Source organism: Streptomyces sp. NPDC001832 (assembly GCF_040297265.1).
Classification (GTDB): domain Bacteria; phylum Actinomycetota; class Actinomycetes; order Streptomycetales; family Streptomycetaceae; genus Streptomyces.
Genome location: NZ_JBEOYU010000035.1, coordinates 1 through 57,353 on the forward strand (window position 1 = coordinate 1; position 57,353 = coordinate 57,353).

Sequence of the window (57,353 nt, forward strand, 5' to 3'; positions counted from 1 at the left end):
GGCCAGGTCTGGATCAACGACCCCGCCAAACGAGCGCAACCCGAACCACAAAGCTCATAGCGACGTAAATGTCTCATTTGACTTGACAACTACCGTGACGAAAGCGCGAGGCGCTCTGGATCAGTGGCGGAGGCGGCCTGCCACCAGGAGGATCCCGGATACGAACAGCAGTTCGCGCCGGGGCCGGTCGGCCCCTGACGAGGGAAGGTCGGCCCGGACCCGGGGCAGGCAGGCCAAGCCACGATGAAAGCAAGAGCCTCAAGGAGATGAGTCCCGTGGCCAGTCTCGGAGTCGCGATTGTCCGGCAGTACCAGCGCGGTGTCGTGTTCCGGTTCGGAAGACTGCGCAATGTGCGCAAACCAGGAATACGGTTCATGATTCCCGTGGCGGACCGGATGTGGAAGGTGACGCTGCGGACGGTCACCATGCCGATCCCCTCCCAGCAGGTGATTACCCGGGACAACGTTTCCATCGGCGTCGCCGCCGTCGCATACTTCCGGCGCGTCGACCCGGTGAAGTCCATTGTCGAGATCGAGGACGTGTCGTCAGCGATCAGTCAGATCGCGCAGACCACCGTGCGCAACGTCGTCGGCCGTTCCCTACTCGACCAGGTTCTCACCGACACCGAGACGCTCAACACCCGGATCAAGGACATCCTCGACGGCCTCACCCAGCAGTGGGGTGTGTATGTGCTGCTGGTGGAACTGAAGGACATCGAGCTCCCGGCAACCATGCAACGAGCCATGGCCCGCCAGGCCGAGGCCGAGCGCGAGAAGCGCGCCAAGATCATTGCCGCCGAGGGGGAAGCACTGAGCGCCGACCGCCTCGCCGAGGCCGCTGACGTCATCAGTGACCACCCCATCGCCCTGCAACTACGCAACCTGCAAATCCTCGCCGAGATCGCCGCGGAGAAGAACTCCACAATCGTCTTCCCCGCCCAGTTCCTCGAAAGCGCCCGGGCCCTGACCCGGTTCGTCGAAGAAGAAGCCGGCAGGGCCACCGCACTCCTGCCGGAACTGGGCACGCACAGGGAACCAGCGGCAAGCGGCGGTTCCGCCAAGGTCTGAGTCGGGTGGGACAGGACAGTGACGGGGAACGGACGCTTGAGACCGCAGGCGGGCGGATGAGGAAGCGCGGGATCTCGCCTGCGTGCGCTTGCCAGGATGGACCTGACGCCGACGTCAGGTGACACCAGGACAGCCCTACCCAGGTGTCACCTCGGAAAGCGCGCCGAAGCTCAGTGGCGGGCGCTCAGGGCACCGCGGTTCCACGGTAGCCCCGCCGAGGCGGGAGCCCAGGCAACACCGTGGCCCGGGCCCGCGGCCGTGCGTCGGCGGGTTCCTTCTGCACCGGACGACCGGCGAGGGCCGCGACGATGTCGGCTGCGGTCAGCACCCCGGCGAGACGCCCGTCTTCCTCCAGCACCGGCAGGGCGTCGGCTTCGGTACACCTCATGAGGTCGGCTGCGTGGCGTACGGTCTGCCCGACATGGACGAGCGCCGACCTGCGGGCGGGCAGCAGGTCGCCCACGCGCTGGCCGGACAGCGAAGCGGCCGGTGCCGCACAGGCGATTGCCACGTCGGCCCTGTCCAGCAGGCCGGCACAGCGACCGTCCGGATGCACGGCCGGAAGGTGACGGGAGCCTGATCGCTCCAGCAACTCCCAAGCCACGAGCACGGTTTCGTCGACATCGATCGTGACCACAGCAGTGCGCATCACGACGGCGACCGTCCGCGCCAAGACCTCCTGCTCGCCGTAGACCGTCCTCGGCTCCTGCTCCTCCATGGTCGCCTCCATCTTGTTTGCGAACGTCGCCGCGGCGTCACGGGGAGGGCTTCGGCTTCCCTGCCGCCGTGGGGTGGCCGTCCGGCTGCTGTTGCTGGTGGAGTACGTCGAGGACCACGGATCCATCGACGGTCTCGCGGGTGGTGAGCAGTCCGGCAAGGGTCTCCAGCGCCTCCCGGTGGTCGCTCAACAGAGCCACCGCGCGTTCCTCGGCCTTCCGTAGCAGGCGGGCGGTCTCCTCGTCGACAATGCGCTGGGTCTGCTCGGAGTAGGGCCGGTGCAGCGTCTCTTCGGTGCTCTCGCCGCCGAGGTAGCGGGAGGCTCCGGAGCCGTACCCGATGGGGCCGAGGGCCGGGGACAGGCCGAACTCACGGACCATACGGGCGGCGAGCTGGGTGGCGCCGGCCAGATCGTCGGCGGCACCGGTCGAACCCTCGCCGAAGACGACCAGCTCGGCCGCACGGCCGCCCAGCCGGACGGTCAGCAGGTCGGTCAGATAGCCCTCGCTGTACAGGTGCCGTTCGGCCTCCGGGAGTTGCTCAGTGGCACCCAGCGAAGGCCCGGAGGGCAGGATGGTGACCTTGGCGACCGGGTCGGCGTGCTCGCACAGGGCCGCCATGAGCGCGTGTCCGGATTCGTGGACGGCCACGGAGTGCCGTTCCTCGGGCAGCAGGGCGTTGGTGGACTCCCGCCGCCCCAGCAGCAGTCGGTCCCGGGCGTCGCCGAGACCCTGGGCGTCGATGACGGCACCCCCTGCCCGGACGGCATTGATGGCAGCCTCGTTGACCAGATTGGCAAGGTCAGCGCCGGAAAAACCGGGCGTGGCCCGGGCAACAGTGTCCCAGTCGACGTCCGGCGCCAGGGTCTTGCCGCGGGCGTGGACGGCCAGGATGGCCGCCCGTTCGGCCTGATTGGGTAGCGGCACGGTCACGTGCCGGTCGAAGCGGCCGGGGCGAAGCAGCGCCGGGTCGAGGGCTTCGGGTCGGTTGGTCGCGGCCAGGACGACGATGCCGCTGGACTGGTCGAAGCCGTCCATCTCGGCGAGGAGCTGGTTGAGGGTCTGCTCGCGTTCGTCGTTGCCGCCCAGCCGGGCAGCCCCGCCGCGACGGCTGCCGACGGCGTCGATCTCGTCGATGAAGATGATCGAGGGGGCCCGTTTGCGCGCCTCGGTGAACAGGTCGCGCACCCGGGAGGCCCCGACACCGACGAACATCTCCACGAACGCCGAGCCGGTCACCGACAGGAACGGGACCTCCGCCTCACCGGCCACAGCGCGGGCGATGAGGGTCTTACCGGTGCCCGGCGGGCCCACCATGATCACCCCACGTGGTCCCTTGGCTCCCGCGACCGCGTAGCGCTCGGGGCTGCGCAGGAAGTCGACGATCTCACTGACGTCCTGCTTGACGCCTCCGTAGCCCGCGACGTCCTCGAAGCGGGTGGTCGGCCGCTCGGTCTCGATGATCTTGGCGCGGGCCCGCCCGATGGCACTGAGCCCCCCGCCCAGCGTCCTTGCTGCCTGGCGGCCCGTCCACACGAACAGAGCGACGATGAACAGAAGCGGCAGGAACAGCACCAGCAGTGTTCCGAGGGGGCTGCCGGTGCTGCTCCGGGACGCGGTGATCTCCACGTTCTTGGACTGCAACTGCTGCTCCAGACGGCTGTTGTCCAAAGCGGTGGGTATCCGCGTGGTGAATTTCTTACCGTCCTTGAGGGTTCCCTTGATGGCGCCCTTGTCGTCGATGTCGACCGTCTTGACCTGACCGACGCTCACCTTGCCGACGAACTCGCTGTACGACAGCGACGCGCCCCCCAGGGGGGAGGGAGTTCGCATCAGCACCACGAGCAGCAAGACCAACGCGGCGACAGGCAGCAGCCAGCGAGACCAGGAAGGCCGCGGTGAAGGCGCCGACGGCTTGGGAGCCTCACGCGGAGGCCCCGGTTTGGCTGAGCGTGACAGATACCGACCTGACAGACGAACTGACGTGATCACCGGACGGCTCCCTTGACGGAGGGACGAACCCCGGGCGAGACCGTTCCCGCAATTCGAAGAGGCATGGATCGCAGGTGGGCGTCCCACTTCCAGGATCAACGCCTTCTCCCTCATCGGCAGGAACAAACGCACCGAGTCGCAGCCGGTCACGCACGGTCCCGACCGGAGAAAACGGACGAGCAGAACCAGGAGTCCTCGGCCCTCGACGCAGTCAGTGGACTGGCACTGAACTTCCTCTCGGCGCCTGCGTGGCGACCGCGACAGGCTTGACCAAGCGCTCCGCAGGCTCGCAATCTCGGCGTCGGCGGCTCGCCAAGGCCGCTACCGTGGCGGCCGCCCGCCCTTCGACTACCGCCTCGTCGATCACCTGTCGGTGATCTCGGAGAGCCATGCCGTGTCCTCCGGGCCCGGCGCTTCGAGGCCGAGCGCGGGCAGCCAGCGGACCTCGCCCGTTCGCAGGGCGACCGTGGCCCGTGGCCGCATCGGTCCGTCGCCCCTGCGCGAGAGAAGGACGAGTTCCCAGACTGTCGCCGTCATTGCGTCGAGCCGGATGGCGCAGTCCGCGGTGACTCGCCGCGGATCCCGGGTCCGGCCCAGGGACAGATGTGGGGTGAAGTTCTTGGCGGGCCCACTGCAGCGCGGGAACCGTTCCTGCAGTACGCGGTGCAGGTCCGCCCACGGCGCCTCGCAGGCTGCCGTCGGGTCGAGCCACACGGTGAAGTACGCCCTGTGCCGGAAGGTACGCACCCCGTCCAGCCGGGCGGTGAAGACCGGCGTCTCGGCCGTCGCCGCGGCGAGCAGTGGGGCAGCCCGCTCGAAGTCGGACTCCGGCACGAAGCCGAAGAGCACATTGACGTGCGGCGGCCACCGATGGATCTGCGGATCGTAATCCCGGCGGATGTCCTGGATCGGCGGCCACAGCTCCGCAGGCGGGACCCAGGCCACCGCCGTGCGGGTCGTCGGGAACACGTCGAGGACTCTGACGGGCTCGCCCCAGCCGGAGCCCGTATCGAAGCTCAGGCCCGCTTGTGGGTCCCGCACCCGGCCGGCGTCCGACGCGTCGATGCGGTCCACACCCGTGGCCCTGTCCCAGACCACCTCGCCGTCCGCCTCGATGGACACCACCCGGTGCCACGGGATGTCGCCCCCGGGCACGAAGGAAGACAGCGGGATGCGTTTGAGGCCATCGCCCCGCTGGCTGATCCCCAGCACGAACCGGGCCGGGTCGAACCGCGGGTCCCAGCGGACCCGGTGATAGATCTCGTCGCTGGTCCGCATCACGCCTCCTCTCCCGCCCTCACACCTTCTCTTCCTCCAGGGTGCCGCCCGTTCCTCGGGAAGCACCCGGTGGAGTCGCAATCAGCGGCCGGAGGTATCGGGGGGTGGGATCGACGTGTCCGTGGATACCGTCGGGGGCGGGAGGAAGTCCTCCATGGAAAGGGGAGTGCCGCCCGGACCGTCCGGCGAGGGACCGCTGGTCACCGGACCGCTGGAGGGGCCGAGGGCCGCGGCGATCGAGGCCACTGCGGTGTACCCCGAGGAGGAGCCGCCGGTGACCGCGGCGAGCGAGGGCAGCGGCGCAGGCGTGTGCGGCTGCGGCCGCAGGGTGCCCTCGGCGCGGTCCCACAGTGCCCGGAAGCCTGCCCAGGTCTCGTTCTCGGCCTGGGTCGCGGTGAACGGGTTGGCGGTCACTCTTTGCGGGCGGGTGCCGTAGAGCCGCTCCAGTAGCGGCAGCAGCGCCCGGTCGTGCCGGTGCACCCAGTCGGCGCCGTTGTTGCGGGGCTGCCCGGTGTACGGGTCCCGGCCGGTGTTCGTGCCCAGGTAGGCGTTGCTGAGCTGGGCGAAGTACTCCAACTCGTTGTGCGAGGAGTAGTTGGTGTCCTTCCCCGCCTCCTGGGCCTTCCCGACGGTGACGTCGGACCCCTTGCCCGGGTCGGCCTTGGGGGCGCGCAGCGGACCGTCCGGCCACCGCGCCGCCTCGCCCTGGGCGACCTTGGCGCGGTAGACGTCCGCGATCCACTGACGGTCGGCCCTGCTCAGCCCCTTCACATGGATGGCATGGGCGAACTCGTGGGTCGTGGTGGAGTATCCGTCCTGGTACGCTCCGCCGCCTCGCACGCTTGTGGTCTCGCCCAGCAGGTTCTCCTCGGTGGCTGCGGTATGGCCGCCGGCGAAGACTCCGCGCATCGTGTCCAGCGCGCGCTGGTCGGTACGGGCGCCCTTCAGATGGCGGAACGCGTCGAGCGAGGTCATCGCCCTGTCGCGGGGCACCACGATCAGCCGGGTGCCGCTGGTCAGCAGGCGTTCCGTGGTCCTGGGGTCGCCCAGCATGCGCAGGAGCTGCGCCTCGGCCTCCTGCCGCGCCGACACCGGCCGTTCCACGCCCTCGGGGACCCGCACCAGCAGCGGGGCGGCCGTGGCCGCGAAGTCCTCCGCGGACAGCCCGTCGCGCAGCGCCCGTACCAGAATCCGGTCCGAGGCCAGCGCGTCACGGTCGCCCTCCGGCAGCAGCGCCAGCGCGGCGGCCCGCTCCGCGCGCTCCATACCGGGCAACCGGGCTGCCAGCGCGGCCAGTTCGGGCGAGGCGGGGGCGGTGGCTGCCGTGTCCGCGCCGGGGGCGGTGGATCCGCCCGTGGGGCCCGCGTCCGGCGCGTCCGGCGCGGTGTCGCCGGCGGGCGGGCTGTACGTCTGTGTCACCGGGCCGCCCACCAGCGGCAAGCCGTGCTGCTGCCGGGCGTCGTTGTAGAGGTCCAGGGAGAACCGCGCCAGGGTGCCGTAGTCCTGCTCGACGGTTTCCGCGGTGGACCGGGCGGAGGCATAGGGGCGGGTCTCCAGTCGTACCACCGGCGGGTCGATACGCCGCACGCCGTCCGCGGTATTGGTGTCCGGTGCGCCGTAGTTGGTGCGCACCGCCAGCGCCTCGTGCTGGTCGATCACCCGCTCCGGGTTTGCGCGCAGCAGATTGTCCAGGTACTGGCCGGTCGTCCCCGGGACCCGCGGGCCCCGCCGCAGCGCCAGGCCGAGCAGGTCGGGAACCTCGTGCGGGGTGTGCTCCCGGAAGGTGGCCGCGAACCCGTCCGCCAGCCGCTCCGCCTCGCTCTCCAGGAACGCACGCGGCACCGTCCCAGCGTGGCGCGCACCGCGGCCAGCGACTCCCGTGAGGTCACGCCCGAGTAGTCCTTGGGCAGCACACCGCCGAAGAGGCTGCCGCGCGCCGTGGCGGCGACCTGGGTGTAGCCGAGGGCGAGCGCGCCCCCCCTGAGCGTACGCGGCCCCTTGCCTTCGTCTGCCGCGACCTCGCACCGTGCGGGCGCCTCCTCACGCCAAGCGGGTTTCTTGTACGTGGCTGGGGTGGTGTCCTTGGTGGCTGGGGTCGTGTCAGGGGCGACCGGAGTCGTGTCCGTGGTGGCGTCAGGGCGCGGATAGTGACGGGCGGTGAGGCGCTCCGCCGCGGCGTGCAGTCAGTGGGTCTGCTCGGCCGCCTCGATCGTGCGGGCCTCCCACAGCCGCGCGTCGTCGTGGGCGGCACGCCAATCAGTGACAGCCGCAGAGACTGGCCGGTCGCCGGCAGTGTCCGTGGTGGGCGGTGTGGTGTCCTGCCCCCCTCGACGGCGGCCCTTTCCGCCTCCGTCATGGAGAGCCAGGCCTCACGGGCACGGGCCCGCGCGTCGTAGTAGCGCTTCTCCGCCTCGGTCATGTCGGCCTGCGCGTCGGCCATCCGGTCCCAGGCGGTGCGGACCTCCTCGGGTGTCGGCCGGTCCCGGCAGTGGCGGGGGCGTGGCTGCGCCGGCAGGCGACGGCGCGGTGGCACCGGTGTCCGGTGGCGACGGTGCCCGCTGCTCCGTGGCCGGCCGGTCGGGGGAGTGCCGTTCGGAGCTGTGTGCCGCGGGCACCGCCAGCTCCACGCGGCCCACCGGCGCCGCGCCGTCTTTGAAAAGCGGCCGCGGCCGCACCCTGTTCACGAAGAACCCGGTTCCCAGCATCCCGACGCTGACCAGCCGGGCTCAGCCGCGCGGCCGCCGATACCCCTCGAAGGCTGCGTTCAGCTCGACCCGGTACGAGAACAGGAGCGCGGCGGTCTGCGCCGTCAGATGTTCGCCCGCGACCGAGACGGTGTTACGTGTGGCGTGCTGGCTCTGCCAGTGTGCCGCACGCCCGCGCGCATCCAGCCGATGCGCCGCGCCCAGCCGGTCTCGGGCGCTTTGTTCGAGTCTCGCGGTGAGACACCGGCCTCAAGGCCGACCGACTGGGCACTGGAGCCCTGCTGCCCCTGCCCGACCTGCTGGGTGGCCCGACCGAGTTGCGCATCGACCGCTCGCTCAGCGAGGTCTCGTAGCGCCGGTCGGTGAGGCGCGCCTTCAGCGTCATGGTGTGGTGGCCGCGGCGCAGCGTCCCGTTCTCGGTGAGCGCCACCGGCACTCCGGTGGTGGTGAGCACCTCCAGACACTGCGCCAGCGTCGGCCGGTTGAGCGCCTCGCGGACCTGGGGCAGACCCAGGTGCGTGGCGCGGGCGGCTCGGGGGCCGCGTCCGGCGCGGTCTGTACCGCATCAGTACCTGCCTCAGGGTCGCACGACATCGGCCGGCGCCGACAGTGGTTCATGGAGGCCAACAACATGCCACGAGTGAGCGACCTGCGAGTGATCTTGTGCCGATTGTAATGTCCGGCCGGATGACCGGGTCGCGCCCCCCGGTGACGGGCGGGCCCGAGTCGTGTCCCGGCGGGCAGGCCACCCGAGCTGATCAACCAGGGCGAGGACAGGGACGATTGCCGATGACGTCCCCCCAACGGTCAGGATGGGGGCGCAAATTCACGCACCGAGGTGGGAAGGCCGAGGCGGGAAATCATGGATGGGTTCACCAAGGCGGATCTGCGAGCACTGGCCGGGCCGCGCTCTTTCGAGCGGGGCCTGGGCTATCTGGACGCGGTGACCGCTCTGGAGGTCGAGGACGGCTCGATCACCGCCACGGTCCACGGGACGGACGCCTACGAGGTGGAGTTGTCACTCGACGGGCCTGAAGGGCTCAACGGAGAGTGCGACTGCCCGTACGGCATGGACGGCAACTTCTGCAAGCACTTGGTCGCGCTCGGCCTGACCGCGCTCGCCCGGTCGGAGAGCGTGCCGGAGCAGCGCACCCGGGCCCGGAACCGCGCTCAGGACCTGGACGCGTGGCTCGCCGCGCTTTCCAGGGACGAGTTGCTCGCCCTGGTACGGGAGCAGATCGCCGAGGACCGGCAGGTGCGCCGCCGCCTGGAGTCGCGGGCGGCGAGCGCCCGCGGAGACCTCACCGAAGTCCGCGCCCGGATGCGCGAACTCCTCGACATCGGCCGCTTCGCGCAGTACGGATACGTTGAGTACGCCGATGCCCGTGCCTACGGCGAACAGGCCGCGCAGGCAGTGAGTGCCGTCGCCGCTCTGACCGCCACCGGGCGGGCCGAGGACGCGATCTCCCTGTCGAGGGAGGCGATGCGGCTGCTGAGCGAGGTGCAGGAGTTGATCGACGACTCCGACGGCCACCTCGGCCAGGTCGGGGCCGATCTCGCCGAAGTCCATGTCGCCGCGTGCCGCGCGGCCCGCCCCGACCCGGACGAGACCGCGCGGTGGCTGGTCGGTCATGTGCTCAGTGACCTGGACGACCTGACCGACATCGATCCGCTCGACTACGAGGACGTCCTCGGCGAGCAGGGAATGACCACCGTAAGGGAGTTGGCGCTCGAAGCCTGGCGCGGCAACCGCACAGGCTGGGCGGAGAAGTACCTGATGGAGCGGTTGGCCAAGGCGGCGAACGACGTGGACGCGGTGATCGCCGTGCACGCGGCCGACCTCGCCCCCGACGGCAGCACCCACCTGGTCATCGCCCGCGAACTGGACACCGCCGGACGCCCTGACGACGCGCTGCGCTGGGCGGAGCGCGGCATCACGGAAGTGTCCGACACCACCCCCGCCATCGACCTCGTCGACTACCTCTGCGACCGCTACACACGCTCGGACCGGCTCCCCGATGCCGTCGCCCTGCGCCGCGCCCGCTTCGCCGCCCACCGCACCCTCGCCGCCTACCAGCAGCTGCGCGCGGCGGCACAGGAAGCCGACTGCTGGCAGGCCGAGCGCGGGGAGGCCCTGGAGCTGCTGCGTGCCGATACGGCACAGCGCGAGTGGGGCTGGTACAGCGGCCCGGTCCTGATCGACGCTCTGCTCGACGACAAGGACATCGACGCCGCCTGGCAGGCTGCCACCGCGACCGGCGCCCACGACCGGCAGTGGCTCACCCTCGCCGACCAGGCCCGCGCCATCCGCCCCGCCGATGCGCTGCGCGTCTACCGGCGCCTGGCCGAACCTCTCGAGAAGCAGACCGGCAATGCCGTCTACGAGCAGCTGACCAGCCTGCTCCTGAGCATGCGCGACTGCCACCGCCGCCTGGGCACGACGGACGAACTCACCGCGTACCTAGCCGCCTTGCGTGCCGGTCAGAAGCGCAAGCGGAACTTGATGCGGCTCCTCGACCAGCACGGCCTGTGAAGTCGAAGGCCATCCACTCCGCGGTCGCGCACGTCGAAGACCAGTTTGAATTAGGGGATGCGTCATTAGTAACACCCGGCTGGCATTGCTTTGGGGCGAGCGTGACGTAGCGTTGCTCTTTTGGCGGTGTTCGGAAGAGCACCGCAAGGCATCGTTGTGCCCTCATCAGCCATGGGGCACCGAGGGGTTTTGGGATGAAGCTCTGCTTCCTCGTCGAAGAGCTGTACCGGCATGACGGCATGCCGCTTGACGTGGCCCGACGACTGTCGTCGTGGGGACACCAGGTGGACGTGGTGCGCCCCGGCGGCTCACTGCTGCGGATTTCGGAAGAGGTGCGGGCGGGGACCCATGACGCCTGGGTGCTCAAGACTGTGTCCGGCGGCCCCGGGCTCACCCTCCTGGAGGCCGCGGCGGCCGTGGGTCTGACCACGGTGAACGATGCGCGGTCGATCCGTGCGGTGCGTGACAAGGCCCTCACATCGGTCATCGCGCGGCAGCACGGGCTGCCGGTTCCGGTGACGTATTCGGCACCCAGGGCCACGCTGTTCGCGGATGTCCCCGACGAGCTCTTCCCCCTGGTGGTCAAGCCCGCCGATGGCAGCTCGGGGCGGGGGGTGCGGCTCGTGCCGGATCCCGGGCGACTGGCGGAGGCGGAGCAGGTGGGGGAGGGCCAACTGATCGCACAGCCCTACGTGCCCAACGTGGGCTCCGACCTGAAGGTCTACTGTCTCGCGGGCGAGTGCCACGCGACCTTGCGACGCTCCCCGCTCCACCCGGACGGGCAGGTCGAGGAGGGAGCCGTCCCCGTACCCGCCGAGGTGGCCGCACTGGCGGCGAAGGTGGGAGCGGTCTTCGGCCTCGATCTGTACGGCATCGATGTGGTGCTCGGTCCCGACGGCCCCGTGATCGTCGACATCAATGATTTCCCGAGCTTCCGTCAGGTCCCGGACGCCGTATCCCGGTTGGCCGGCGCCGTCCTCGACCTGGCCAGGACAGGTAGCAGCGGCTGGACGGGTGTACTCGCCCCGGCTACGCGCATTCCCTCACCGCCGCAGATCCCCCACGGACAGCCTCAGCCGCACCCCGAAGCGGACATGCTGGCGGCCGCACCGGGAGCCGCCCAGATATGAGGGTGTGTCTGCTGACCGACAAGCCGGATCATCCGCTGCTTGCCGCCGCTGCTTCCGTGCTGATCGAGGCGGAGCACCAGGTGACGTTCCTGAACCCGGACACCGGGACCGGATCGCCGTCCGAGCTGGTGGCCCCGGACGATCTCGCGGACGTCTACCTCCTCAAGGCCCATAGCGCCCGGGCACTGGAACTTGCCCGTTTCCTCGAAGCACACGGCGCCCGGGTGCTGAACTCCGCCGCCGCGACGGAGCTGTGCCAGGACAGGAGCCGGATCGCCGCCGTGGCCGAAGGCGCCGGGTTGCCGATGCCCCGGACCAGGACCCTGGACACGCTGTCCGAAGCCCTCCCCGGAGCGGAGCGGCCGGAGAACGGCTACCCACTCATGGTCAAGAGCCGCCACAACCGGCGCGCAGACCTTGTCGCCCGCGTGGACGGACCGGCCGGGCTCAGGGACCTTGCCGCGAAGTGGCCCGACGAGCCCGTCGTCATACAGGAGTTCGTCGCGAACAGCGGCTGGGACCACAAGCTGTGGGTGATCGCGGGAGAGGTGTTCGCGGGGGTGCGCCCCGCACCGGTGGGCGCCCCGCCGGACGGCGCACAGTCCGCGCCACTGGTCCGTGACCTGCCGCGGGCCTGGACCGAAACAGCCCTGAACACGGGCGAGATATTCGGCCTGGACGTCTACGGTGTCGACCTGCTGGACCGCGAGGGGGCGCCCGTCGTCGTCGACATCAACGCCTTCCCGGGCATCCGCGGACCAAAGGGCGCCCCCGCTGCGCTGGCAGCCCTGGCACTGCGACGCCCCCGGCCCGGTCCTCCCGCCTACGAGGCCTGACACACCCCGGCCTCCACCAGGAACTCGCTCGGGGTGCCCGACCACGACACATGCAGCCCGTCCCGGGCCCGCGTGCACGCGACAAATAGCAGACAGCGTTCCGCCAGCAGGTCCGACTCGTGCTGGAGCCGGTCGATGTCGGCCGGGGTCACCGCACGCGGGTACGGCAGCGCACCGTCGCTCACACCGATGACCGCGACGCACCGGAACTCCAGCCCTTTGAAGGAGTGCATCGTGCCGACCCTGCACGGCGTCCGCGCCGGAAGACGCATCACCCCGCAGGCGCGCCGCAGGGACGCCCGCGGCCAGGCGTCCGTTCGCGGGCCCGGCTCGTTGGGCAGAGGGACGAAGGGCGCCCGCTGGGGGTGTCCGGGCTTACTCCGTGCTGTCGGCGTCCTCGGCGAGGGTGCGGTAGACGGTGGTGACCGAGGGCCTGGGTATAGACGGGCGTGGGGTTGGTCCTGGTTCAGGGCATGAGGGGGAGCTTGCCGACGATCTTGTCGACCGGGTTGCGGGGGCCGACGATGCTGATCGCGCAGTAGTCGATGTCCTCGGTCTGGGTCTTGCTCACGGCCGCGATGAAGTCGCCGTAGACGCGGGTGCTCTGGGCGGCGGCGGGCACGTCGGCCACGAAGACGTCAGTGCGGGAGGCCGCCTTGGCGCGGATGGCGCGCAGTGTGGCGGGGTCGGCGACGAGCACCGAGCAGCCCGTCCAGGGCAGTCCGGGGTGCGTGGTGCCTTCCGCGTCGGTGGTGTCGGTGCCCAGAAGTCCGGGGACCGAGGTCACGGTGGGGGCGGCGGCGCAGATGGCGGCGTTTGCGGCCTGGCCGGGGGGCAGGTCGGCGTTGACGACGACGACCCATTTCAGCCGGGCCTGGCGGGTGGACAGGCTGAAGTCCACTTCCTCTGGTGCGAAGCCCACCGTTGCCGTGCTCGGCGCGTTCGTCACAGACATGGCAATCCTCTTAGTTCATGCGGTCAGATCCGGTGATGTTAGGCAGATATGCTGGATTGAAATGAAGTCTCCGCATTTCGTTCGCCAGGGTAGGTGCTTGCTGGGTCCCCGGCGAACGTAATGCGGTGTTCGGGCGGAATCTTCGTCGCTCGTGCGGAGGAGCGGCCGCGAGGCATCGTTGGCAGGCACGTGGTGATCATTCCAGCGAGGATCAGTGCGCAGCCGGCCCGTGCCAGGGGTGGGAGGTGCTCGTGGAGGAGGAGTACGCCGATCAGGGCCGCGGCCAGGGGTTCGGCGAGGCTGAGCGTTCCGGCCGTGGTCGCCCGTATCCGGATGAGGCCCGTGGTGAAGAGCCAGTACGCGGCGGCGGTGGTGGCCAGGCCGAGCCAGGCGATCAGGGCGAGGGTGGAGCCGTCGTGCAGGGGGGTGGTGTCGCTGATCATCCAGGGCAGCAGGGGGAGTGAGCCGAGGAGCAGGGTGAGGGCGGAGAGCGTGGGCAGGTCGGCGGTGCGGTTTGTGGCGGCCAGCTGTTTGGCGTAGACGGTGTACAGGCCGTAGCAGGTGCCCGCGGCTACCGCCAGGAGCAGGCCGAGCGGGTCCACGCGGGCTCCGCTGCCCGGTGCCAGCAGCAGGGCGCAGCCGGCGACGGCCGCGAGGGTGCTGGCCGTCCAGCCGGCGCACATCCGTTCACCGGCGACCAGCCGGGCGCACACGCCGGTCACCGCGGGTGCGGTGCCCAGGGCGATCACCGTGGCCAGGGCCGCCCCGGTCCGCGATACCGAGGAGAGGAAGGCGGCTTGGTAGGCGCCCGTCGAGACCGCGCAGACCAGCAGCGGGCGCAGGACCCTGCCCTCGGCGAGAACCCGGAGCGTCTTCGGGCGGCATGTGGTGAGCGCGCCGAGGACCAGCCCGCCCACGGCCAGCCGCCAGCCGCCGAGGGCCGCCGGTGTCATGGGGCTGGCCGCCAGGACCTGAGCGGGGCCGACCGTGCCCCACAGCACCGCCGCCGCCAGCACCAGCCCCGCGCCGAAGGCCGGGCCGTTCTTTCGTGTGTCCATGACCGGCGAGGTTAGGCAGGAATCCGGCAAGGGTCTCTGCTTGCCGAACTTTGTCTGGCGTACGGTGGATCTCATGGCACTTGACGCGCTGGACCGGGCTCTGCTGCGGGAACTGCAGAACGATGCACGGCAGACCAACCGCGACCTGGCGGCAAAGACCGGGGTCTCCCCCTCGACCTCACTGGAACGCGTCCGCCTGCTCCGTGAGCGCGGCGTCATCACCGGCTACCACGCGGCCCTGGACCTCGACGCCGCCGGACGGCCCGTCCAGGCGCTCATCTCGGTGCGCATCCGGCCTCCGGCCCGCCCGGTCATCGAAGGGTTCCGCGAGTGGGCCGCGCGACTGCCTGAGGTGATCGGCCTGTTCGTCACCTCGGGCGCTCACGACTTCCTCATCCACATCGCTGTCCCGGACGTCGACAGCGTGTACGCCTTCGTCATCGACCGCCTCACCGAACGCCGCGAAGTCGCCGACGTGCAGACCACGATGATCTACGAGCACGTCCAGTCCCACTGCATCGAACCGACCCGCCCCGACCAGCCCCGCTCCCCACGCAGAACCCGCTGACCGGGCGCGTCTCTTCGCCAGGTCCCCATGCCGTGATCCGCCCCGCATCGGCCGGGGACAGAACCGGTGTGCGTGTGCTGGCCGGTGCATGGCTGGACCGGCTTGCGGCATGGTGGAGGGCCAAGTGTCGCTGGTGGGGCGATCTTCAGTCCAGCGGCGGCGGCGGTACGGAGGCGTACGGGGCGGCTCCTTCCGGCCACGGGTCAGGGGTATCCGGCCGGTCTACGGCGAGGGCGCCACCGGGACGCACACGGAACACACCGCCCACAACGTCTTGCCCGGTCCATCCGTACACGGGTACCAGCCCCAGCGGTCCGCGAGTGCGGTCACGAGGAGCAGGCCGCGGCCTCCCTCTCCGTGGTCGTCCAGGCTGTCCGACGGTTCGACGAGGGCGGGGAACTTCTCGCCGCGGGTGTCGGTGACCTCCATGCGAAGGGTGGTGCCCTCGGTGGACAGGCGCAGGCGGAAGTCGCGGCCGGGCACGAGGCCGTGGCGTACGGCGTTGGCGCTCAGCTCGGCGACGATGAGCGTCAGCGTGTCGTGCGTGTCGCTGCCGTACGGGATGCCCCACGCGTCGAGCCGCTCGCCGGCCAGGCGGCGGGCGAGGCGGGCGCCACGTGGCGTGGAGCTGAAGCGCATCGAGAAGTGGTGCCAGGGGAGCCGGGGTTGATTGGTGCGGAGGGGGCGTACGGGGAGTGGTGGATTGCTGGTCATGGCTCCACGTTGTCGCTTGGTGGCGTAGCGTGACCAGGGGTGACGCGCCGTCGCGGACTGCTTGTACGCGAGGGGCGTTCGGCATGTACGTGCGTGGGACAGGCGGTGGCGATGCGGGACGAGACGGGTGCGGACATGGGGTCGGACTCGGGTCCGGGGTCGGACTCGGGTGTGGAGTCCGGGAAGCGGCCGGAGGACGAGCCCGGTTCCGGGGCGATGACCGCGTTCCGGCGGCAGTTGAAGCTGTTACGTCTGCGGGCGGGGCTGGACCGGACGGAGTTCGGGAAGCGGGTGGGGTACGCGGCGCAGTCCGTCGCGTCGTTCGAGCAGGGGCGGCGGATTCCGCAACCCGCGTTCATCGACAAGGCGGACGCGGTGCTGGAGGCCGGGGGCTTGTTGCTGGCGTTGAAGGAGGAGGTTGCTCGGGCGCAGTATCCGCCGTTCTTCCGGGATATGGCGCGGCTGGAGGCGAAGGCCGTTGGGCTCTGCGTGTATGGCTTGTACGCGATTCCGGGGCTGTTGCAGACGGCGGACTATGCCCGAGCCGGTTTTGAGCTGGAACGGCCCTTGCTCGACGAAGGAGACATCGAACAAGGTGTCGCGGCCCGACTGGCCAGGCAGGAAATTTATGATCGGCGTCCCGCTCCGCTGCTGAGCTTCATCGTTGACGAGTCTGTGCTCCGTCGGCCGATCGGTGGCTGGCCGACGTTGTACGGCCAGTTGGAGCAGATGCTCAGCATCGGCAGCAAGCGTAACGTCGAGGTACAAGTGATGCCGCTGAACCGAGAGGATCATGCCGCGCTCGGAGGGCCGTTCACGCTGATCGACACCGCTCAAGGACAGCGCCTCGCCTACGCTGAAGTACAGGGTGACAGCCGCCTGTACACCGGCCGGGCCATGGTCCGCGAGCTCGAAGCCCGCTATGGCATCATCCGATCTCAGGCGCTCACTCCACGTGAGTCCTCGGAGTTCATTGAAAAGCTTCTGGGAGAGAAATGACCGTTCAACTCACCGGGCCGATCGCAGCCGAGTTGGCGTGGTTCAAAAGCAGTTACAGCACGGGGAACGGCGGCGAGTGCGTGGAGGTCGCCTGGCGAAAGAGCAGCTACAGCGGGGCAGAGGGTGGCGACTGCGTTGAGGTTGCTGCCGCAGCCACCTATGTACATATCCGCGACTCGAAGCAGCTCAGCGGCCCCATGCTGACCGTTGGACCAGGAGCATGGGCCGGATTCGTCGGCCTCTTCGCCAGCTGAGGAACACAGCGCCAGGAGGGTCCCGCCGCGCCGCACAGGCGTATCGGCGGGACCCTCCCGTGCGTGTTGCGGGACTACTCGTCCACGCCCTCCTCGCGGATCACTGCCATGCCGCCCGGCAAGCCAGGCCATCACCCACTGACACCGTTGGGTCGGCTGCCCGGCATGGCGTCATTCAGCATCTGGTTCGGCATCGGTATGCGGAAATTTCAAGCATCAAAAACCTTCATCCGCCTCTAAACTGAGCCCAGTTGTTCAAAGTCGTCTCGGGGGCAAACAGAGTGACCACTGCGTTAGGCACGAGCACCATCACCCTTGCTCTCGTCGCCGGGTTTGCCGGTTCGGGCAAGTCCGAGGCCGGCAAGCTGCTGGCGGCGGCGACCGGGTGGGCCATGCTCGACAAAGACACCATCAGCCGTCCGATGACCGAGCGGCTGCTGCAGGCACTTGGCGGTGACCCGGACGACCGCCACAGCCCCGTCTACCTGGAGCACGCCAGGCCGCTGGAGTACGCGTGCCTCATGAAGGCCGTCTGGGAGAACCTCGAGTGCGGTACGTCCGCGGTAGCCGTCGCGCCGTTCCTGGCCGAGGCTTCCGACGCACAGTGGACGTCCCGGGTGGCACGCCGTTGCGGCAGGATGGGGGCACACTTCGAGACGCTGTGGGTGGACAGCGACCTGGAGTCGATGCGTGACCGGCTGATCTCGCGGAATGCCTCGCGCGACACGTGGAAGCTGACGCACTGGCCGGAGTACACGAGCGGCATCGATGTGGGCCTGAGACCGGTGACATCTCACCATGTGATCGACAACCGCATTGGCGCCTCACGTCCTCTGGCCGAGCAGGTCGAGACCATCGCGCAACGGCTTGTGGGGGACTCGTGAGCGCAGTCGTCCTGTACGGGCCGCCCACTGCCGGCAAGGACACCGTGACAGCGGTGCTCTGCTCCACCGACCCACGGTTCCAGTTGGTCACCAAGCTCAAGCACGGCACCGGCCGGTCAGCCGGATACCGGTTCGTCACCGCCGAGGAACTCGACGACCTGCGCCGCCGGGGCAGAATCGTCGTGGAGACCCCCCGCTACGGCAATATCTACGCCGTCGACCACCTCTCCCTCACCCAGCCGCAAGAGCAGGGCCTGGTTCCGGTCACGCACATCGGCAACGTCACCGACATGCGCACCCTGCTGAACCGGACTCGGACGACCTCGTGGCTGCGCGTCCTCCTCTGGGTGCCGAGGAACGTGTGCAAGGAGCGGTCCGGCGAGCGGGGAGACGCCGACACGCCGAAGCGGCTCGCCGCCTGGGACGAGACAGCGCAGGACATACTCGGCTCTGATTTACGTGATCTGTTCGATCTGGTGGTACGCACAGACCGTACAGATCCGGTGACGGCGGCCAAGCAGATCGCTTCCGCGCTCGTCGAGTCACCGGACGTTGTCGGTAGGGAGGACCTGCTCGCGGTTCTTGGACTTGATCCGGGCGGACACGGCTCCCACCGGAGCGCGAGTAAGCGCCCGGCTTGAGTACGTTGGCGCATACGCACAGCGACATCAACGGCCGCAAGCAGCAGGGGGATGCCGGTGGGAGTTGTCCGGACACTTGAGGACCTGGCGAGAATTGGTCGACAGCGCACGGTCAGCGACCGCAGTGTGCATCTGCGCCAGGACGAGGTCACCACCGACCTTCTGCTTGACACTGTCTCGGCCGACCGCGTCTCGCTCGACCGCGTAAGCATCGACGGGGCGCTGACCGTGCGGTCCTGTCACATTGACGAACTGGTCGTCGACCACGTGGAAGCGGACGCGCTTCTGGTGGTCAATTCCCGAATCGGCCGTCTGACGATCCGTAACGCATCGATGGGCTGCGAGGTCACGGTCATCGACACCTCGTTGGATTTCCTCGCCCTGCACTCGTGCGCCACCACCCGGCTGGAGCGCCTTCGGGTGGAGGAACTCGTACAGGTCAACGCCCTGCGTGGGTCGGTCCAGATCAGTAACACGCGCGTGTCCTCGCTTGTGGTTCGCAGCCAGGCCACAGGAGGCCGCCGAGGACGGCCACGCTTGGTGGTCCGGGGGCTGCGCGCCCGTGAGGACATGATGTTCGACGACCTCTGGCTGTCCGCACTCGATCTCGACGAAGTCGAGACACCCGAACTCACCCTGCAGCGCGTGCGACTGGATGAACCGTTGCGAGCGAACGGGCTGCGGTGCAGCGAGACGGTGCGAGTGAACGGACTGGTGATTCCCTCTGGGGACAGCACGATCAGCAACAGCACAGTCCGAGGGCCCGTAGAGGTACGCAACCTCGGTCTGTCCGAGAGCGCGCGCAGCGAGCAGAACGACCCGACCGCCCGGCTAACCCTTCACAACACCAATGTGGCATCGCTGAGTTCGGAGTCTCAGGATTCTTCGGTGATCGGCCTGTACAGCTCCTCGGTGACGGGAACGCTCGGTCTTCCGTCCGGCAGCTCGCGGTACAGCCTCGACGAATCCTCCAGCATCGGTGACATGGAGCTCGCCGGCCAGGTCTTCCGTAACGGTCGCCAGATCACCTTATTTCTGGAGCGTTCCTTCACCGAAGTGACCGCCGTGGCGCTGGAGTCCGTACGGTCCGCGCTGGTCAGAAGGAACCGGAACAGGGAAGTCGACGAGCTCTACTACCTGGCGCGGCAGCGCGAGGCGATTGCCCTGCCGCCTCTACGGCGCGCCATCGGGCGGGGCATCCTCGGCGGCGTCCTCGGCTGGGGAGTGCGTGCGCGGAACCCGGCGCGTGTACTGGCGGTGGGGGTCTTCCTGACGGGCGTCGTGCTCCATCTGGCGGGCGCGGTGCGCGAACCGAGCCGGGGGCTGTTGGATGTGACCGTTGCGGGAAAGTCCTTCGTCCTGGCCCTCGCGCTGTGGCTGAATGTCGGTACCGGCATGCCATCGGAGCTCAAGACGGCCGAATGGTCTGCACTGGCGGTTTCGTTCACGGCCGCGGGAATGCTGTTCACCACACTCATCGTAGGCATCGTGATCCGCAAGTTGGTGCGGTGAGCGCCTGTTGGCGACAGGCTGGCACAGTGGCATCCATGGAAGAGCGTGAAGAGTCCGAAGAACGGGTGGCGGCGGCACCGGCGGTCACGTACGGGCTGCGGGGCAAGTCGTTCCTGGTGACTGGCGGCAGCAGGGGACTGGGATACGCGGTCACCCGCCGCCTCGCAGCCGAGGGGGCATCCATCGCGATGTGCGGCCGCGATGCCGACACCCTGGCCCAGGCCTCGTCGGAACTGCGGAGGGATTTCGACGCCCACGTCGTCACGGAAGCCGTGGATGTCCTGGCCCTGGACGAACTGGAGGACTTCACGCGGCAGGCCGGACGCGAACTCGGCGGCCTCGACGGCCTGGTCGCCAACATCGGCGGCAAGCGTGGCGGCGGGCTCCTCGACTCGACCCGCGAGGACTGGCAGGCGACCTGGGAACTGAACGGCGGTCACGCCGTGCGTACCGTACGAGCGGCGCTGGACAGCCTGCGTCCCGGGAGCTCGGTGGTGATTGTCGCCTCCATCTCCGGCTGGAAGCCCCGCTTTCCCGCCCAGTACGGGGCGGCCAAGGCGTCCGAGATCTACCTGGCCGGCGCTCTGTGCCAGGAACTCGCCCCCTACGAGGTCCGGGTCAACACCGTCAGCCCCGGCTCGATCCTCCTTCCGGGCAAGAGCTGGGACCGCCTGCGTCAGCGTGACCCGGCGACGTACAAGGCCTACGCGGAACGCAACCCCAACGGACGTCTGCTGAACGCCGATGAAGTTGCCCGGGTCATCGCCTTCCTCCTCTCGCCGGCCTCAGCAGCCGTGAACGGCGCCCACATCCCGGTCGACGGCGGCCAGCCACAGGCGGGGCTCGGGAGGGCATAGCTAAGCGAATCGGCAGGCTGCGGGCCGTGCGCGGCGGCCGGTCGCACTTCACCGAGTTGAAGACCGACCCGGGCGCCCCGGGCCTGGAAAGCCTGTTGGCCGAGGTGAACAAGCTGGAGCGGGTGCGGCGCCTGGAGCTGCCCGCAGACCTGTTCGCGGACGTGTCGGAGAAGCTGGTGGACGCCTGGAGGGCGCGGGCCTTGAAGGAGTACCCGGCGAACCTGGAGCGGATGAAGGCCCCGAGGCGGGTGACGCTGTTGGCCACGCTGTGCCATGTCCGGCAGACGGAGATCATCGACTCGCTGGTGGACCTGTTCATTCAGCTCGTGCTGAAGATCAACACTCGTGCCACTTCACGGGGCAAGACCCGACCGGCACTTCATGGTTCCGCGCCTCCCCGCGTCCATGGCAGATACCTCAGGTGATCAGGCCGGCGCTGGTCAGCCAGATGTGTTCGCATGTCGCCGACGCCTCTTGGAGCTTCTCGCGGGATTCCTGCGAGGCGTGGTAGAAAGTCCGCTCGATCATCCAACACAGGGCGCGTGCCATTGCCGAGGCCTGGTCCGGTGCGGCGCCGGCCTGGATGCCGGCGCGCTCCAGGACAGCGGTGATGGCCGCGATGAACAGGTCAGCTGTGTGCTTCCACAGTTTGCCGATCTCCGGCACGGTCAACGACAGGTCGATCGCCGTGCGCATGACCAGGCCGTGCTCGTTCCACAACTCGACCGTGCGCTGCATGGCTGCTGCGATGGCCTGGCGTGGCTCATCGGTCTGCGCGGTGGCCCGGGACCGTTCCCACAGGTGCTCGACGGTCCGGGCCACGAGTGCCGTGACCACTTCTTGCTTGGAGCCGAAGTAGAAGTACAGGGCACCACGTGTGATACCGGCACCCTGGGCTACGTCGCCGACGGTCATGGCGTCGTAGCCCTTGTGCGCCAGCAAGGCCTCGCAGGTGTCGAGGATGGCCCGCTCCCGGACGTCCCCCTTGCGCTCGGTGGTGCGACGGCCGCGCGCGGAATGGTGGCCGGGCATCAGAGCTGAGCGCCCTCGGCGAAGTCGGTCGTACGAGAGAGCGCCTCCCACGCGCGGATGTCCTCGTCCACGGCCGTGCGCGCGGCGGTGACCAGCCGCAACGCGTCCGAGCCCAGGACGAGGTGGGCCGGCGGCTGCACGACCGACGTGATGTGTACGACCGCTTCCCCGGCCTTGGCCGGATTGCCCAGCTGGTTCCCGCTGGCCTTCTGCCGCGCTTCGCGGATGGGGGTGAACAACTCGTCGTAGTCGTCGACGGTCCGCGCGGTGCGTGTCATGGACCGTCCGGCCCAGTCGGTGCGGAAGGATCCGGGCTCGATCGCCGTCACATGGATTCCGAACTGCGCGACTTCCTTGCCCAGCGCCTCCAGGATGCCCTCCAGGGCGAACTTGCTGCCGCAGTAGGCGGACATGCCGGGCACGGCCGTGAGCCCGCCCATGGAGGTAACGGCCATCAGATGCCCGCGGCGGCGGCGGCGCATGTGGGGCAGCGCCGCCTGCAGGGTGGCCACTGCCCCGAACACGTTGACCTCGAACTGCCGTCGCACCTCGGCCAGCGGGGTTTCCTCGAAGGTCCCCTCCAGGCCGTAGCCCGCGTTGGCGACAACGACGTCCAGAGGGCCGAGGCTCCGCTCGACCTCCGCGACCGTGCCGGAGACGGCGTCATCGTCCGTCACGTCCAGGATACGGCCGTGAGCATGCCCGGGCCTGAGCTCTTCGAAGGCCCGCAGGTCCTTCTCAGAACGGACGGTGCCGACGACGGTGTGCCCGGCGGCGAAGGCGGCTTGCGCGAAAGCGCGCCCCAAGCCCGTGCTGACGCCGCTGATGAGCCAGTTCCGCTTCTCCATTGTTCCTCCAGAGAGGTCTCGCGAGGAGCCTGGTCGCCCCGTTCAGCAAAAGTCTACACCGTGTGGATTTTTATCGTTACTACGTCGATTCTGGTAGTGCTCACGGGATGGAGTCCTCAAGGTCATCCGCGTGCCGCGCATCGCCCGGATCGGTACCGTCAAGGCCCAGCAGCCTGGTGGTCAAGCAGGACCGCACCCCGATCATCACAGGGACACCCAGCGAGGCCTGAGAGAAGATGCGGGGCTTGACCACCGGCAAGCTGCCACGTGCCTGTCGTCGAACGAAGGAATGACGACAGGCACGAAGGGCGTCCAATGAACCCGGTTGTTTCGGGACCTGTTGGCGGCTCGGATCCAATCAGATCCGATGGCGGCTGATGACAGGGTTTGCTGACAGCTAATGTCGAATGCGACCACCAGAACGGGGAACGGCATGGCCAACCTGGTCTACAAGCGGGTGTCGACCGACCAGCAGTCGACCGACCGTCAGAACCACGTCCTCTCCGAGGCCGGGATCGAGGACCCTGTGACGTTCGAGCAGGACGCTGGCACTTCCAGCCGCCTCTACCCGCTGGAGCGCCCGAAGTTCGGCGAGTTGCTCACCTGCGCGCGACCGGGCGACACCGTGCACATCTCCGAGATGTTCCGCCTCGTGCGCGGTACCCAACACATCCTCGACGTGCTCGACGTCCTCCACCGCGACCAGGTCGCCCTGCGAATCCACGACAGCGCGTTCTCCGCGATGGACCTCACCGCCCGCCACCAGCGCACCGGAGAATTGTACCCGCTTGGCCGCAGCACGCTATGGAATCATCCGGAGTCAGGCTCTCACTCCGCGAGAGACCCTGGAATTTGTCGAGCAGTTGCTGGGAGAGCTATGAACACCACCAACACTCCTGCTATGCGGGAGCTGGCTTGGTTCAAGAGCAGCTACAGCGGGGCCGAAGGCGGTCAGTGTGTAGAGGTCGCCTGGCGCAAGAGCAGCTACAGCACCGGCAACGGAGGCGAATGCGTGGAGTTCGCCGCCGCAGCCACGCACGTGCACATCCGCGACTCGAAGCAGCTCAGCGGCCCCATGCTGACCGTTGGACCGGGCGCGTGGGTCGGATTCATCGGCCTCGTCGCCGACTGAGGCACACGACGCCAAGAGGGTCCTGCCGCGCGCCGCACAGGCGCAACGGCGGGAACCTCCCGTGTGTGTTGCGGGACTGAGCCAATCACAGACCCGGATTGTCAGCACGCGAGGCGGTCCGGGTCTATCGGGCGATCGAAGGTTCCTGAGCGGACGTGACAACGACTGCCAAGTCTGAGCCCGCTCGAAGCAGTGCCACGGTCCGCATGGCTATCTGGTCAAGATGTTGTTGCAGGATGCGTTGGGTCTCTCCCAGGCCGTCGAGCCGGTACAGGGAGCCAATGATGTCGCGCACTGCGGGAATGCCGTAACCGGTGCCGCGGAGGGCCGCGACGATTCGGGCCGCTCTGATCGCTGAAAGTCCGTATCGACGCGCTCGCAGTGACGTCACTCGCTCGGGGATGACGAGCCCTTCCTGCTCCCAGAACCGCAGGGTTGAGGGACGCACACCGAGCGCTGCAGCCAGCTGCGTGATCGTCATCGCATCGCTCTCCAGCTCGAACTCAGGTGTGTTCTTTTCATCTTGGATCGCACGCAACGCTTGTTGAGCACGCAGAGCCTCGTCCCGTTCCCGCGCGAGCCGAACGTGCACCGCGCTGATCGCCGAGGCTGCCGCCGCGATCGTCTCCGTCCGCAGCTCCGCGAGCATCTGCCGGGCCGCGACGGGCCCAACAGCACCGGCGAGTCCGCGATAGGCGCGAAGAGCATGCACGTGAGCTGATGTGTATGAGCGGTAACCGTTGCTCGATCGAGCGGCTGGAGGAATGACTTCCAGCCGCTCCAGGTCGCGAACCTGTTGCACCGAGTATCCCGACTCTCCAGCGACATCGACAGTTCTCAGCGGCACTCGTCCCGAACCGCTCGTGGTCTCGTCCACCAGCCAACCCCACATAAGCACTTGAAGGTAATGCTTGAACCATGAGTATGGAACAGATCATCGCGACCGTGCGAGGCCTCGACGGCGCGCTCGTGCTTATCCCGGAACCGGGAGGAGACTTTCCCGAACTCGTCTGGGGGGACGCGTTCTTCTACTACGCCCCCGACGGCCAGATGCCCAAGAACGTTCAGCCCTACGGGACGATCGTCACCAAGAACTACCCCGACGACGCCGCTTCCGACCTCGACCCTCCGGGCCGCTGGCGCGTAAACGTCCACGTCGACAGTGCGACGTTTCAGGAGCTCACTGGAGAGGAGCCACGCAGCATCAGCCGTCCTCGCGACTACGCAACCGCCAACAGTGTGATGCCGCATCCGGTATACGGCGCGCTCGGCTGGATCTCCGTCGTCAATCCCGGTGAGAGGACAACGGACACGGTTGTGCAGCTACTGCGCGGCGCTCACGAGGCTGCTCGTGCGCGGTTCACGCGGCGACACGAACCAGGACCTGCCTGATGCAGCACTGGCGCCACAGGTGTTGCACACGATACTGCCGATCACACCGGTGCTGAGCTGCGCAAAGTGGCCTCCATGCGCCTCGCGCCACACGGTTGCGCCCAGAGGAGGCGGCTCCCGGCCACGGCACCCTCGGTCTGCCGCCGTGCCATTTCGGCCTGGGGCGTACCGAACGTAGCCGCTCAAGCGCCGGATATCCCGCTACACGTCGGCGAAACCAGCCATCAGCTCCGGGCGGCGTACACGATGAGGTTGTCCACGGGGTGACCCTGTGCGTCGAAGGTGCCGTCGCAGGTGATGAGACGCAGGACGCGCTGGTCGGTGGCGCCGTAGACCCGCTTGGTCGGGAAGGCCTTCTTGCTGACGGTCTCCGTGCCGGTGACCTTGAAGTGGAGCTCCGCTCCTTGGTCGTTGCGGATCGCGATGTCCGCACCCTTGCCGATCTTCTTCAGATCGTGGAAGACGGCCTTCCCGAAGCGGGTGTCGTTGTGCCCGATGAGGACTGCGGCGCCACGCTCGCCCGGGACGGCGCCACCGGTGTACCAGCCGACCGTCATGCCCTTCTCGGCGGGCGGGACCTGGACGGTGCCGTCCTCGTTCAGACCGAGCGGCATCAGCGAGCTGTCCACCCCGATCGAAGGGATGCTGACATGGGTGGGGCTTGCCGCGGACTTCGGTTTCCCGGACTTCTCGGGCTTCTGCGTCCCCTCGGGCCCCGTGTCCTTCGGAGAGTTGAGAGAGCCCGAGGCGCTGGATGAACTGCCGCCGACGTGTGATGCGGCGGACGAGGCATCCCCGGCGCCGGAGGAGCAGCCGGTGAGGGCGAGACAGGCGAGCACCGGAAGTGTGACATGCCAGAGCGACATGGGCGTACGGGACATGGGGGCTCCAGAAGGGGGCGGAGATGGGCAGTGGCGCCGCCCGGGACGGGGCGGCGCCACAAGGGAAGGTCAACTGCTGTGCGCGGTCGGATTTCGAGCGCGGTCAATTGCCTTGCATGTCAGTGGCCGTGGAGGGACTGACGCGCCGGCGGTTCAGCGGCCCTGCTGTGCGGCGGAGCGGCGGCGCAGCACGACCGTTCCCGCTCCCGCGAGCAGAAGGGCGGCCGCGGCCGCCCCGCCAAGGGCGGTGGTGCTGTCGCTCGAGGTCCCGGCCGGTCGCTCGCCTGCGGCGACGCCACCACGCGGAGTGGCGGCCGCGGAACGCTTGTCCGCGGCCGAACGCTCGACCCCGGCCGGGGCGGGACTGTCGCCCGCGGCAACACCGCTACGGGGCATGACCGACGGCTCCGAGCCCCGCGCGGGCACGGTGGTGACACCGGACGGGGCGACTGCGGCGGACCGCTCGGCGGACGGCTTCGCAGGCGCGGGCGTGCTGTCGGCGAAGGCCGCGGTGGACGGGACGAGTACCGCGCCGGCCGCGACAGCGGCAAGGACGGCGGTACGCAGGGACAGACGGTGGGGCATGGGCATGGGCATGGCTCCATTCCTGGTCGGCCTCGGTAGTGCCCGGAAGCCGGTTCGCACCGGGCGCAAGGCATGCCGACAGGTTGGCGTGAAGTCATGAAGAAGTTGTCAGATCGCTGTGGTCATCGCATCAGGCCTGGCCCGTAACGCTTCCACGGCCGCTCACGGCACCCCCGGGTACGCTCGCGCCGCTCCCGCGCTCGCAGCCGCCTGCCGCGCTCCCCGACACGCCCGTCGAGGCTTCTCCGGACTCGCCCGGCCCACCGGCCTCGCCCCACTCCGTCTGCGCAGGATCGGCCGGCAGCCGGAGTGTGAACACCGAACCCTGCCCCTCGACGCTCACCGCACTCACCGAGCCGCCGTGCGCCTCGACGAGTTTCCGTACGATCGCCAGTCCCAACCCGCTGCCGCCGGTGCTGCGGCTGCGGGATTTCTCCGCGCGCCAGAAGCGGTCGAAGACATGCGGCAGATCCTCGGTCGAGATGCCGCTGCCCGTATCGGTGACGTCCACCACGACCTGGTCTGCGCACTGTGACCCGTACGCATGCAAGGTGACCTTTCCAGCCGCCGGGGTATGACGCACCGCGTTGGAGACCAGGTTGCCGACGGCCTGACGCAGCCGGACCGGATCGGCCGTCAGCTCAGGGCAGGGAGTGTTGGCCGTCGCCGCGAGGACGGTCAAGGTGACTCCGACCGTCTCCGCCCGCCCGTGGTGGGCCGCGGCGACCTGGTCCAGAACGTCCTCGATGCGTACCGGCTCGGGGTGCAACCGCAGCGCACCCGCGTCGGCCGCGGCCAGATCCTGGAGATCGTCGATGATGTGCTGCAGCTGAACGGCCTCCGTGTGGAGCGAGGAGATGAATGCCGGGTCGGGCTCCGCCAGACCGTCCTGAGCTGCCTCCAGCCAGCCGCGGATGTTGCTCAGCGGGGTGCGCAGTTCATGGGCGACGTCGCTGACCATGTCCTTGCGCTGTCCTTCGAGGCGGGCGCGGTGGGCCGACATGTCGTTGAAGGCCGCGGCGAGCCGCCCGATCTCGTTGTCGTCGGTGACCAGCACCGGCGCGGAGTCCTCCCCGTCCCGCATCCGCTGTGCCGCACCGGTGAGGGCGTGCAGCGGCCGTACGAGCCGGGCCCCGGCCAGCACGGTGGCTCCGACGGTGAGCGCCAGGACGAGCGCCGCGGCACCCGCGATCTTCGCGGTGTTCGCCGGGGAGAGATCGAAGCCGGGCACGGTCGTGCCGCCCTCGTCGCCGATGAACAGCAGCGCGGGCGACGCGACATAGGAACTGAGCTGCTCACGGCGGGCCGTGCCCACGCAGGACGCGGTGGCCCGGTCGTCATCGCCGGTGCGGACGCTCGGCGCGGGGGCGGGCGACCGGGCAACGACGCCGGCACCGGGCATCGGCTCGGAACCGTCGTCCCAGGACAGGTCGAGATTGAGCTGTACGCCCGTGCGGCCCTGACGTTTCAGACAGGCATTGGCGAGCTGATTGAGCGCCCCCAGCGCCTTTCGCTCGGTCGCTGTCGGTACGTCCAAGTCGTCGGATGCGCATCGGGTGCCCTGCACCCGGTCGGGATCGTTGCCCACGACCTCGATGCGCGGGCGTCCACTCGGGCCCCGGACCACATCCGCCGCAACCCCGGACCGATTCAGGCACGCCACGCTCCGGTCGGCGGCACGCTGCAACGCCGTACGCTCGGCCGCGGGCAGTCGGAACGGACCGACTGCGCGCGGGTCGACACGGTCGGCCGTGACGTCGGCCCGGCCCACCGTCTGGGACAGCACCGTGTCCACGGACAACGGATCCACGATCGCCGACGCCTCGGGCGGCAGCGCGGGCGGGGACTGCTGGGTGGCGGAATCGGCGAGTGGTCGGCGCTGCTCGGTGGTGAGGGCGATGCGCCGACCGGACTGCCGCGCCAGGTCGTGCACGGTGCTGTCGACGCCGTCCCAGGTGGGGTGAGCCGCCGCATATCCGAGCAGGGTGTCGTAGATCCGGGCGTCGGCGGTGAGGTTCTGGCCCTGTTCCTGCTTGATGGCGCCGGAGGTGGTCTGTACGGCAAGCCAGGCCGTGGCAGCCACCGAACACGCCGCCACCAGCGCCGATACCGCCAGGAGACGGCCGAACAGACTCTTGCGGAGCGGCAGCCGCGCCCGCTGCTCGGGTCGAAGGGGCACACCACGCACCCGGCTACGACGACGCACGCGAAGCATTCCTCGCCGGGTCCGTCAGCTTGTAGCCCACACCGAAGACGGTGAGCAGCCGGGCCGGCCGACGCGGTGCGGGCTCGACCTTCTTGCGCAGGTTCATGATGTGCACGTCGACGGTGCGAAAGCTGATGTACCGGTCGAAGCCGTGCAGTTCCTCCAGGAGCCGCTGCCGGGTGAAGACCCGCTCGGGCTCGGCCGCCATGGCGGCGAGAATCCGGAACTCACCGGGCGTGCACTCCACGAACCGGCCCTCGACCGACACCTCGTGCCGGACCGGATCGACCACGAGCGCACCCACCGTCAGTATCTGATCCGCGGCCGGATCGGTATCTGCCGCAACCCGCCGGGTGCGACGAAGCAGCGTCCGTACGCGCGCCACCAACTCACGCGGGCTGTATGGCTTCGTCATGTAGTCGTCCGCACCGAGATCCAGACCCAGCAGCAGATCGTCCTCGGTGCTGCGGGCCGTCAGCATCAGCACCGGCAACTCCCGGTGCTCGGCGCGCAGCACACGTACCACGTCCAGACCGTCGGCCCGCGGCATCATCACATCGAGCACCAGCAGATCGGGCTCCCGGTGCCGGACCTCGGCGAGGGCCGCCAGGCCGTCCCCGACGACCGTGACCGCGTGGCCCTCGTGTTCCAGGTAGCGGCGTACGAGTTCGGCCTGCTTCTCGTCGTCTTCGGCGACTATGACGTTTGCGCACACGCGGACGATCGTAGATGAGCTCGCGACGGCCCCTCCTCGCGCCTGACCGCCGGGTTCGACCGTGGATCGGATCCACCGGCCCAGAGTCTGGATGGTGCGGATACCGGGCCGGCGACAAGGAGTACGGATGATCAGCTGCTGAGCGGAGGATGAGGGCGGCGCGCACAACACCCTCTCGGGTAACGCGGTGGCGGCCTGGCCGTCGGCCATGGCCAGGTAGTGGGACAGATCGCGCTGTCGCCCAGTGCGCCGGGCGTGCCACCGAGCACACGAATCTCACCGACTCGGCCGGACAGCCCTTGGATTTCTCGCCCCATGACTTCCGGCGGATTTTCATCACCGACGCCATCCGCAGCGGCCTTCCCCCGCACATCGCGCAGGTCATCGCGGGGCACACCAACATCAACACGACCATGGGATACAACGCCATCTACCCCAGCGAGGCGATCGAGGCCCATCGAGCGTTCATCGCACGACGCCGATCACTACGTCCCAGCGAGGAGTACCGAACCCCGACCAACGAGGAATGGGACGCCTTCCTCGGGCACTTCGAGCGACGCAAACTCTCGATCGGAATCTGCGCTCGCGCATTCGGGCCTCCCTGCATCCACGAACACGCGTGCATTCGATGCTCCATGCTCCGGCCGGATCCGGCTCAGAGACACCGCCTCGTCGAGATTCGCGACGACACCGCCTCGTCGAGATTCGCGACAACCTGATTGCCCGAATCACCGAAGCCGAACAGGAGGGATGGCTCGGTGAGATCGAGGGACTGCAAGTCAGCCTGGCCAGCGCAGAGGAGAAGATCACCCAGCTTGACGCAGAGCAGGTCCGTCAACACCAAGTGATCGATCTCGGCATGCCCAGCTTCAGCCAGATCGCGACACGGATCAGTACGGCAGGAGGGCCATCAAGTTAACCAATTGACCAAACTCAGGAGCAGTCGGTGGACGTCAGCTACTTCGATGCCCACGGGCACGTTCCGCTGCGCGTGGCCCTGCTGCTGGCCGCGGTGGTGGGCATCCTGCTCACCGCGCTGGCGGGCAGCGCGCGGATCATGCAGTCGCGCGCGACCGCCCGCAAGCACCGCCGGGCCGACCACAGGGCTGTGAAGGCCGAGGCCAAGGACTCGTCGAAGGCCCGACGGTAGCCCGGACTACCGGGAGCCCGCCACAGGCCGCGACTTGTAGAAGGACTCCTCCAGGTAGGCGGCCTCGTGCGGCTGGTAGGGCTCCTCCAAGTAGGCGGCCTCGTCTTCGTCGAGTTCGACGTCCACCGCGGCGACCGCGTCGGCCAGCTGGGCCGGCTTGGTGACCCCGACGATGGGCGAGGTCACCGCCGGGTTGCGCATGACCCAGGCCAGGGCGACCTGGGCCGCGGACAGACCCCGCTTGCCCGCGATCTCGTGGACGCGCTCGGCCACCGCCTGGTCCCCGTCGCGGTAGAGGATCTCGCCGCCCTCGTCGGTCTGGGCACGCGCCGTGGCGGTGTCCCGGGCCCGCGTCAGCCTGCCCCGCGCCAGAGGGCTCCACGGGATCATGCCGATGCCTTGGTCGGCGCAGAGCGGGAGCATCTCCCGCTCTGCCTCCCGGTGGATGAGGTTGTAGTGGTCCTGCATCGACACGAACCGGGTCCAGCCGTTCAGGTCAGCCAGGTACAGGGCCTTGGCGAACTGCCAGGCGTACATGGAAGAGGCTCCGATGTAGCGGACCTTCCCGGACTTGACCGCGTCGTGCAGCGCCTCAAGGGTTTCCTCGATCGGGGTGTCGTAGTCCCAGCGGTGGATCTGGTACAGGTCGATGTAGTCGGTCCCCAGTCGCTTCAGGGAGGCGTCGAGCTCGGCGAAGATCGCCTTGCGGGACAGCCCGGCGCCGTTCGGGCCGGGGCGCATCCGCATCCAGACCTTGGTGGAGAGAACGACCTCCTCGCGCCGGGTGAAGTCCTTGACCGCCTGGCCGACGATCTCCTCGCTGCTTCCGGCGCTGTACCCATTGGCCGTGTCGAGGAAGTTGACGCCGCTCTCAAGGGCCTGCTTGATGATGTCCCGGCTGGCGTCCGCGCCCAGCGACCAGGGCTCGCCGCCCCGGTCCGGCTCGCCGAAGCTCATGCAGCCGAGGGTGATGGCGGAGACTTCCAGTCCGGTGGTTCCGAGTTTGATGTATCGCATGCTTCCGAACCTAGGAGTTGGAGTGCGCTCTAACGCAAATACGTCTCGGTCCGGAATTCGGAGGCGTGTGGCATGTGCGCCCTGTCAGGTTTCGACCGTTTCGGCCTGGCGTGCCAGAGAACCCAGTGGTAGCGAGTAACAAACTGTCAATTCTCAGCCGAGCGCGTGGGGCACTACTCAGATCCCCGACGGCAAACCGCCCTCGCGGGTCCGTCGCCACGACCGATCATCGCTCGATCACTAAGAGATTCCGCTGGCGGGCGGCGGTATCACGGCGCTCGCGACGGCGCCCCTACCCGCGGCATCTCTTAGTTCAGAGAAGTGTTCGCGTTCGCCTCCTCGTACAACAGCGGTGGCATGTCCGCGGCCGAGGGCGGCCTGAACCCCGCGGTGCTGCCCGGCAACACGACCCCGACCGGTATTGCATGTATCGGCACCTACGCGAAAAAGCTGGGTACGGCGGTGCACCCGCATGACCTCGGGTGGCACTTGCCTGTACGGCAGCGCCACGCCGGTCGTCTGCAAGCTGACCGCCCAATAGCAGTTGCCCCGCCGACGCGTGTCCGAGCAAGTCCACTGAGGTCCGTGCGCGGTGGGAGATGACCGCTGCCGTTCTGGTGCCGGCTCTTGTCGCAGGCCCCGCCACCTGGTCTGGTGTACCGCGGGCACCGTGGTGATCCGTGACGAGGTCCGCGGCCGGGCTGCGCACATCCGGCGCACAGCCGCGGTCGAGGCGGGAAGAAACGTGGAATCAGTGACCGGACACGAGGTACGAGGCACGCTGCCCGAAGGGCTCGGCGAGGCGATACGCGCCACCGCCGAGGAGATCGCCGCGGTGCTGCGCGGGGTTGCCGACACGGGCATCCCGGTGCCCGGCTCGGAGTGGACCCTCGGGCAGGCGGCAGCACATCTGGCGCAGGCCAACGAGCTGATGGCCGGCATCGCGGCCGGACAGGAACGCAGCTACGGCGACGGAACGCCGCAGAGTCTCGCCGAAGCCAATGAGAGCGCGCTGGCCGGCTTCGGGGAGCGGGACGCCGATCCGCTGGCCGAGTTGATCGTGACGCAGGCGGACGCGTATGTCACGGCGATGGACCGGTGTACGACGGATGAGAACGTGATCACTCCCTTGGGCCCGATGAGCCGGGTGGTGCTGGGCTCGTACCTGCTGACACACATGCTCGGCCATGGTTACGACCTCGCCCGTGCGTTGGGCCGCCCGCACATGCTCGACCGCAGGCGCGTCGAGCTGTCGCTGCCCTTCCTCATGACGGCGATGCCCCGGGTGACCGATGCCGCCGCGATCGCCCGGCTGACCGCCCGCTACACGATCCGACTGCGGGGAGGCGCCCGCTTCGGCGTCACCTTCACCGACGGCGTCGTATCCGTCACCCCGCAGCCGGCCACCCGCCCGGACTGCACCATCCTCATCGAGCCGGTCACCTTCCTCCTGATGGCGCTCGGCCGGCGCAACCCATGGGGAGCCATGGCCCGCGGCCGTGTCCTCGCCCGGGGTCGCAAACCCTGGCTCGCTCCCCGCTTCCCGAAGCTGTTCAAGGCGCCCTGAGAGCCTGTCGGGCGGGCCGACTTCCCGCGTCGAGCCAGGACGATCACCATGGCCACCTCCAAGGGATAACGCCCTGTCTGACGCTAACGTTGATCCGACGGTGGCAGCGGCGGTGCCGGGGAGGGCGCATCGCGCGGAACACCGGGAACGAGGAGTGCGCGACATGCTGGATCCCGCTTCGGTGGCGGCCATTTCGGCGGTACTCGGCGCAGTTGGTTCGGGGATGGCCAACGAGGCCGGCAAGTGGGCCTGGGAGTCGACCGGCGGCGTCGTACGGAGAATCGTCGGCCGGGAGGTCCCCGCGCCCGTCGCCCCGGAGGAACGGGACGACGTGGCCCGCATGGTCTACGAGCAGATCCGTACGAACCCGCAACTCGCTGCCTCCTGGAGCGCGTTCGCGTCAAGAGTGCGCGGCGGACCGAATCCGGTCCGAGCCGTGCAGTCACACCTCCCCGCCTCTATAAGGTTCTTCACGGACCGCAAGGAAGCGATGAGGCAACTCCAGCGAGAAGCATCCCGCCGCGCGGACGGAAGGCCCCGGCTCGCCCTGGTGCACGGTCCGGACGGCATGGGTTCCAGCACGCTCGCCGTACACTTCGGATCCCGGCCGACCCGGCTCTTCCCGGACGGCCAGATCTATGCCGACCTCGGCGGCGGGGGCGCCGGGAGCGCGCGCGACGTCGGAACCGTACTGCGCACACTGCTTCGCCAACTGGGCGTGCGGGACGAGGAGATGCCGACCGCCACCGACCGGCTCGGCGAGTTCTTCCGCCATTGCGTGGCGGACCGCAAACTCCTGGTCGTGCTCGATCACGCGCACTCCGCAGCGCAGGTCAGACCGTTCCTCACGTCGGCGCCCGGGGTGTTCACGATCGTCGTCGCCCGGGCTCCGTTCCCCGGCCTCGACGCCGTACGGGTCCCCGTCGGTCCGCTCACGGACAAGGACGCCGTGCGTCTGCTCACCGATATCACCGACAAATCCACCGTCGCCGAAGCCCGCGCCACGCTGCCCGCGCTGCTTGCCCGATGCGGCGGATCGCCGTACGCCCTGCGGGCCGCAGCGGAACGGCTCTGTGCCCCCATGCTTCCACCGCGTCAGGCCGCACCGGACAGCGACCCGGTACAAGGGGCGGCGGAGGACAACTACCAGCTCCTGACGCCGGAATCCGCCAAGTTGTACCGGCTGATGGCGCTGCGCGACTGGCCCGCTTTCGACGCCGCGACGGCCGGACGGGCCACCGGCCAGGACTCGGCGGTCACGGCGGAACTCCTGGCGGATCTCGCCGACAGGATGCTCCTGGAACGCAGTCGGAGCGGAACCGACAACGGCCGCTACCACTACCGCCCCCGGGTCCGCGCACACGCCGAGGCGACAGCGATCCGCGAGGACGGAATCGCGGCCTGCTCCGCGGCTCTCACCCGCACGCTGCTCGCCTATGCGGACCTGGCGACATCGGCGGCTCACCAGGCACTCCCGGAGAGCTGGCGCGTCCCGGCACCCGCCGAGGACCGGATCGGGCAGAGGTACGAGGACCGGGGCGCCGCCCTCGACGTACTGCTCGCGGAGCTGGGCAACCTGGTCGAGGCCGTTCGCTGTGCCGAGGAGTCCGGTGACCCGGACACCGCCGTACGCCTGAGCCGTTCCCTGTGGCCGCTGCAGCTCAAGGCGGGCCACCACGAGATGCTGCTGCCGGCGCTGCGCATCGGAGCGCGTCTCGCCGACGCCCATCTCGCGGGAAGCTTCGACGTCGGAGCGCTTCACGCCCAACTGGCCCACTCACTGACAGAATTGGGGCGTTGGGAGGAAGCGGAGACGGAGACACGGGCGGCTGCGCGGGCCGAGGAGTCGGCCGCCCACAAGCGAGGCCACGCCTCGGCCGTGGAGTTTTTGGGACTGCTCAGACTGCGGCAGTGGCGCTACCAGGAGGCGCACGAGTGCTTCGACGAAGCGGGCGTCATCCTGAACGCGATGGACGCACACGACGAGGGAATCGCTGACCTGCCGCGTGCCCAGGCCCTGTTGCAACGCCATCGCGGCCGAGCCCTGCGGGGGCTCGGACAGGGCGGGGAGGCCAGCGAGAGGCTGGAGACCGCACTTCGCCACTTCCGGGCGAGCGGCGATTCGTATAACACCGCTCGGACGCTCACCGATCTGGCCGAGACCTGCTTGGACGAAGAGGACACCGAAGCGGCACTGCCGCTGATCGACGAAGCGATCCGCACGCTCGATGGCCAGCGTGCGGAATACCACCTGTCGCATCTGCGACGCATGAGAGAACGCTGCGTCACCCCGTAAGTCCTCTTTCCGCCTCTGGCACCCCGTCATTCCGGGGGTGTCAGAGGCACAACCCGCACGCGTTGCAGCCGAGTACCTGTCCGCACGGAGAGCCCGTCGGCCATCGCTTGTGTGAGGCGTTTGGTGGACGCGGCTGCGCCGGGGCTGCCGGTCGCCAGCCAGGCGTACAGGGCAGAGGCGTACGCGGCGGGGTCCGGACCGGACATGCCTCCCGCATCGGCACCGGGCGCCGCCACCACCCGGAGCGGCTCCTCGCCACGCACCCGGACCACACACGCGGACGGCCCGGTCACGTAGGCCGCAAGGGAGCATCCCTGATGGCGCCGGAGCACCTCTGCGGTCCAGACCGACGGAGAGCCGAAGCGCGGGTCGTCGGGTGCCCCGTCCCGGAAGATGACATCGGCCAGATGCAACTGGTCCACGTCACGGGTGTCCTCGTGTACGGCGACATGCAGTTCCCCGTCGTGATCCGGACCCACCATCGGCCGCGGGCCCGCCCGGCGACTGACCGCAACCTCTCCCGGCCCGAGGACCTGCGACAGTACGTGAAAGGGGACGGTGGCCGTTGTGGCCTCGTAATCGGGCAGCGGGAGAGGCTTCAGCGAAGCCGGCCAACCGGGCTCCGGCGCACCCATCATCGAGTAGAAGAGCCGACGCAACCGGACCGCTGATTCACCTGGCACGGAGGTGGTGAACCCGGCAGGCCCCGACAACGGCCGGTGACGCCCGATGAGTCTCTCGATCTGCGTCGACAGTGATACGCCTGGGTCGAGCCGCGGTGCCTCCCGCATGAACGCGGAGATCGGCGCATCGGGATCGAGGGCGTCGAGCGGCGCGGCACCCAGGAGCACAGGAGTGCCGAGGGCGGCAGCGTAGTAGGTGACGGAACCGTGGTCCCCGATCACGGCATCGGCGGCCAGCAGAGCCTGCCGCCACCCCTTCAGCGGATCGATCAGCGCCAGCCCGCCGCGCCGCGCACGATCGAGCCAGGCGCGGATCTGACCGGGTCCGTGGCCGTGCCAGATGTTCGGGTGCAGTACGGCGGCGAACCGGTACTCGTCCACGGGGAACTCGGCGGAGACCCGGTCCAATAGCGCAGCCACGACGTCACCGCCGCCCCCGCCATCACCGAAGAGGGACTCGGAGTTCCAGGTCGAATTCAGCAGGATCAGCTGCTGCCCAGGTCGCACACCCAACGCACGGCGGAAGCGCTCGCGATAGGGGCGGGCGGCGAGTATCCGGTCGAAGCAGGGGTCCCCGGCGAGTACGGCTGTCGGCGCCGCCTCGGGACAGGCGATACGCAACCGTTCGTACTGCTCGGGATGGGAGAGGACGAGCGCGTCCGCGACAGGAGCCCCCCGCGACAGAAGCCACTCCGGGGCAAGCCCGAAAACGGGCGCAGGCGCCGCCGCCCCCGCCCCCGACCCGGTGTCCGGTGTCCGGTGTTGCCAGCCTCTTAGTGTATCCAACACCGTGCGACAGGATAGCCAACTTGCCTGAAAAAACCTCTAGTTGGCCGCCAAAACTGGCGGAGACGACCAGGTCCGCCTCTGTCTCAGCCGCCTGCTCCCACGGCAGGACCGGCACCTCGGTGTCGGCCAGCAACTCGGCCGTGCCGGCCGCGAACGCCGACGAGCCCGTACAGGTCACCAGCAGCTGGACGCGCCAGTCGTCGTCGAACAGGGGCAGTACATCGAGCAGCCGGGTCGCGGCGGTCACGTTGTGTACGACGACGAGCACGCGCAGGCACTTGCCCCGGGTCGTCCACCGTGCCGCATCGTCCCCCACCGGCACCCGCACCCATCCGGCCCGCCCGTACGCCATCCGTCCGCACGCCCCTTCATCCAGTCCAGCTCAGCCACGATAGTCAACCAGCGCGACCACGGGGCAGAACAGGAGGGGCACCCACATCTGCCCCGGAGCGGCGCTCTCCCGTGTGGAGGCCGGCATTGCCCTGCCCGCACTGTTCCGGCGCTTCCCCGGACTGCGGTCGGCCATTGCGGACGAGGAGATCCGCAAGCTGCCGGTGATGACGCAGCACGACATGGAAGCGTTCCCGGTCCTGCTGCACGGCTCACGCATATCGAAGTGACGCCGAGGGCCGCCCGAACTGTTCGGGCGGCCCTCCGGCCTGTCCGCAGGAGCAGGGTCGGACAGGCCACCGCGGCCACGCCCGCCGCGCCGGTCGCGCACCAGCCCGCCGACTGCTGTTCGGCGGATGGCCACCGTGTCCACACGGCGTCGGTCTTTCGCAGCCAGGCGGACTCTGGAACACTCCAGTCGCATTCGCCCCGACACCTCCTCACCCCACAGAGGTCCTCACCCATGGCTGAATTCGACCGACGCCGCTTCATGCAACTCGCCGGAGGCGCAGCCGCCTTCACCATGCTGTCGAGCAGCATCGCCCGCGCTGCCTCCCTCCCGGCGAAGGGCGCCACCGGCACCCTCGAGGACGTTGAGCACATCGTTGTGCTGATGCAGGAGAACCGCTCGTTCGACCACTACTTCGGCACACTCAAGGGTGTACGTGGCTTCGGTGACCCACGTCCGGTGACATTGCCCAGCGGCAAACCGGTGTGGCACCAGTCGTCCGGCACCAAGGAAGTGCTGCCGTTCCGGCCAACGGCCGACAACCTCGGACTCCAGTTCATCCAGGACCTCAACCACGACTGGGCGGGAGGCCACTGGGCGTTCAACAAGGGCGCGTACGACAAGTGGGTGCCCGCCAAGTCGGCGACGACGATGGCCTACCTCACCCGCGAGGACATACCGTTCCACTACGCCCTCGCCGACGCGTTCACCGTCTGCGACGCATACCACTGCTCCTTCATCGGCTCGACAGATCCGAACCGCTACTACATGTGGACGGGATACACCGGCAACGACGGCACCGGCGGCGGTCCCGTGCTCGGGAACGACGAGGCAGGGTACGGGTGGACGACGTATCCCGAACGGCTGGAGAAGGCAGGAGTGTCCTGGAAGATATATCAGGACATCGGCGACGGGCTGGATGCCGCAGGGTCCTGGGGATGGATCAACGACGCGTACCGAGGGAACTACGGCGACAACTCGCTGCTGTACTTCAACAATTACCGCAAGGCCAAGCCCGGCGATCCGCTCTACGACAAGGCGCGCACCGGCACTGACGCCAAGAACGGCGACGGGCTCTTCGACAAACTCAGGGCCGATGTGAAGGCCGGGACCCTTCCGCAGATCTCCTGGATCGCCGCCCCGGAAGCCTTCACCGAGCACCCCAACTGGCCCGCGAATTACGGTGCCTGGTACATCGCGCAGGTGCTGGACGCGCTGACGTCCAACCCGGAGGTGTGGGGCAGGACCGCCCTGTTCATCACGTACGACGAGAACGATGGATTCTTCGACCACATCGTGCCGCCGTACCCGCCGTCCGGGTCCGCGCAGGGGTTGTCCACCGTGGCGACCTCCGCTGACTATTTTGCCGGCAGCATCAGATACGCCGCAGGTCCGTACGGTCTGGGGCAGCGCGTTCCGATGCTGGTCGTCTCGCCGTGGAGCACCGGAGGGTTCTCGTGCTCCGAGGTCTTCGACCACACCTCGATCATCCGGTTCATGGAGCGTCGCTTCGGGGTGAAGGAACCGAACATCTCGCCCTGGCGACGCGCGATCTGCGGTGACCTCACCTCCGCGTTCGACTTCCGCCGCAGGGATACCGCCCCCGTCACCCTGCCCTCCACCGCCGGGTACCTGCCGCCGGACCGCAACCGGCATCCCGACTATGTGCCCGTGCCGCCCGCTGTCGGCAGTGTTCCCAAGCAGGAACCGGGTTCCCGGCCCACCCGGCCGCTGCCGTACGAGCCGTTCGTGGACGGCTCGGCGAATCCGGAAAACGGAAAGTACGGCCTCACCTTCAGCGGCGGCGCCGCAGCCGGGGCGCAGTTCCTGGTGACGTCCGCGAACCGTACCGACGGACCGTGGACGTACACCACCGAGGCCGGCAAATCGCTCTTCGACGCCTGGAACACGGCCTACTCGAACGGGGTGACCAACCTCAGCGTGTACGGTCCGAACGGCTTCCTCCGTACCTTCAAGGGGCCTGGCAAGGCGGCAGGGCCCGAGGTGACCGCTCGCCACAACGCCACCAATGGGAATCTTGACCTGACGATGACTCATACGGGGTCTGGCGACGCTCATTTGACGCTGAGCGATGCCTATGGCGGCCTCGCCCAGACGTTCACGGTGCGCGCGGGCGCGACCGTGAACCACTCGGTGGACCTGCGGGGGAGCAGCCGTTGGTACGACATCTCGGTGGTCTCCGACACGGACACAACGTTCCTGCGCCGCTTCGCCGGACACGTCGAGACGGGAGAGGCGGGTACGAGCGATCCGGCCCTGATCGCAGGCTGAACCGGGTGGGGATGGTGCGGGTGGGGTGAGAGGGCGGCGGGCTCTCCGCGGACCGCTTCGGGCCGGGCGGTGGCCCGCCGCTGCCACCCCACTCCGTACACCGCTACCGCGCCCGGACCGTCGCTATCACTTCGCGGTCCGGCTGCAGCGTCAGCGTCGGTACGGGGTTGATGGTGCCCGGGTCCACCTCCAGTTCGAAACGGCGTGCCAGCACGGCAAGGATCAGCACCGCCTCGACCATCGCGAACCGTGTGCCCAGACAGACACGGGGGCCACCGCCGAACGGGAACCAGGCGTACTCCGCGATGTCGTCGCCCTTGTCCGGATCCCAGCGCTCGGGGCGGAACTCCTCGGGCTCGGGAAACCACCGCTCGTCGCGGTGCGTCGCCCACTGACTGGTCCATACCCTGGTGCCCTCCGGCATCAGCACACCGCCGATCCGCGCACCTTTCTTGGCGACGCCGGTGACCAGCCAGATCGTCGGGTAGAGGCGCAGCGTCTCCTTGACTACCGACTGGGTGTACGTCAGCCGCTTGTAGTCGTCGAACTCCGGCTCCCGGTCACCGAGTACCCGGTCCAGCTCCTCAGCGAGCGCGGCGCGCGTTCGCGGGTTGCGGGACAGCAGATACCAGGCCCACACCAGAGTGGAGCTGGTCGTTTCGTGACCACCGATGTACAGGGTGACCGTCTCGTCGCGTATCTCCCGGTCCGTGAGGTGCGCACCCGTCTCGTCGACCGCAGTCAGCAGCCGGCTCAGCAGATCGGGGCGATCATCTTCGCCATCGCGGTGACGGGCGACGACCCGACCCACCTCGGCGTCGATGACCGCGGCGGCCTTCCTGATCCTGGCCCGGCCCGGTGTCGGCACCCAGTCCGGCAACAGCGCGCCGACACCGGCGAACTCCTTGCCGATCTCCTGCTGCGCCACATCCATCGCCCGGCCCATCGCATCGGCGTCGGCTGGGGTGTCGACGCCGAAGATCGTACGGACCGCGATCCTCTGCGTCAGCGCAGCCATCTCCCGCTTGATGTCGATGCGTTCACCGTCGGACCAGGTGTCCGCCAGCTCCACCGTGCTGCTCGCCATCGTCGACGCGTACGACCGTACCTGCTTGGGTCGTACGGAAGGCTGCACCAGCGACCGCTTCCGCCGCCAGTCCGTACCGCGGGCGACCACAATGCCGTTACCCATGACGGTCCGGAACGCGATACCGAGTGCCGGCTGGTCGAAGGTGCGTTCCGTCTCGGTGAGCAGCTCGCCTATGCACTCCGGATCGGCTATGTACACACACGAGTTGGGGCCGAATCGCCAGCCGACCATGTCGCCGTGACCGCGCAGTCGCTCGAAGAAGGCGAGGGGATTCTTTCCGAACTGTGGCAAGTTCCCGAGAAACGGCAGCCCTTTCGGGCCCGGCACGATGGTGTGGCCCCGCGGTTCGGCGTCAGTGGCCGGGCCGGTGTCCGTGGACATGAAAGTCTCCGCTCCCTTGTGGCGCAACCGACTTGGCGCGCAGCGACATGACTTCAGCATTACCGCACGGCGTGGAATGCGTCATTGTCCTTGTGCAGTAAGTGAGTTGTCGAGGGTAGCGGCTCGCCGCGCCGCGCGTGTGAGGCCGTTACGTCCGCCGGCGCCGGACGGGCCCGGGTCCTGAGCCCGTCCGGCGGTGCGGTTCGGTGGGCTTCCGATCCGGAGCCCGTCCCGCGAGGTGCGGGTCACACGCCCGGCGGGAACCGGGACGGGCGGCCGTTGCCGCGCGTGAGGGAGTAGCCGAAGACGGCCGCGAGCGCCGCCAGTACTCCGCCGCCGACCGTCCACAGCCAGCGATCGGTCCACCAGCCTGAGGCCCAGCCGTCCTCCGGCTCGCTGCCGAGCGCGACCTTGGCCGGCGCGTCATCGCCACTCGTGTCCGAGGCCTGCTCGACGGAGGAGACACCGGGGACCAGAGGCTCGGCGAGAGTGCCGTCCACATCCCCGGCACCGCCCTGATCGGTGGCCGTGACCTCGACCTCGGTCTGCACCGGTAGACCAAGGTCCGCCGAGGGCAGGTCGACGACGGTGAGGCGTACGAAGTAGCTGCCCGGCAGCGGGTCGTTGGCCCACGGCTCGGACCAGGCGCGAACGGTCCGCAGCACACAGGTCAGCTCGACCGCCGAGGCGTCGGCCGCAGCCTTCCCGGTCTGGCGGCCGTACATGCAGGCCTGGCGGCGCCGCAGCCCGTCGTACACGTCGACCTGCCAGGTCGACGTGCCGTGCCGGGTCGCGCTCTCCGGCAGGGTGATCTTCGCCTTGACGGTGGCCCGCTGGCCGGCGTCGGCGGGGAAGACCCAGTACAGGTAGTCACCCGTGGACGCCCCGGCGGTGGCGCGCTGGTTCTGCTGGATCGCAGTGGCCGTACGGAAAGTGGTGCCGGCCTCGGTGGGGCCGGAGCCTTCGTCCGAGGCGCTCGGGCTCGGGCTCGCCGACGGGTCGTCGGCCGCTGCGGCGCCCGCCGAGGTCAGCAGGGCGAGGCCGGACAGCAGCGCACCCGCGAGTACACGTGTCTTACGCATCAGTTGGTCCTCCAGACGGTGATGCGCCAGCGCGAGATCCAGCCGGTCACCAGACCCGCGACCAGTCCGGTGAGAACCAGTACGCCCAGCAGCCACCAGCCGCGGCCGAGACCGAACGCGGCGGCATCGGCCGCGTCGTCCGGGGCGTCGACCAGGTCCACGGTCAGTTCGAGGGGCATGCCCGGCGCGGTCTGCACCGAGGCGGGGGCCGAGAAGGAGTTGCTGACCTGGAGACACACGGTCTCGGCGGCAGGCTCGTCGCCGCTGGCCGTGTCGTCCTGCTCGGGCTTCGGGTAGCGCAGGCCGGAGGAGATGGCATCGGTGCGACCGGTGCCCGACTCCGACCCCCGGACGATTTCCCGGCCGTGTACGGTCACCGCCCGCAGCAGCACGCCGTAGTCATTGTTCACGGCACGGTCCGCGAAGACGCTCACCGAGGCGCGCAGCTCCTGACCGGGCGGCACATCCACCCGGTACCAGCGGTGCTCGCCGAACTTCTCCCGGTCGGTGTACAGGCCCGCCTTGAGCTGTGGAGCCGTGGAGCAGCGGTCCGCTCCCTCGGTCGCCACCGGTGTGACGACGGGCTCGGCAGCCCGGTCGACCAACTGCTTGACGCGGCCGGAGAGTTCATCGGTGTGCTGGACGGCGGTGTAGGTGCCGCCGGTGGCCTCGGCGATACAGGTCAGCTGCTCGCGGATCTTCGCATTCGGCACCAGGCCCAGCGTGTCGATGACGAGGTGGATGCCGCGGGCCGCAATGTCACGTGCCACCTCGCACGGGTCGAGCGGGCCACAGGTGTCCTCGCCGTCGCTGATCAGCACGATCCGGCGGGTGGAGTCGCCGCCTTCGAGGTCGTCGGCGGCGCCCAGCAGGGCCGGGCCGATCGGGGTCCACCCGGTGGGGGCCAGGGTGGCGACGGCGGTCTTCGCCTCCGTGCGGTCCAGTGGGCCGACCGGGTAGAGCTGCTTGGTGTCCTTGCAGCCGACCTTCCGGTCATCGCCCGGGTAGTCGGCGCCGAGCGTCCGGATGCCGAGTTCCACCTGCTCGGGCACCGCGTCCAGGACCTCGTTGAACGCCTGCTTCGCCGCGGCCATCCGGGACTGGCCATCGATGTCACGCGTCCGCATGGAGCCACTGACGTCGAGTACCAGCTCGACCTTGGGGGAGTCTTTGGTGGGGGTTTCATCGGCCGAGGCGGGGAGCGCCGAACCGAGCCCGGCGGTCAGGGTGGCGAGCAGGATACCCACCCCGACCGTCAGCCTTCTTCTTATGATCATCGCCGGATACTAGTGAAGATCGCTTCGCTTCCCCAAACCGGTCAGGAGACTGCCGGGAGTTCGTCGGCCACGTCGGTCGAAAGGGAATGACAGCCAGTCAGTTCACCCTGTACGGCGGTGTGGTCCCGGCTCGTGGCGTGCAGTTGCTGCGCAGGGATTCCGAGCATGTGAGGTGTACGGGTGTCAGGCGCCGCCCAGCATCGGGCCGGTGGCCCGCTCCAGCGTGGAGCCCACCCGCTCCCAGGTTGCCGAGTCCCGCCGGACAGCGGGAAGTCGAGTGTCCTCGCCGCTGTTCCAGCCGGTGGCGATCGCGACCGGGTCCTCACCGGTTGCTGCGGCGGCGGCCAGCGCGGCCGCGCCCAGGGCCACCAGTTCGCCGCTCCCGGCCACGATCACCGGCCGGCCGGAGAGCCGCCGTACCGTCTCCACCCAGGTGTGCCCCTGGGCGCCGCCGCCGATCAGTCGCAGCGGCCGGGCGGCCACCTCCGGGTCGGCCGGGTCGAGGCCGCAGGCCCGCAGGAGTTCGTCGAGGGCACGCAGCACGGTGAAGACCGCGCCCTCGTAGGCGGCGCCCAGGAGTTGCTGCGGTGTGGTGTCGTGCCGCAGCCCGGTGAGCAGGCCGGAGGCGTTGGGTAGATCGGGGGTGCGTTCGCCGTCGAGGTAGGGGAGGAGCACCACCTCGCCGCCGGAGGCTGCGTCGTCGCGCTCCAGACCGAGCAGTTCGGCGACCTTGTCCACGGCGAGCGTGCAGTTGAGGGTGCAGGCCAGCGGGAGGTACGTACCGTCCGCGGCGGCGAAACCGGCGAGCGCCGTCGACGCGGGCCGTGTCCGGGAGGCGGCGAAGACCGTTCCCGAGGTGCCGAGGCTGAGGACGGGGTGGTCCAGCAGTCCGGCGCCGCCCAGTCCGAGGCCGACGGCGGCGCTCATGTTGTCCCCCGTGCCGGCGGCCACGGCGACTTTGGCGGGCAGGCCGAGCGCGTCGGCCGCTTCGGCGGTCAGCGAGCCGATGCGGGTAGCGCCGGTCTCGGCCACCTCGGGCAGCAACGCGGCGTCCAGGCCGAGGAGTTCGAGCAGCCCGGGGTCGTACGCGCCGGTCGCGGTGGAGTACCAGCCGGTGCCCGAGGCGTCACCGGGGTCGGTGACGGCGGTGCCCGCGAGGCGTTCGGTCAGGAAGTCGTGGGGGAGCCGGACGGCTCCGGCCGCGGCTGCGTTCTCCGGTTCCTTCTCCCGCAGCCATTGCCACTTCGACGCGGTGATGGAGGCCACCGGCACGGATCCGGTCCGCGCGGTCCAGGCCTCTGCCCCGCCCAGCGCCGCGGTGAGGGCGGCGGCCTGCGGGGCGGAGCGGGTGTCGTTCCACAGCAGCGCGGGACGCAGTGGGCGCCCCGCCCGGTCGAGGACGACCAGCCCGTGCTGCTGCCCGGCGACCGCGATACCGGTCACGGCGGAGGCAGCGACGCCGGACTCCTTCAGTCCGGCGGCGACGGCGTCGCACAGCGCCTGCCACCACGCCTCCGGATCGCTCTCGCGGGCCCCCGCTTCGCCGGTGACGACATGCGGTGCCCGGCCGACGGCGAGCAGCCGGCCGGTCCCGGCGTCGACGAAGGCGGCTTTGGTGGACTGGGTGGAGCTGTCCACACCGATGACGACAGTACGCGGCGGCATGGGTGACCTCATTCCTGGTGCGGGGAGGCGGATGCAGGGAGATGGCTGCCGGGTGTGCATCGCTTCAGGGTGTGGCTGCTGGTGTGCCGCCACGGAGATTTGATCGTGCGAAAAACAAATTACGTGATCGAGTCCGCCGGGGACAGTGATCTCTCTGGATTTCTTGCCACGACGGGTTATGAGCCGGGTGTGCTCCGTGCATGATTAGTCATGCCGGTAAACAAATGTGGGTTCGGCCCCACCTCGGCCGGTCATGGAACCCGACAGCACTGAAGGCGGCCAGACGATGACGGAACGCTTCGCACCCACCCCCGACGACAAGTTCACCTTCGGACTGTGGACGGTGGGCTGGCAGGGGCGCGACCCCTTTGGCGATGCGACCCGCACGGCGATCGACCCGGTCGACTCCGTGCAGCGGCTCGCGGAGCTCGGCGCGTACGGTGTGACATTCCACGACGACGACCTGATCCCGTCCGGCTCGACGGACACCGAGCGCGAAGGGATCGTGAAGCGGTTCCGGCAGGCGTTGGACGCGGCCGGACTCGTCGTCCCCATGGCGACGACGAACCTTTTCACCCACCCGGTGTTCAAGGACGGTGCGTTCACCGCCAACGACCGGGACGTACGCCGCTACGCCCTGCGCAAGACCCTGCGCAATATCGACCTCGCCGTCGAGCTCGGCGCCACCACCTATGTGGCCTGGGGCGGCCGCGAGGGCTCCGAGTCCGGAGCCGCCAAGGACATCCAGGTCGCCCTCGACCGTATGAAGGAAGCCTTCGACCTGCTCGGCGGCTACGTCACCGAGCAGGGGTACGACCTGAAGTTCGCCATCGAGCCCAAGCCGAACGAGCCGCGCGGCGACATCCTGCTCCCGACCATCGGTCACGCCCTCGCCTTCATCGAGCGTCTGGAGCGCCCGGAGCTGGTCGGCGTCAACCCGGAGACCGGGCACGAGCAGATGGCCGGGCTGAACTTCCCGCACGGCATCGCGCAGGCGCTGTGGGCGGGCAAGCTCTTCCACATCGATCTGAACGGTCAGTCCGGCATCAAGTACGACCAGGACCTCCGCTTCGGCGCCGGTGACCTGCGTCAGGCGTTCTGGCTCGTCGACCTGTTGGAGACGGCCGGATATGCGGGGCCGCGGCACTTCGACTTCAAGCCGCCGCGAACAGAGGACTACGACGGTGTCTGGGCCTCGGCCGCGGGCTGCATGCGCAACTACCTGATCCTCAAGGAGCGCGCCGCCGCCTTCCGCGCCGACCCAGCCGTGCAGGAGGCGCTGCGCGCGTCCCGGCTCGACGAACTGGCCCGCCCCACCGCCGAGGACGGCGTGGCCGGGCTGCTGGCCGACCGGTCGGCGTTCGAGGAGTTCGATGTGAACGCGGCGGCGGAACGAGGCATGGCGTTCGAGGCCCTGGACCAGCTGGCGATGGACCACCTGCTCGGCGTCCGCTGATCTCGGCCCGTGGTGACGCGGGGCCACGGGTGGGGGCCGGACACCAGGTGCCCGGCCCCCAACCCTTCGCGTTCGCATGGAACGGCCGACTGCCCGGCTCCTACCCGGTGCGGGCGGACCGGCTGGTGTCCGTGCGGGTGGATCAGCCGGTTTTCGGGCCGTCCGCGTACGCCACCGGGTCGGCCAGTACCCCCGTCATCACCAGCGCCGCAGCGCCCCGCGCCGCGTCACCCGCGACGGACGAGGCGCGCAGACGGCCGCTCCCGGGGGACCAGAGCCCGGACACCACCCGGCCGGTCAGCTCCTCGTCGGCGGGCGGTGACAGCCACGGCATCAGGTTCCGGTATATCCCGCCGAGCACCACAGCGTCCGGGTCGAGCAGATTCACCGCTCCGGACAGCACCCGCCCCAGCATCCGGCCGGCCTCCGCGACCGCGGCCACCGCCCGCTCGTCCCCCGCCAGGGCGCGCCGTTCCAGCTCTGCCACCCCGGAGCCGCTGCCGGACTCCTCGATCCCGGCAGCCCGCAGGAGCGCCGCCTGTCCCGCGTACTGTTCCAGGCAGCCGCGCGAGCCGCACCGGCACTGCGGTCCCTCCGCGTCCACCACCACATGCCCGATCTCCCCGGCGAACCCGTGCGCCCCGCGCAGGAGTTCACCGTTGATGACCAGGGCGCCACCTACGCCGATCTCGCCCGTCAGATAAAGGAAACTGCGGACCGTGTCGAGTCCGCCGAACCAGAGCTCGGCCAGCGCCGCCAGATTGGCCTCGTTCTCCGAACTCACCGGCAGCGCCTCGCGACCGGGCCGTTCGGCAGCGAGCGCAGCGGCGAAGAGTTCGTCGGCCGGAACCTGATTCCAGCCCAGGTTGGGCGCCTGGCGCACCGCACCGCCGGAGACCAGACCGGGCAGGGCGAGTGTCACCCCGATCGGGAACAGCTCCTGCTCGCACGCCGATTCCAGGGTGCGCGCCGCGATCCGGGCCGCCCGCGCCAGCACCTCCGCGGGCGGTGCGCCGCGGTTGTCGAGGCGCTCGGTGAGCCGTACCCGGCCGGTGCCCGCCAGATCGACGACACATACCGACACGTAGTCGATGTTGACCTCCACACCGAGCCCGGAAGGCCCCGTGCGCGCCACTTTGAGCGCGGTCCCGGGGCGCCCCGCCTGCCCGCTGAAGGTCTTGCCGGACTCGGTGAGGAACCCGATGTCGATGAGTTGCTCGACGAGAGAGGACACCGCGGCCCGGGTCAGCCCCACTCGCGCGGCGACCCCGGCCCTGGTCGCCTCGCCCTCGTCACGGACGGCCCGCAGCACCAGACTGAGGTTGCTCCGGCGCACGGTGTCCTTGTCGGCCTTGGGCCCCAGCGGTGTGAGCTTGCTCTTCATGTTGGATCTGAGTTTCAACGAGGGCCGGACGTCGTGGATATGCAGGTGCGGCCTCCGTTGTCGGAGGGGCGGGATAGTGTACCCCGGTGACAACGCACTCGAACATATCTGCGGGCTGGTATCCGGATCCGTACGGCGCGCCCCAGCTGCTGCGTTACTGGGACGGTTCCCAGTGGACCGAGCACACCAACCCGGCCGCTGGGCAGCAGTCCCAGGCCGCGGCCCAGGCGCAGGTGCCCGCTCAGCCACAGGCTCAGGTGCCGCCGCAGCAGGCCGTCCCGCAGCATCAGCAGGTCGCTCCTGCGCAGCAGGCGGCCTACCAGCAGGCGGGGGCACCGTCCCAGCAGGTCGCCCACCAGCAGCCCGGGATCCCGCCGCAGCAAGCGGTCCAGCCGCAGCAGGGCGGCGCTCCCGGAGCGGGCTCGCTCTTCAACCAGCAGGTCCTTGTCGTGAACCAGAAGGCCAAGCTGATCGAGGTGACGAACGAGTACAGCGTCTTCGACCAGCACGGCAACACCGTCGGCTCGGTCGTCCAGGTCGGCCAGAGCACCCTGCGCAAGGTGCTGCGCTTCCTGACCAGCATCGACCAGTACCTGACCCACCGCCTCGAGATCCGTGACGCGTACGGTCAGCCGCAGCTCCTGCTGACCCGCCCGGCGAAGTTCATCAAGTCCAAAGTCATCGTGCAGCGCCCCGACGGGCAGCCGGTCGGTGAGATCGTCCAGCAGAACGCCATCGGCAAGATCAACTTCGCGATCATGGTGGATGGTCGGCAGATCGGCGCGATCAAGGCGGAGAACTGGCGTGCCTGGAACTTCGCGATCGTCGACCACAACGACGCCGAGATAGCGCGGATCACCAAGACCTGGGAAGGTCTCGCGAAGACGCTGTTCACCACGGCGGACAACTATGTGCTGCAGCTCCACTACCAGCTGCCCGAGCCGCTGCTGAGCCTTGTGGTCGCAACGGCGCTGACCGTGGACACCGCCCTCAAGCAGGACTCCCGCGGCTTCAGCTGACGCGGGTACGCGGGAGCCCGACGGTGGCACGGCATGCACGCCCATGCCCGGATCCGCGGGGACAACGTCCCAGACCGCCCCCGACGCCGGCGGCGGTGTCCGCCACCACCTGCGTGATCGCGTTGCCGAGGACGGTGAGCGCGGTCATCCGCGGCCCAGTGCACGGTCGGTGAGCAAGCCCGCGCAGCCGGTGTACCGGGCGGGTTCGGTCAGGTCCGAAAGATCGAGACCGGCGAGTTCTGGCTCCTCGTCCAGTACGTCGGCGAGTACGTCGGCCAGATCCGCGGCCTCCGCACGGGCCCGGGCGGCGGCGCTCACCAGGACCTCTTTGGCCCGCTTGCGGCCGATCCGTGCGGCGAACACGGCGGCCAGCCGCTCCGAGACGATCAGTCCGTCGGTGAGCTGGAGGTTCTCCCGCATGGCGTACGGGACGACGCGCAGTCCGTCGGTGAGTTCGGCGGCGTCGTACGCGGCCCCGCCGACGAGACGCAGCAGTTCGCGCAGCGGCTCCCACTCGGCGTGCCAGGACCCGGCGGGCCGCTCGTCGTTGGCGGCGAGCGAGCCGTACAGCGTCGCCGCCAGGCCGGGGGCGCGACGTGCGGCCGCGGCGATCAGCGTGGCGCGCACCGGGTTGGACTTGTGCGGCATGGTGGACGAACCACCGCCCCTCCCCTCGGTGACCTCGCCGATCTCGGTACGGGACAGGGTGAGTACATCGGCCGCCAACTTGCCGAGCGCACCTGCCGTGAAGGCGAGCGCACCCGCCAGATCGGTGATCGGTGTACGCAGACTGAGCCACGGCAACAGCGGTTCGGCCAGACCGAGTTCGTTCGCGAATGCCTGGAGCACGGCCAGTCCCCGGCCGTCGTCGGCGACTTCGACTTCTTCGATGAGGGCGAAGGTGTTGAAGGCGGCCAAGGTTCCTGCGGCGCCACCGAGTTGCGCGGGGAGCGATTCCCGTACGGCCGACAGTCGGTCCCGTGCGTCGAGGATCAGCGCACGCCACCCAGCGGCCTTCAGTCCGAAGGTGGTCGGCACGGCGTGCTGGGTGAGCGTGCGGCCGGCCATCGGGGTGTTGCGATGTGCGACGGCGAGCCGTGCCACCGCGTCCGCGGCCCGCACCAGATCGTCGAGCACCGGCGCCAGGGTCCGTGCGGCGACCAGCATGGCGGCTGTGTCGAGGATGTCCTGGCTGGAGGCTCCGCGGTGCACATACGGCCGGACGTCCTGCTCCACCGCGGCGACCAGGTCGACGACCAGCGGGGTGACCGGATTGCCGCTCGCACGTGCGCGCAGCGCCACATCCCGTACGTCGAATCGGCTCGCGTCGGCCGCCGCGGTCACCGCCCGCCCCGCCTCGGCGGGAGCGAGCCCGCAGTCGCACTGGGCGCGGGTGAGCGCGGCCTCGGCGTCGAGCATCGCCTGCAGAAAGGCGCTGTCGCCGGTGGCCGTCTCCGCGGGGGAGCCGACCCGTCCGGGGGCGAGCAGTCCGGCATCGCTCTCGTACATCAGCTGAACTCCAAGAAGGCCGTTTCGCCGTCCCCTGCGGGTGGATGTCGAACCGGTGGGTGGGCGGGTTCGTCGGCCGAGGCCCGGTTCCGGCGGCAGGACCTAGTCGCCCGCCCGGTAGATACCGAACACCGCTCCCTGCGGATCCCGTACCACCGCGATCTGCGGCCCGTCGGGAATGCTCGTCGGCGGCATCAGCAGCTCACTGCCCGCCCCCTGCGCGGTGGCCGCCGTCGCGTCGACGTCGGTCACGGCGAAGTACGGCAGCCAGTTGGGCGGCGCCTCCGGGGGGAAGCTGTCGTCCATGATCAGCATGCCGCCGAACTCCTCGCCGGCCACGCCCCACTGCGTGTAGCGCTCCGAAGCGGCGTTCACCGTCCATCCGAAGACCGCGGGATAGAAAGCGAGCGCCGGATCGGCCTCACGGGTGACGAGTTCGACCCAGCCGAGCGCTCCCGGCGCGTTCAGCCGCTCGGCACCGGCGAAGGCGCGACCCTGCCAGAGCGAGAACACGGCACCGGACGGATCCGCCACCACTGCGAATCTTCCTTGGTCGAACACGTCCATCGGGCCGATCAGCAGCGAGCCTCCCGCCGACTTCACCTTCTCGACCGTGGCGTCCGTGTCCTCGCTGGCGAACGAGACCGTCCAGGCGGGCGGCTGTCCCGGCTGGTAGATCGGACTCAGTGCGGCCACTCGGGCATCTCCGAGGTGCGCCATGGTGTAACCGCCCGCCTCCGGACGCGGGTCGGTCTCGGAGCGCCAGCCGAAGAGTGCCGCGTAGAACGACTTGGCAGCCGGGATGTCGGGGGTGCTCAGCTCGATCCAGCAGGGACCACTGGGCACCGGTTTGGTGAGCTTCATTCGGCTTCCTTCGTGAGTGCATCGACACGCATTTGTCTGTCCTCCTGCAGTTGAACGCTATGGGTTCACGGAGGGGGCGGCCATCGGTGCCGGAGCTTCGTCGTCGCAAGGGCAAGTTGTTTTACAGGTGTAATACCCGCTAAAGTATTTGAGTGAGCGACACAACTATCCGATCCCGGCAGCCCTCCGTCCGCAGACTTCCGCTGGCGGCCCCCCTGCGCCTCGCCCGGCCCTCGGACATGTGGTTCAAGTCGGCACTGAGCGTGGTCGTCGCCACCGCCGTACCGGATCTGCTGCTGTACGCCATCGACCGCCTCGACCTCGTGATGTACACGATGGCCGGCTCGCTCTGTGCGCTGTACGGCCACAATCTGCCGTACGCCCGCCGCGCCCGAGCCGTCGCCGGGGTCGTCGTCTCCATGGTCATCGGTATGGCGATATCCCTCGTCACGGCCTCGCTCACCGGATCGACAGCCACGCTGATCGCGGTGGGCGCACTGCTCGCCGCCGCGCAGAAGATGCTCTGCGACGCCACCCGCATCGGCCCGCCCGGACCGGTGATCTTCACGTTCGTCACCTCGGCCGCACTCTTCACCCCGCAGCACCTCGGCCAGGTGCCCGGCCACCTCGCGCTGACCCTGGCCGCGGGCGTGATCTCCTGGCTGATCGCAGTCGGCCCCGCGGTCATCCGCAGGGAGGGCCCGGAGCGCCGGGCGACCGCCCGCGCACTCGACGCGGCCGCGGCATACGTCACCGACCCCGGCCACCGCACTCGGCGCGCCGCAGTCGCGGCCGTGCACGCGGCCTGGCAGGCGCTGCTCGACGCCAGACACCCCACCCCCGTGCGCCGGGCTCTCGAACGTCTCGTCGTCCACGCCGAGGTCGCCCTCGCCGGGGCCGCCGACGGCGCTTCCCCGATCGCTCCCGACGTTGCCCCCGCTTCCGCGCCCGCTCCCGGACGACTCCGCGCCTGGGCCCGGCAGACCCGAGCCCGCGGACCTGTCCCCACCCCGCCGCCCGCCCCCGGCACGTCCGACGAGTTGTTCGGCATCGACGCCGAACGGGCCGCCCGGCGCTCCGGAAGCCGCCGCGACGCCCGTCGCGCACTGCTGCGCCGTCTCGCCCCGGGTTCCCCGCTGCTCCCCATCGGCGCCCGTGCACTGGTCGGCTGCGCCCTGGCCGGATATGTCTCCCAGGCGGCCGGCGTCGGCCGGCCCTACTGGGCGATCGTCACGGCCGCCTCCTTGTACCAGGCCAATGTGACACTGTCCTGGAACCGGGCCCTTCAGCGCACCCTCGGCAATCTGCTCGGCGTCCTCGTCTTCGCCGCCGTCCTCCCGGTCAGCCGCACCGGACCGCTGGCCCTCATCGGCTGCTGCCTGTTCTTCGGCTTCGCGGCCGAGGCCCTGATCACCCGCAACTACTGGCTCGGCTCCATCGCCGTCACGCCGATGGCCCTGCTGGTCCTGGAGTTCGGCGGCACCTACCCGGCCCGTGAGCTCATAGGCGACCGGCTCCTGGACACCATGATCGGCGCCGGGGTGGGCATCCTCGCCGCCATGCTGGTGACCAACCGCCGGGCCGCCGGACGCCTCGAAGAGGCGCTGGCCGCCACCGACCGGGCCCGCGCTCACGCCGAACACGCGCTCGCCGCCCCGCAGCCCACGCCCGCCGCTCTCGACGCCGCACGTCGAACGCTGACCGGATCGCTCGTCGAGCTGCGCGAGGCCGACGACACCGCAACGGGCGAATGGTGGCAGCGCGCCCTGCCCCGGGAGCAGGTCCTCGCGGCCGAGCAGGCCGGACACCGTACGCTCGCGGCGACAGCAACACGGCGGGCGCTGATCGCCCCCGCCCAGGAGAACGGAGCGGTGTGACCGACGACATCGTCGCCTCGGTGGTGCGGCAGTGGCAGGCCGTCAACCCGGAGCTGGACACCGGACCGATGGAACTCATCGGCCGTATCAACCGCTGTGCGGCCCTGCTCCAGCAGGCGGAGGACGCCCCACTGCGCGCCGTTGGCCTGACCCGCGCCGAGTTCGACCTGCTCGGTGCCGTACGCCGAACCGACCGCGAACTCACCCCCGGCGAGCTGGCCCGGGAGACGTTTTCCTCCGGCGCCGCCGTCACGAAGCGTCTGCGGGTCCTTCAGGAGCGCGGGCTTGTCGACCGCCGCAGCGACGCCCGCGACCGCCGCGTTGCCCATGTCCGCCTCACAGAGGAGGGCCGCGACCTGGTCGACGGGTTGCTGCCCAGGCAGCTGGCGTACGAACGCATGGTGCTGTCCGGTCTCGACGAGCAGACCCGTGCCCGACTCAGCGCCCAGCTCAGCGAGTTGCTGGTGCAGTTGGAGGGGCGCATCGGCGGCGCCCGGCGCTGAACCGGCGGCCGGGACTCCACCGGGTTGGTCCGCGGTCGGGGCCGACGGCAGCGCCGGAAAAAAATCCGCGCGGACATCCGTACGTTGCTGCTAACGTCCGCCGCATGAAGCGCGCTGCCATGACGACGACGCCGGAGAGTGTCCCGGCGCGCTGACAGCTGTTCAGTCCGAAGCCCCGGGGCGAGTGCCCCGGGGCTTCGTCTTGCGGTCACTCGTCCGACGACCGCGAGGAGACCGCCATGCACGACCATCGCAAGCTCGGCCGCGAGCTGGACCTGTTCGACACCGACCCGCTGATCGGCGCGGGACTGCCGTACTGGCTGCCCGACGGCGCTGCCGTCCGCCACACCCTGGAGGAGTACATCCGCACCGCCGAACGGCGGGCGGGCTACCAGCACGTGTACTCGCCGGTGCTCGGCAAACGGGAACTGTACGAGATCTCCGGGCACTGGTCGCACTACAGCGACGACATGTTCCCGCCGATGGGCCTGGGCGGAGAGCAGATCGTGCTGCGGCCCAGCCTGTGTCCGCACCACGCGGTCATCTACCGCTCCCGGTCCCACAGCTACCGCGAACTGCCCCTGCGCATGGCCGAGCTGGGCGGCATGTACCGCTCCGAACTCTCCGGAGTGCTCGGCGGGCTGACCCGTGTGAGGGCCATCCAGCTGAACGACGCGCACATCTTCTGCACCCTGGACCAGGCCGCCGAGGAAGCACAGGCCGCGCTGGAGCTGATTCGCCGGGCGTACCAGGCGCTGGGCATCAGCGCGGCCCGTTTCCGGCTGTCCCTTCCGGGACCCGGCGGGAAGTATGTTGCCGCCCCCGAGATGTGGCAGCGGTCCACCGCCCTGCTGACCGACGTCCTCGACCGCTCCGGCCTGCCCTACAAGGCGGCCGAGGGAGAGGCGGCGTTCTACGGACCCAAGATCGATGTCCAGGTCGCCGACAGTGCGGGCAGGGAGGCCACCCTGTCCACCGTCCAGATCGACTTCCACCAGCCGGCCCGGTTCGATCTGCACTACATCGGCCCGGACGGCGCGAAGCACCGGCCGGTCATGATTCACCGCAGCGTCATCGGCAGCGTGGAGAGAGCCGTCGCCCACCTCATCGAGCAACACGGCGGGGCCTTCCCCGCCTGGCTCGCCCCCACCCAGCTGGCGATCCTCCCGGTCTCCGAAGCCGAGCTGCCGAATGCGAAGGCGCTCGCCCGGCGGTGCACCGGCCTCGGGCTGCGGGCCGAGATCGCCGGACCGGATCGCGGCACCCTGGGAGCCCGTATCCGGGAAGGCCGCCTGGCGCCCTACCAAGCCGTCATCGGTGCCAGGGAAGCCGCTGACGACCATGTCGCCCTGCGCCTGCGCGACGGACGTCGGCACGAACCGCAGCCCGCCGACGACGTCCTCGCCCGCATCGTTGCCCTGGTGGACGCCTGCAGCACCGACCTCTGGGACTAGGGCGCCCGTAGCGGGCCCTGAGAGGTGTCGGGTGGCCTCTGATCGGGTGGGGCCACCCGACGGCCCCTCAGGCAGAGGGTCAGCCGAGATACGGCCGAAAGGGGTAGCGAGGCCGCGTGAGAGCTGTTCGTAAGGGGATCCCCCAACGAACAGATGCGATCTTGAGAGGCAGGTGACACCGACCTGTATCTGCTTGATCGAGGCGGCACGGCGAGGCATAGGGGCTCCATGTGACGAATCGGGTGCTTGCGGCGTCAGCGGGCGGCGGCGGATGTGGGAGTCGCCTGCAGGGCGAGGTGAGCACCGCGCCAGCGCCGGATCAGCCGGCGGTCGTGGCTGACGATCACGAGGGTGCCGTCGTAGTCGGCCAGGGCGGCTTCCAGGTCCTCGACGAGGGCGGGGGACAGATGGTTGGTGGGCTCGTCGAGCAGCAGGACATCTGACGGTTCGCTGACCAGCCGTGCCAGCGCAAGACGCTGCCGCTGCCCGGTGGACAAGGTGCCCACCGCAACGGTGAGCTGGTCGCGGTTGAACAGACCGAGCCCCAGCAGCCGCTCGGCGTGCTCGGCGGCTTGCCCGGCTCGTCTGCGGGCGAAGGCAGCCAGCAACGTGCCGTCCGGTCGGCCGAGTTGCGGTTCTTGCGGGAGGAAGCCGACCCTGCCCCGGCGGGTGACGGTCCCGCTGTCGGGGGCCAAGTCGCCAGCCAGGACACGCAGCAAGGTGCTCTTACCCGCTCCGTTCGGCCCGGTGATCAGCAGGCGTTCCCCGGCTGTGACCGTAAGAGATGTGAGGCCGAGCCGGGCTGAGACGCTGACGTCAGAGGCATCGAGCACGACGCCCCGCGCGTGGCCTGCCCGCAGTACGGGGGCAAAGCGCAGCGGCTGCGGCGGGGACGGGACCGGGTTCGTCAGGAGGCGGCGCAGGCGTTCCTCTGCCTGGCGTACCCGGCTGGCTACCGACTGCTGGACGCGGCCTGCCGCCCGGTCGTAGGCCATCTTGTTGCCGTCCTTGATCGCTCGGCCCGGGGCCACCCGGCGGGCGGTGGTCGCGGCGGTCTCACGGAGCCGGTCCACGTCGGCTTGCCACTGGGCGTGCGCCTGGGCCCACCGCTGGCGGGCTGCCGCCTTCTCGGCGAGGTAGCCGGCGTAACCGTTGCCGTACCGGATCACGCTGCGCTCGTCGGCGTCCACTTCCAGCAGACTGGTGGCCACTCGTTCGAGGAAGACGCGGTCGTGACAGACCGCCACCGTGGTGCCGCGCCGGGTGCGCAGGTGTTCTTCCAGCCAGCCGAGGGCTTCCTCGTCGAGATGGTTGGTCGGCTCGTCCAGCAGCAGCACCTCCGGGCTTGCTGCCAGAACGGCCGCCAGGCGCAGCCGGACTTGCTCACCGCCGGACAGGCTGCCCACGGTACGGCCACGGTCCAGCAGGCCCAAGCCGAGGCCGTGCAGGGCGCGTTCCACGCGGGCGTCGGCCTCGTAGCCGCCACGCAGTTCGAAGACCGTCAGCAACTCGCCGTACTCGTCCATACCCGACTCGTCGCCGTCGGCCATCGCCGCCTCCAGGCGGCGCATCCGCTGCTCGATCGCGCGCAGCTCGCCCAGAGCCCGGTCGATGACCTCCTGCACGGTCGCACCAGGCGGCAGCCGCCCGTCCTGCGGGAGATAGCCGACGCCGCCGTCGGCGTGGATGACGACCTCTCCCTGGTCGGGCCGCTCCAGGCCGGCGAGCACGCGCAGCAAGGTGGTCTTGCCGGACCCGTTCTCGCCGATGATCCCCGTGCGCTCGCCCGCGGCGAGCGAGCACGTCACCGAGTCAAGAACGAGCCTGCCGCCCAAGGACTTGCTGACGGCGAGAGCGGTGATTTGCGTAGGCATGCGAAGACTCCGAAG

At 69.4% G+C, this 57,353-nt stretch carries 48 protein-coding genes and 5 pseudogenes; 28 read left to right on the forward strand and 25 right to left on the reverse strand.

Translation table 11 applies throughout. The features are described from left to right. Positions 1-275: 275 nt before the first annotated feature. On the forward strand, positions 276-1,067 hold the full coding sequence (locus ABT115_RS23335) for a slipin family protein (RefSeq protein ID WP_351793081.1): 792 nt from the start codon (positions 276-278) through the stop codon (positions 1,065-1,067). Positions 1,068-1,251: 184 nt separating this feature from the next. Here ABT115_RS23335 and ABT115_RS23340 read toward each other — a convergent pair whose 3' ends face one another. The 4 genes and pseudogenes from ABT115_RS23340 to ABT115_RS23355 all read right to left on the reverse strand — a co-directional run bounded on the left by ABT115_RS23340 (position 1,252) and on the right by ABT115_RS23355 (position 6,895). Next, positions 1,252-1,785, reverse strand: coding sequence for a CBS domain-containing protein (locus ABT115_RS23340; protein ID WP_351793084.1), 534 nt, complete (start codon positions 1,783-1,785; stop codon positions 1,252-1,254). A 37-nt stretch (positions 1,786-1,822) separates the two neighbouring features. Next, positions 1,823-3,775, reverse strand: a complete 1,953-nt coding sequence (ftsH, locus tag ABT115_RS23345; protein WP_351793086.1) for an ATP-dependent zinc metalloprotease FtsH — start codon at positions 3,773-3,775, stop codon at positions 1,823-1,825. 543 nt (positions 3,776-4,318) lie between these two features. Continuing rightward, a pseudogene (locus ABT115_RS23350) lies at positions 4,319-5,053 on the reverse strand (RNA repair domain-containing protein); the annotation flags it as partial. Positions 5,054-5,134: 81 nt separating this feature from the next. After that, positions 5,135-6,895 carry a hypothetical protein gene (locus tag ABT115_RS23355; protein WP_351793089.1) on the reverse strand — a complete coding sequence of 587 codons (1,761 nt, stop codon included), beginning with the start codon at positions 6,893-6,895 and terminating at the stop codon, positions 5,135-5,137. 1,725 nt (positions 6,896-8,620) lie between these two features. Here ABT115_RS23355 and ABT115_RS23360 point away from each other — a divergent pair. From ABT115_RS23360 to ABT115_RS23370, 3 genes are all read left to right on the forward strand, one after another. After that, entirely contained in the window at positions 8,621-10,291 is a 1,671-nt protein-coding gene (locus ABT115_RS23360) for an SWIM zinc finger family protein (RefSeq protein ID WP_351793091.1), read from the forward strand. A 194-nt stretch (positions 10,292-10,485) separates the two neighbouring features. Continuing rightward, complete coding sequence (locus tag ABT115_RS23365) at positions 10,486-11,421, forward strand: ATP-grasp domain-containing protein (protein ID WP_351793094.1); 936 nt, start codon at positions 10,486-10,488, stop codon at positions 11,419-11,421. Next, entirely contained in the window at positions 11,418-12,257 is an 840-nt protein-coding gene (locus ABT115_RS23370; protein ID WP_351793097.1) for an ATP-grasp domain-containing protein, read from the forward strand. Before ABT115_RS23365 ends, ABT115_RS23370 begins: the two co-directional genes overlap by 4 nt. Here ABT115_RS23370 and ABT115_RS23375 read toward each other — a convergent pair. From ABT115_RS23375 to ABT115_RS23385, 3 genes and pseudogenes are all read right to left on the reverse strand, one after another. Continuing rightward, positions 12,245-12,563 (reverse strand): annotated as a pseudogene (locus ABT115_RS23375) (3'-5' exonuclease); the annotation flags it as partial. The gene ABT115_RS23370 and the pseudogene ABT115_RS23375 sit on opposite strands and share 13 nt — an antisense overlap. A gap of 160 nt (positions 12,564-12,723) precedes the next feature. Next, the gene (locus ABT115_RS23380; protein WP_351793099.1) at positions 12,724-13,212 is read right to left on the reverse strand and encodes a DUF2000 domain-containing protein; all 489 of its coding nucleotides are present in this window, start codon (positions 13,210-13,212) and stop codon (positions 12,724-12,726) included. Between the two features lie 38 nt (positions 13,213-13,250). Beyond that, positions 13,251-14,270 (reverse strand): DMT family transporter, encoded by a 1,020-nt coding sequence (locus ABT115_RS23385; protein ID WP_351793102.1) that lies wholly within the window; start codon positions 14,268-14,270, stop codon positions 13,251-13,253. A 73-nt stretch (positions 14,271-14,343) separates the two neighbouring features. Here ABT115_RS23385 and ABT115_RS23390 point away from each other — a divergent pair, with 73 nt between their 5' ends. After that, a complete protein-coding gene (locus ABT115_RS23390; protein ID WP_351793105.1) occupies positions 14,344-14,838 on the forward strand; it encodes an Lrp/AsnC family transcriptional regulator in 495 nt (164 codons plus the stop codon). A gap of 222 nt (positions 14,839-15,060) precedes the next feature. On the opposite strand, the gene ABT115_RS23395 is transcribed toward ABT115_RS23390, so the two are convergent. Next, positions 15,061-15,552 carry an ATP-binding protein gene (locus tag ABT115_RS23395; RefSeq protein WP_351793108.1) on the reverse strand — a complete coding sequence of 164 codons (492 nt, stop codon included), beginning with the start codon at positions 15,550-15,552 and terminating at the stop codon, positions 15,061-15,063. Positions 15,553-15,687: 135 nt separating this feature from the next. Between ABT115_RS23395 and ABT115_RS23400 the strand changes: the two genes are divergently transcribed. The 7 genes from ABT115_RS23400 (at position 15,688) to ABT115_RS23430 (ending at position 21,124) form a co-directional block, all read left to right on the forward strand. Then, positions 15,688-16,551 (forward strand): DUF5753 domain-containing protein, encoded by an 864-nt coding sequence (locus ABT115_RS23400; RefSeq protein ID WP_351793214.1) that lies wholly within the window; start codon positions 15,688-15,690, stop codon positions 16,549-16,551. After that, positions 16,548-16,805 carry a DUF397 domain-containing protein gene (locus tag ABT115_RS23405; protein ID WP_351793110.1) on the forward strand — a complete coding sequence of 86 codons (258 nt, stop codon included), beginning with the start codon at positions 16,548-16,550 and terminating at the stop codon, positions 16,803-16,805. The genes ABT115_RS23400 and ABT115_RS23405 overlap by 4 nt, the downstream gene beginning before the upstream one ends. A 281-nt stretch (positions 16,806-17,086) precedes the next feature. Next, complete coding sequence (locus ABT115_RS23410; RefSeq protein WP_351793113.1) at positions 17,087-17,689, forward strand: P-loop nucleotide/nucleoside kinase family protein; 603 nt, start codon at positions 17,087-17,089, stop codon at positions 17,687-17,689. Then, positions 17,686-18,330 (forward strand): guanylate kinase, encoded by a 645-nt coding sequence (locus ABT115_RS23415; RefSeq protein WP_351793115.1) that lies wholly within the window; start codon positions 17,686-17,688, stop codon positions 18,328-18,330. The genes ABT115_RS23410 and ABT115_RS23415 overlap by 4 nt, the downstream gene beginning before the upstream one ends. A 51-nt stretch (positions 18,331-18,381) precedes the next feature. Further along, on the forward strand, positions 18,382-19,842 hold the full coding sequence (locus ABT115_RS23420) for a hypothetical protein (RefSeq protein ID WP_351793117.1): 1,461 nt from the start codon (positions 18,382-18,384) through the stop codon (positions 19,840-19,842). 35 nt (positions 19,843-19,877) lie between these two features. Next, positions 19,878-20,699: an SDR family NAD(P)-dependent oxidoreductase gene (locus tag ABT115_RS23425; RefSeq protein WP_351793120.1), complete on the forward strand. Its 822-nt coding sequence runs from the start codon at positions 19,878-19,880 to the stop codon at positions 20,697-20,699. 26 nt (positions 20,700-20,725) lie between these two features. After that, positions 20,726-21,124 (forward strand): hypothetical protein, encoded by a 399-nt coding sequence (locus tag ABT115_RS23430; RefSeq protein ID WP_351793123.1) that lies wholly within the window; start codon positions 20,726-20,728, stop codon positions 21,122-21,124. Here the strand turns inward: ABT115_RS23430 and ABT115_RS23435 are convergent. Then, entirely contained in the window at positions 21,117-21,731 is a 615-nt protein-coding gene (locus tag ABT115_RS23435; RefSeq protein WP_351793126.1) for a TetR/AcrR family transcriptional regulator, read from the reverse strand. The genes ABT115_RS23430 and ABT115_RS23435 overlap by 8 nt on opposite strands. Then, complete coding sequence (locus ABT115_RS23440) at positions 21,731-22,579, reverse strand: oxidoreductase (RefSeq protein WP_351793127.1); 849 nt, start codon at positions 22,577-22,579, stop codon at positions 21,731-21,733. The genes ABT115_RS23435 and ABT115_RS23440 overlap by 1 nt, the downstream gene beginning before the upstream one ends. A 433-nt stretch (positions 22,580-23,012) precedes the next feature. Between ABT115_RS23440 and ABT115_RS23445 the strand changes: the two are divergent. The 3 genes and pseudogenes from ABT115_RS23445 to ABT115_RS23455 form a co-directional block, all read left to right on the forward strand. Beyond that, positions 23,013-23,303: pseudogene (locus tag ABT115_RS23445) on the forward strand (recombinase family protein); the annotation flags it as partial. Positions 23,304-23,364: 61 nt separating this feature from the next. Beyond that, positions 23,365-23,460 (forward strand): annotated as a pseudogene (locus ABT115_RS23450) (transcriptional regulator); the annotation flags it as partial. Between the two features lie 20 nt (positions 23,461-23,480). Then, positions 23,481-23,711: a DUF397 domain-containing protein gene (locus ABT115_RS23455; protein WP_502969147.1), complete on the forward strand. Its 231-nt coding sequence runs from the start codon at positions 23,481-23,483 to the stop codon at positions 23,709-23,711. Between the two features lie 124 nt (positions 23,712-23,835). On the opposite strand, the gene ABT115_RS23460 is transcribed toward ABT115_RS23455, so the two are convergent. Then, positions 23,836-24,603, reverse strand: coding sequence for a MerR family transcriptional regulator (locus ABT115_RS23460; protein WP_502969145.1), 768 nt, complete (start codon positions 24,601-24,603; stop codon positions 23,836-23,838). Between the two features lie 32 nt (positions 24,604-24,635). On the opposite strand from ABT115_RS23460, the gene ABT115_RS23465 reads away from it, so the two are divergent. Then, positions 24,636-25,103, forward strand: a complete 468-nt coding sequence (locus ABT115_RS23465) for a DUF6194 family protein (RefSeq protein WP_351793133.1) — start codon at positions 24,636-24,638, stop codon at positions 25,101-25,103. A gap of 224 nt (positions 25,104-25,327) precedes the next feature. Here the strand turns inward: ABT115_RS23465 and ABT115_RS23470 are convergent, their stop codons facing one another. The 4 genes from ABT115_RS23470 to ABT115_RS23485 all read right to left on the reverse strand — a co-directional run bounded on the left by ABT115_RS23470 (position 25,328) and on the right by ABT115_RS23485 (position 29,490). Further along, positions 25,328-25,984 carry a class F sortase gene (locus tag ABT115_RS23470; protein ID WP_351793136.1) on the reverse strand — a complete coding sequence of 219 codons (657 nt, stop codon included), beginning with the start codon at positions 25,982-25,984 and terminating at the stop codon, positions 25,328-25,330. Positions 25,985-26,137: 153 nt separating this feature from the next. Then, positions 26,138-26,569 (reverse strand): hypothetical protein, encoded by a 432-nt coding sequence (locus tag ABT115_RS23475; protein ID WP_351793220.1) that lies wholly within the window; start codon positions 26,567-26,569, stop codon positions 26,138-26,140. Between the two features lie 130 nt (positions 26,570-26,699). Then, positions 26,700-28,784, reverse strand: coding sequence for a sensor histidine kinase (locus ABT115_RS23480; protein ID WP_351793138.1), 2,085 nt, complete (start codon positions 28,782-28,784; stop codon positions 26,700-26,702). Next, on the reverse strand, positions 28,762-29,490 hold the full coding sequence (locus ABT115_RS23485; protein ID WP_351793141.1) for a response regulator transcription factor: 729 nt from the start codon (positions 29,488-29,490) through the stop codon (positions 28,762-28,764). Before ABT115_RS23485 ends, ABT115_RS23480 begins: the two co-directional genes overlap by 23 nt. 149 nt (positions 29,491-29,639) lie before the next feature. Between ABT115_RS23485 and ABT115_RS23490 the strand changes: the two genes are divergently transcribed. From ABT115_RS23490 to ABT115_RS23500, 3 genes are read left to right on the forward strand one after another with little or no spacing between them, the layout of a single operon-like run. After that, positions 29,640-30,209: a site-specific integrase gene (locus tag ABT115_RS23490; RefSeq protein ID WP_351793144.1), complete on the forward strand. Its 570-nt coding sequence runs from the start codon at positions 29,640-29,642 to the stop codon at positions 30,207-30,209. Next, positions 30,119-30,409, forward strand: coding sequence for a hypothetical protein (locus tag ABT115_RS23495; RefSeq protein ID WP_351793146.1), 291 nt, complete (start codon positions 30,119-30,121; stop codon positions 30,407-30,409). Before ABT115_RS23490 ends, ABT115_RS23495 begins: the two co-directional genes overlap by 91 nt. 27 nt (positions 30,410-30,436) lie before the next feature. Further along, positions 30,437-30,640, forward strand: a complete 204-nt coding sequence (locus tag ABT115_RS23500; protein ID WP_351793149.1) for a lipopolysaccharide assembly protein LapA domain-containing protein — start codon at positions 30,437-30,439, stop codon at positions 30,638-30,640. A gap of 6 nt (positions 30,641-30,646) precedes the next feature. Here the strand turns inward: ABT115_RS23500 and ABT115_RS23505 are convergent, their stop codons facing one another. Continuing rightward, positions 30,647-31,657 (reverse strand): aldo/keto reductase, encoded by a 1,011-nt coding sequence (locus ABT115_RS23505; RefSeq protein ID WP_351793151.1) that lies wholly within the window; start codon positions 31,655-31,657, stop codon positions 30,647-30,649. A gap of 754 nt (positions 31,658-32,411) precedes the next feature. Between ABT115_RS23505 and ABT115_RS23510 the strand changes: the two genes are divergently transcribed. Both ABT115_RS23510 and ABT115_RS23515 read left to right on the forward strand, forming a co-directional pair. Continuing rightward, on the forward strand, positions 32,412-33,224 hold the full coding sequence (locus tag ABT115_RS23510) for a maleylpyruvate isomerase family mycothiol-dependent enzyme (protein WP_502969148.1): 813 nt from the start codon (positions 32,412-32,414) through the stop codon (positions 33,222-33,224). A 163-nt stretch (positions 33,225-33,387) separates the two neighbouring features. After that, positions 33,388-35,520, forward strand: a complete 2,133-nt coding sequence (locus tag ABT115_RS23515; protein WP_351793153.1) for a tetratricopeptide repeat protein — start codon at positions 33,388-33,390, stop codon at positions 35,518-35,520. Positions 35,521-35,546: 26 nt separating this feature from the next. On the opposite strand, the gene ABT115_RS23520 is transcribed toward ABT115_RS23515, so the two are convergent. Next, on the reverse strand, positions 35,547-36,992 hold the full coding sequence (locus ABT115_RS23520) for a hypothetical protein (protein WP_351793156.1): 1,446 nt from the start codon (positions 36,990-36,992) through the stop codon (positions 35,547-35,549). A gap of 428 nt (positions 36,993-37,420) precedes the next feature. Here ABT115_RS23520 and ABT115_RS23525 point away from each other — a divergent pair. After that, a pseudogene (locus ABT115_RS23525) lies at positions 37,421-37,612 on the forward strand (cytochrome P450); the annotation flags it as partial. A gap of 233 nt (positions 37,613-37,845) precedes the next feature. Beyond that, the gene (locus ABT115_RS23530; RefSeq protein ID WP_351793159.1) at positions 37,846-39,903 is read left to right on the forward strand and encodes a phosphocholine-specific phospholipase C; all 2,058 of its coding nucleotides are present in this window, start codon (positions 37,846-37,848) and stop codon (positions 39,901-39,903) included. A 103-nt stretch (positions 39,904-40,006) separates the two neighbouring features. Here the strand turns inward: ABT115_RS23530 and ABT115_RS23535 are convergent, their stop codons facing one another. From ABT115_RS23535 to xylB, 4 genes are all read right to left on the reverse strand, one after another. Then, complete coding sequence (locus ABT115_RS23535; protein ID WP_351793162.1) at positions 40,007-41,374, reverse strand: cytochrome P450; 1,368 nt, start codon at positions 41,372-41,374, stop codon at positions 40,007-40,009. Positions 41,375-41,619: 245 nt separating this feature from the next. Then, entirely contained in the window at positions 41,620-42,456 is an 837-nt protein-coding gene (locus tag ABT115_RS23540) for a hypothetical protein (protein WP_351793165.1), read from the reverse strand. After that, complete coding sequence (locus tag ABT115_RS23545; protein WP_351793168.1) at positions 42,456-43,733, reverse strand: VWA domain-containing protein; 1,278 nt, start codon at positions 43,731-43,733, stop codon at positions 42,456-42,458. The genes ABT115_RS23540 and ABT115_RS23545 overlap by 1 nt, the downstream gene beginning before the upstream one ends. 183 nt (positions 43,734-43,916) lie before the next feature. Continuing rightward, positions 43,917-45,398: a xylulokinase gene (gene xylB, locus ABT115_RS23550; RefSeq protein WP_351793171.1), complete on the reverse strand. Its 1,482-nt coding sequence runs from the start codon at positions 45,396-45,398 to the stop codon at positions 43,917-43,919. Positions 45,399-45,684: 286 nt separating this feature from the next. On the opposite strand from xylB, the gene xylA reads away from it, so the two are divergent. Next, positions 45,685-46,854, forward strand: coding sequence for a xylose isomerase (gene xylA, locus ABT115_RS23555; RefSeq protein WP_351793173.1), 1,170 nt, complete (start codon positions 45,685-45,687; stop codon positions 46,852-46,854). Positions 46,855-46,996: 142 nt separating this feature from the next. On the opposite strand, the gene ABT115_RS23560 is transcribed toward xylA, so the two are convergent. Next, the gene (locus ABT115_RS23560; protein ID WP_351793176.1) at positions 46,997-48,238 is read right to left on the reverse strand and encodes an ROK family protein; all 1,242 of its coding nucleotides are present in this window, start codon (positions 48,236-48,238) and stop codon (positions 46,997-46,999) included. Positions 48,239-48,324: 86 nt separating this feature from the next. On the opposite strand from ABT115_RS23560, the gene ABT115_RS23565 reads away from it, so the two are divergent. Beyond that, entirely contained in the window at positions 48,325-49,257 is a 933-nt protein-coding gene (locus ABT115_RS23565) for an LURP-one-related family protein (protein ID WP_351793178.1), read from the forward strand. 144 nt (positions 49,258-49,401) lie between these two features. Here ABT115_RS23565 and pcaB read toward each other — a convergent pair whose 3' ends face one another. Continuing rightward, positions 49,402-50,766 (reverse strand): 3-carboxy-cis,cis-muconate cycloisomerase, encoded by a 1,365-nt coding sequence (pcaB, locus tag ABT115_RS23570; RefSeq protein ID WP_351793181.1) that lies wholly within the window; start codon positions 50,764-50,766, stop codon positions 49,402-49,404. Positions 50,767-50,868: 102 nt separating this feature from the next. Next, a complete protein-coding gene (locus ABT115_RS23575; protein WP_351793184.1) occupies positions 50,869-51,630 on the reverse strand; it encodes a VOC family protein in 762 nt (253 codons plus the stop codon). A gap of 152 nt (positions 51,631-51,782) precedes the next feature. Here ABT115_RS23575 and ABT115_RS23580 point away from each other — a divergent pair, with 152 nt between their 5' ends. The 3 genes from ABT115_RS23580 (at position 51,783) to thrS (ending at position 55,464) form a co-directional block, all read left to right on the forward strand. Continuing rightward, complete coding sequence (locus ABT115_RS23580) at positions 51,783-53,507, forward strand: FUSC family protein (RefSeq protein ID WP_351793187.1); 1,725 nt, start codon at positions 51,783-51,785, stop codon at positions 53,505-53,507. Continuing rightward, on the forward strand, positions 53,504-54,010 hold the full coding sequence (locus ABT115_RS23585; RefSeq protein WP_351793189.1) for a MarR family winged helix-turn-helix transcriptional regulator: 507 nt from the start codon (positions 53,504-53,506) through the stop codon (positions 54,008-54,010). Before ABT115_RS23580 ends, ABT115_RS23585 begins: the two co-directional genes overlap by 4 nt. A 158-nt stretch (positions 54,011-54,168) precedes the next feature. Next, positions 54,169-55,464, forward strand: coding sequence for a threonine--tRNA ligase (gene thrS / locus ABT115_RS23590; protein WP_351793226.1), 1,296 nt, complete (start codon positions 54,169-54,171; stop codon positions 55,462-55,464). A 254-nt stretch (positions 55,465-55,718) separates the two neighbouring features. On the opposite strand, the gene abc-f is transcribed toward thrS, so the two are convergent. Then, on the reverse strand, positions 55,719-57,338 hold the full coding sequence (abc-f, locus tag ABT115_RS23595; RefSeq protein WP_351793192.1) for a ribosomal protection-like ABC-F family protein: 1,620 nt from the start codon (positions 57,336-57,338) through the stop codon (positions 55,719-55,721). Between the last annotated feature and the right edge of the window lie 15 nt (positions 57,339-57,353).

Coding starts and splice junctions, on each gene's coding strand:
- ABT115_RS23340 (WP_351793084.1), bottom strand. CDS start 1,785: ATGGAGGAGCAGGAGCCGAGGACGGTCTACGGCGAGCAGGAGGTCTTG.
- ABT115_RS23360 (WP_351793091.1), top strand. CDS start 8,621: ATGGATGGGTTCACCAAGGCGGATCTGCGAGCACTGGCCGGGCCGCGC.
- ABT115_RS23365 (WP_351793094.1), top strand. CDS start 10,486: ATGAAGCTCTGCTTCCTCGTCGAAGAGCTGTACCGGCATGACGGCATG.
- ABT115_RS23370 (WP_351793097.1), top strand. CDS start 11,418: ATGAGGGTGTGTCTGCTGACCGACAAGCCGGATCATCCGCTGCTTGCC.
- ABT115_RS23380 (WP_351793099.1), bottom strand. CDS start 13,212: ATGTCTGTGACGAACGCGCCGAGCACGGCAACGGTGGGCTTCGCACCA.
- ABT115_RS23385 (WP_351793102.1), bottom strand. CDS start 14,270: ATGGACACACGAAAGAACGGCCCGGCCTTCGGCGCGGGGCTGGTGCTG.
- ABT115_RS23390 (WP_351793105.1), top strand. CDS start 14,344: ATGGCACTTGACGCGCTGGACCGGGCTCTGCTGCGGGAACTGCAGAAC.
- ABT115_RS23395 (WP_351793108.1), bottom strand. CDS start 15,552: ATGACCAGCAATCCACCACTCCCCGTACGCCCCCTCCGCACCAATCAA.
- ABT115_RS23400 (WP_351793214.1), top strand. CDS start 15,688: ATGGGGTCGGACTCGGGTCCGGGGTCGGACTCGGGTGTGGAGTCCGGG.
- ABT115_RS23405 (WP_351793110.1), top strand. CDS start 16,548: ATGACCGTTCAACTCACCGGGCCGATCGCAGCCGAGTTGGCGTGGTTC.
- ABT115_RS23420 (WP_351793117.1), top strand. CDS start 18,382: ATGCCGGTGGGAGTTGTCCGGACACTTGAGGACCTGGCGAGAATTGGT.
- ABT115_RS23425 (WP_351793120.1), top strand. CDS start 19,878: ATGGAAGAGCGTGAAGAGTCCGAAGAACGGGTGGCGGCGGCACCGGCG.
- ABT115_RS23435 (WP_351793126.1), bottom strand. CDS start 21,731: ATGCCCGGCCACCATTCCGCGCGCGGCCGTCGCACCACCGAGCGCAAG.
- ABT115_RS23440 (WP_351793127.1), bottom strand. CDS start 22,579: ATGGAGAAGCGGAACTGGCTCATCAGCGGCGTCAGCACGGGCTTGGGG.
- ABT115_RS23455 (WP_502969147.1), top strand. CDS start 23,481: ATGCGGGAGCTGGCTTGGTTCAAGAGCAGCTACAGCGGGGCCGAAGGC.
- ABT115_RS23460 (WP_502969145.1), bottom strand. CDS start 24,603: ATGTGGGGTTGGCTGGTGGACGAGACCACGAGCGGTTCGGGACGAGTG.
- ABT115_RS23465 (WP_351793133.1), top strand. CDS start 24,636: ATGGAACAGATCATCGCGACCGTGCGAGGCCTCGACGGCGCGCTCGTG.
- ABT115_RS23470 (WP_351793136.1), bottom strand. CDS start 25,984: ATGTCCCGTACGCCCATGTCGCTCTGGCATGTCACACTTCCGGTGCTC.
- ABT115_RS23475 (WP_351793220.1), bottom strand. CDS start 26,569: ATGCCCCACCGTCTGTCCCTGCGTACCGCCGTCCTTGCCGCTGTCGCG.
- ABT115_RS23480 (WP_351793138.1), bottom strand. CDS start 28,784: ATGCTTCGCGTGCGTCGTCGTAGCCGGGTGCGTGGTGTGCCCCTTCGA.
- ABT115_RS23490 (WP_351793144.1), top strand. CDS start 29,640: ATGAGGGCGGCGCGCACAACACCCTCTCGGGTAACGCGGTGGCGGCCT.
- ABT115_RS23495 (WP_351793146.1), top strand. CDS start 30,119: ATGCTCCATGCTCCGGCCGGATCCGGCTCAGAGACACCGCCTCGTCGA.
- ABT115_RS23505 (WP_351793151.1), bottom strand. CDS start 31,657: ATGCGATACATCAAACTCGGAACCACCGGACTGGAAGTCTCCGCCATC.
- ABT115_RS23515 (WP_351793153.1), top strand. CDS start 33,388: ATGCTGGATCCCGCTTCGGTGGCGGCCATTTCGGCGGTACTCGGCGCA.
- ABT115_RS23530 (WP_351793159.1), top strand. CDS start 37,846: ATGGCTGAATTCGACCGACGCCGCTTCATGCAACTCGCCGGAGGCGCA.
- ABT115_RS23535 (WP_351793162.1), bottom strand. CDS start 41,374: ATGTCCACGGACACCGGCCCGGCCACTGACGCCGAACCGCGGGGCCAC.
- ABT115_RS23540 (WP_351793165.1), bottom strand. CDS start 42,456: ATGCGTAAGACACGTGTACTCGCGGGTGCGCTGCTGTCCGGCCTCGCC.
- ABT115_RS23545 (WP_351793168.1), bottom strand. CDS start 43,733: ATGATCATAAGAAGAAGGCTGACGGTCGGGGTGGGTATCCTGCTCGCC.
- xylB (WP_351793171.1), bottom strand. CDS start 45,398: ATGCCGCCGCGTACTGTCGTCATCGGTGTGGACAGCTCCACCCAGTCC.
- xylA (WP_351793173.1), top strand. CDS start 45,685: ATGACGGAACGCTTCGCACCCACCCCCGACGACAAGTTCACCTTCGGA.
- ABT115_RS23560 (WP_351793176.1), bottom strand. CDS start 48,238: ATGAAGAGCAAGCTCACACCGCTGGGGCCCAAGGCCGACAAGGACACC.
- pcaB (WP_351793181.1), bottom strand. CDS start 50,766: ATGTACGAGAGCGATGCCGGACTGCTCGCCCCCGGACGGGTCGGCTCC.
- ABT115_RS23575 (WP_351793184.1), bottom strand. CDS start 51,630: ATGAAGCTCACCAAACCGGTGCCCAGTGGTCCCTGCTGGATCGAGCTG.
- abc-f (WP_351793192.1), bottom strand. CDS start 57,338: ATGCCTACGCAAATCACCGCTCTCGCCGTCAGCAAGTCCTTGGGCGGC.